Below are 54,449 nucleotides of genomic sequence, written 5' to 3' on the forward strand. Positions count from 1 at the left end.
GATCGCCGGAAGGAATTTTCCTTCCGCTGAGGCGAACGAATTTTCGTTCGCCTCAGCGGGAGCCTGTCCTGGGGTGGGGTTGGCGGGTGGAAGAAATTTTTCTTTCGCCCGCCAACCCCATGTCTGGTCCAGGCGTGGAGCGGTCACCTGCCGTACGTGCATGTGCCGTGGCCACACCCGGGCCGCCGCCCCGACAGCCAGCCAACTCTTTTTCTCGACATGGTCCGGTGTCAAGGATCGCCGAAGGCGACCGGCGAAGCCGGCGGCCGCAGGCCGTCCTTGACTCCGGGCCAGGTCGAGAAGACCCTCAAAGAACGGGTCGGCGGCCCAAGACCAGCCCCGTAAAACAGTCCGCAGACGACGACACCAGCAGGCCTACAACCGCCCAAGCGCCGCCCGAAGAGGATCGAGGCCGAGCGAGCCAAGGTCGAGCGCCGCGCGGTGGAACGCCTTCATGTCGAAAGCGGCGCCAGCACGAGCGCGCGCATCCTCGCGGGCCTGGAGCCAGATCCGCTCACCGACCTTGTACGACGGGGCCTGGCCCGGCCAGCCGAGGTAACGGGCGACCTCGAAGTCGAGGAAGGCGTCCTCCATCAGGCAGTGCTGCCCGATGAACTCTCGGCCGAGCTCGGGCGTCCACACCTCGCCGGGGTGGAAGCCGAACGGGTTGTCCTCCGGGATCGTCAGCTCCAGGTGCATGCCGATGTCGATGATCACCCGTGCGGCCCGGAACGACTGCCCGTCGAGCATGCCGAGACGGTCACCGGGGTCGTCCAGGTAGCCGAGGTCGTCCATGAGGCGCTCGGCGTAGAGCGCCCATCCCTCGCCGTGGCCCGAGACCCAGCACATCAGCCGCTGCCAGCGGTTGAGCAGCTCGGCGCGGTAGGCGGTCTGGGCGACTTGGAGGTGATGGCCCGGTACGCCCTCGTGGTAGACCGTGGTCAGCTCGCGCCAGGTGCCGAACGAGGTGACCGACTCGGGCACCGACCACCACATCCGGCCGGGCCGCGAGAAGTCCTCGGAGGGGCCGGTGTAGTAGATCCCGCCGTCGGTGGTCGGCGCGATCATGCACTCGATCCGCCGGACCGGCTCGGGGATGTCGAAGTGCACGTCGGCCAGCTCCGCGATGGCGCGGTCGGCGGCGGTCTGCATCCACTCCTTGAGGGCGGCGGTCGAGGTCAGCTGCCGGGCGGGGTCCTTGTCGAGATGGGCCGCCGCCTCGACGACGCTCGCGCCAGGCAGGATCCTGTCAGCGGTGGCCTCCATGTCGTCGGAGAGTCGCTTGAGCTCCTCCCAACCCCAGGCGTACGTCTCTTCGAGGTCGATCTCGGCGCCGAGGTAGCGCCGGGAGGAGAGCTGGTAGTGGTCGCGCCCGACGGCCTCCTTCGGGAGCCCGTTGGGCACCAGGTCGGCGGCCATGAAGCGCCCGAACTCGGCGAACGCCTCGTTGGCCTTCGCCGCCGAGGCCTCGAGCTCGGCGCGCAGGGAGGCAGGAACGGCGTCGGGGGCACGTGAGACCAGACCGGTGAAGAAGTCGCCGGCCCCCTTCTGCCCGGTCCAGCTCAGGATCTGGTCGGCGACCTTCTCGTACTGAGCCGTCGCCGAGACCCGTCCGGCCGCCGCCTCCTCCCGGAGGGTCGCGGTGTAGCCCGCGACCGCGTCCGGCATCCCGGCCAGCCGGGCGCCGATCGCGGCCCAGTCGTCCTCGGTGCCGGTCGGCATCAGGTCGAAGACCTCGCGCAGGTTGTGGATGCCGCTGGTGATGACGGAGACGAACTTCCGGTCCAGCTGTGCGTCGGCGAACTCGATGTCGAGCCCGACCCGCTCCAGGAACGCGTCCTTGGCGACCTGCTCACGCTCGTCGATCGGCTTGATCGCGGCCACGTCGGCGTAGGCAGCTCGGTTGAGCTCCTCCACCGCCTGCATCCCGTCGGGGGAGAGGTCGGGGAGCTCCGCGTCGTGGCCGGCGACACCGACGTACGTCGCGGTCAGCGGGTCGAGGGCGCAGAGCTCCTCGACATAGCGGTCGGTGCGGGCGTCTACTTCACGGGTCACCCGGCCAACCTTAGGACCGGTAAGTCTTGGGGCAACTCAATTCCCCGCTACACGCAACGAACACGACAGACTTCGCGTAGGAGGGGTGTGAACGTGCCAGAGGAGGTGTCCGTGGATGCCGAAGAGCAGGAGAGGGATCCGGACTTCGGGGCCTGGGTGGCCTCGAGGGGGCCCGCGCTACAGCGGTTCGCCTATCTGGTGACCGGCAACAACTCCGACGCTCCTGACCTGGTGCAGGACGCCCTGGCCCGTGCGCTGCCGCGGTGGGAGTCGCTGGCGGCGTCTGGGACGGCGGAGGCGTACGTGAAGAGGAGCATCGTCAACGGGTCGATCAGCGGCTGGCGCAAGCGGCGCCGGCTGGTACTGGTCGAGGACGTCGAGCCGATGGCGACCAGCCATGAGCCCGGCCCCGAGGAGCGAGACGCGGACGAGGCGTGGGAGCTGGTGCAGACGCTCCCGTCCAACCAGCGAGCGGCGGTGGTCCTCCGGTTCTACGAGGACCTGTCGTTCGCGCAGATAGCGACGGTGCTCGACTGCGCCGAGGCGACCGCCCGCTCACATGTGCACCGGGCGCTGGCCAAGCTGAGGCAGCGGTTGAACGAGCAAGGCTCTGATGAGCGGAGAGGGAACGAGGGGGTTGACAATGAGTGACTTCGAGCGCGAGGAGCGGGCCTTCCGGGCCGCCCTGGCCCGTGCGGCCGACGGTTTCGAGCCGCGGAAGCTCGCGATCCCCGGGGCCTCTGATGCGTCGGGGCCGGCTGACGTGTCCGACGAGACGGACCAGGTGAAGACCGAGGAGAAGGCACCCGTACGCCGACGGACCACCTGGATCCTGGCCGCAGCCGCCGCGGTGCTGGCGGTCGTCGGTCTGGGTGGCGTGGTCGCCAACCTTCAGCCCACCGGCGGCGCTGGCGAGAGCACTGCCGCGAGCGACACCGCTGGCGACGAAGATGGTGCCGCTGACGCGCCCGAGGCGCTCGACGCGCAGAAGGGCGCCGCGCCGGAGGACACCTACATCGAGCGCCGTCGCGACGACCTGCCCGCGCCCGCGGACGGTAACCGCTGGGCGGTCCGCTACGACATCGCCTTCCAGGTGCCCCAGGAGTGGGCCGACGCCACGGCGCCGGCGCTGCCGGAGTGCATCGCGAAGCCCGGCGACCAGTGGGACACCGTGCCGCGGACTCCCTACGTCGCGAACATCACCAACCAGCCGGTGCCGGCCATCGCCTGCAACGAGACCAGCGACCGCGACTTCCCGCCGCAGTTCGGCAAGGTGCCGTTCGCGCTGTGGCAGCCGTACGTCCTGATCGAGAAGCCGGGCAAGGGCGCCAGCCTCCAGACCGGTTCCTGGGAGCACGAGGGCTGGCTGCTGACCCGGGTCCAGGTCGGGGACGACGCGTACGCCACGATTCTGACCGGGCCGGGTGACGAGCGGGTCAACCAGGAGATCAAGGGGTCCCTGAGGACCGTCGCGAAGGACCCCTACGGTTGCGAGACCGCCTCGCCGCTGGCCGAGGGTGACCCGGTGCGGCCGAAGACCGACCCCGCGACCTCGCCGCTGGAGGGCGATGCCCCGGAGTCGATCGCGATCTGCGAGTACGAGCCGTCCTCGGCATCGCTGACCGGTTCGCGAGAGATCACCGGCGCCGAGGCCGCCGGGCTCGTGGAGGCGATCCGCAGCGCGCCGGCCCGTTCCGGCCCCAACACGCCGCAGAACTGTGCCGCGGGGCAGCCGGTCACGGCGTACGTCATCCTGCGGATCTTCCGCGACGGAGGCGAGCCCGGGGAGGTCTTCGTGAACTACGAGAACTGCGAGGACCACGGGTTCTACGACGGGACCACCGTGCACGAGCTCACCCCGGCGGCCTGCCGGCCGGTGTTCGCCGAGGAGCCGGTCACGATCTACTCGGCTCAGGGCGACGTGGCCAAGGTCTGCCTCTCCTGACCCTCGGTTGCTGGCCGCCCCCGCTCGGGGAGGGCGGCCAGCAACCGGGTCGTGCGCCACGCGGCGTAGAGGAAGAGCAGCACCAGCAGGCCGTTGCGCCAGGCCAGCACCTCGGTGATCCACGGTGAGCCGACGTCGTTGAAGGTGAGCATGTAGCCGTACATCCGCGGGAAGATCTCGTGGGTCAGCAGCGTCACCACGACCAGCACGACCGACCAGATCCCGAGCTGACGGCGAGCCTTGCCGCGGAGCAGGACCAGACCGGCGGAGGCGGCGGGGAGCAGCCAGAGCATGTACTGAGGGCTGAGCACCTTGTTGGTCACCAGGAACGCGGCCACGGTCGCGAGCACCAGCCACACGATCGTCTCCTCGGTCCGCTCCCCGCGGGGGAGACGCCGCCAGGCCAGCACCCACCAGACGAAGACGAGCGCCCCGGCGACCACCGACGCGATGGTCGCCGCGAGGAGCAGCGGCTCGACCAGCGGCCCGCTGATGTCGTACGCCTTCCACTCGGTGTAGTCGATGGCGTAGCCGCTCTCCGGACCGCCGTGGCCCCACTCGTACATCGCCGGGGTCGCGAAGACCGACTCGATCTGCAGGCCCCGCTCGCTCTGGTAGTTCAGCGGTGTCCAGAGCCGGTCCCAGCCACCGAGGACAAGACTCAGTCCGGCCAGGGCGATGCCGGTGCCGGCCACGGTCAGGATGACCCCGCGGCGGGTGGTGCGATTCGCGGCGAGGGCCGGGATGACCAGGATCGGCCAGTACTTCGCGCCGGTCGCGAAGGCCGCGAACGCCGCAGCCACCTTCGGTCTCCTGGCCGCGTAGAGCACCGCCAGGCCCACCATGATCCCGGGGAAGAGATCGAAGCGGGCGTACGCCGTCGCCCCCAGTGCCGGGACGGCGACCAGCCACAACGCCTCCGCGGCGGAGATCCCGAACCTCGGGTGCGTCCCGCGGCGGTTGCGGATGAGCAGCACCATGAAGAGCAGGTCGGTCAGCGCCGCCATCGCCAGCACGGCAATGATGTACGCCTCGCCGCCCAGGTTGAGCAGGCCGATCGCGGCGTACGGGATCCAGAGCAGCAGCAGCGCCGGCACCGGATACTCGACCAGCGTCCCCGCGACCCCGTCTGTGGCCAGTGCGTCGAGACTGTCGCGGTAGTAGTTCACGTCGCCCACCACGCCCCACTCGGCGCCCCACCAGGAGAACGAGCCCTCCGCCGCGGCCGGGAAGCCGTAGAGGATCACCACCCATCCCCGGGTCACCAGCCATGCCAGGGTGACCAGGAGATATCGCCGAGAGAACGTGATCACGGAGCGATCATGACATTGCGGTCCTCGTCAGCGAGGCAGGCCGCTTGCGCGCCAGGCGCCGGGGCCGGGGTGGATGGGGGTACGCAGCTGCGGGGTTGCCCAGAGAGAGCGGGGCTTCTTCTTCGGGGCCTCTCCGGCCGATCCCAGCGCTGCGAAGACGGCCACGATCGCGGCGATCTCTTCGGGGGTGGCGTTGTGGTCGATGACCTTGAGCAGGGGCTTCTGCTCCTGGTTGTCGGTCATTCCGTGACTACCTTTCGTCTTTCAGATGCCTTACGTCGGGCTTTCGCCGAGTCGGCGCAATCCGGTCCTCGCTCGCTTCGCTTCGCTGCGGTCCGTTTGCGCCGACTCGGCGCGCTCGCGAAGAAGCAGGCAATATCCCGCTCCTCGCTCGCTTCGCTCACATCAGAGCGGGATATTGCCATGCTTCTTCGCGGGCAGGGTCTCGCGCTTGGTGCGGAGCAGGCGTAGGGCGCGGGTGACTTCGGCGCGGGTTTCGTGGGGTGGGATGACCGCGTCGATGTAGCCGCGTTCGGCGGCGATGTAGGGGTTGGCCAGGGTGGTCTCGTACTCGTCGATGAGCTGGGCGCGTTTGGCTTCGACCTCGTCGGTGCCCACGCCGGAGGCTTCCAGGTCGGCCAGGGTGCGGCGGTGGATGATGTTGGCGGCGCCTTGGGCGCCCATGACCGCGATCTGGGCGGTGGGCCAGGCCAGGTTGATGTCGGCGCCGAGGTGTTTGGAGCCCATCACGTCATAGGCACCGCCGTAGGCCTTGCGGGTGATGATGGTGACCAGCGGGACGGTGGCCTCGGCGTAGGCGTAGATCAGCTTGGCGCCGCGGCGGATGATGCCGTTGTGTTCCTGGTCGGTGCCGGGCAGGAACCCGGGCACGTCGACGAAGGTGATCACCGGGACGTTGAAGGCGTCGCAGGTACGCACGAACCGGGCGGCCTTCTCACTCGCGTCGATGTCGAGGCAGCCGGCGAACTGCATCGGCTGGTTGGCCACGATCCCGACCGGGCGGCCCTCGATCCGGGCGTAGCCGATGATGATGTTGGGCGCCCACAGCGGCTGGACCTCGAGGAACTCCCCCTCGCCATCTTCATTGGTATCGACGATGTGGGAGATGACCTCGTGCATGTCGTAGGGCTGGTTCCCGCCATCGGGGATGAAGGTGTCCAGCTCCCGGTCCAGCCCGGTGATCTCCAGGTCGGCCACCTCCTCGAACGCGGGGGGCTCTTCCATGTTGTTGGAGGGCAGGTAGGAGAGCAGCGCTTTGACGTAGTCGATGGCGTCGGCCTCATCGGCGCCCATGTAGTGGGCCACCCCGGACTTGGAGTTGTGCGCCAGGGCGCCGCCGAGCTCTTCCATGGTGATGTCCTCACCGGTGACGGTCTTGATCACGTCGGGGCCGGTGATGAACATGCCGGAGGTCTTGTCGACCATGATGGTGAAGTCGGTGACCGCGGGGGAGTAGACATGCCCACCGGCACAGTTGCCCATGATCAGGCTGATCTGCGGGATCACCCCCGAAGCGTGGACGTTGCGTTTGAAGATCTCCCCATACAACCCCAGGGACACGACGCCTTCTTGGATGCGGGCGCCGGCGCCCTCGTTGATCCCGATCAGCGGGGACCCGGTCTTGATCGCCAGGTCCATGATCTTGGTGATCTTCTCGCCATAGACCTCACCCAGCGACCCACCGAACACGGTGAAGTCCTGGGAGAAGACACACACCTGACGGCCGTCGATGGTGCCGTACCCGGTCACCACCCCATCCCCGAACGGGCGGTTCTTCTCCAGCCCGAACGCGGTCGACCGGTGCCGGGCCAGCTCATCGACCTCCTGGAACGAGCCCTCATCCAACAACATCTCGATCCGCTCCCGCGCGGTCTGACGACCCTTCGCATGCTGCTTCTCCACCGCCTTCGCAGAACCAGCATGGACAGCCTCGTCAAGACGACGCTCCAGCTCGGCCAGCTTCCCGGCAGTCGTGTGCAGATCGATGACTGGCTCGTTGGACGATTCGGCGCTCACGTTGCTCCTTTGGACTTCGTGCGGTGCGAGGGCCAATCTAATCCCGTGCCTCCTTCCGCGATGCGACGCCCGTCACTAGACCGTTCCCGGCTCGATGCGTTGCCGGGGGGATGGCGCGTCGAGGTCCTCGACGAGACGCCCTCGACCAATGCCGTACTGGCCGAGCGCGCGCGTTCGGGCGAGGCGCCGGGTCTGGTGATCACCACCGAGCACCAGACCGCCGGCCGAGGACGCCTGGACCGGGGCTGGACCACCCCGGCGCGCTCGGCGCTGGCCGTCTCCGCGCTGCTGCGGCCCTCGCCCTCGATCCCGGTCGAGCGGTGGCCGTGGCTGCCGCTGATGACCGGTGTCGCGGTCGCATCGGTGCTGCGGAAGAAGGGGTACGCAGCGGGACTGAAGTGGCCCAACGACGTACTCATCGAGGGTCGCAAGGTCTGCGGGATCCTGATCGAGCGGATCGACGGGCCCGAGGGGGCGGCCGCCGTGATCGGGTTCGGGCTCAACACCTCGCTGACGCGCGTGGAGCTGCCGATCGAGACCGCCACCTCGCTGGAGCTGGAGAGCGGCGCGCCGGTCGACCGCACCGAGATGCTTGCCGCGCTGCTGGAGGAGCTGGGCGCTGCGTACGAGATCTGGGGCTCGGACCCCACCGAGCTCGCCCGCCGCTATCGGGAGCTGTCGGTGACCGTCGGTGAGCAGGTACGTGCCGAGTTGCCGGGCGGGGAGGTCTGGGAGGGCGTGGCCACCGAGATCGACGACTTCGGCCGCCTCGTCATCGCGACCGACGACGGGTCGCGGGTGGTCGGTGCGGGCGACGTCATCCACGCCCGGCTCCGTCCGCGGTCGTGACGGCGGTCGTGACGAGCCGGATGGCATGATCTGTTCGTGGCGAAATCGAAGCAACCCGTCAACCTGACCTCGGCGGAGGTCGCCGAGAAGGTCGGCGTGAGCCTGGACCAGGCGAAGCGTCTGTGGCGTGCGCTCGGCTTCCCGGAGATCGGGGATGACGAGGCGTTCTTCGACGAGGCGGACGTGCAGGCCCTGGCCAAGGCCAACGAGATCGCCGGCAACGGGCTGGTCAGCTTCGACCTGGTCGTCAACCTGACCCGGGGCATCGGGCAGTCGATGGCGCGCCTGTCCGACTACGAGGTCTCCGCCCTGCTGCACCATGTCGAGACCCAGAACGAGGACAACCGGACGCCCGCCGAGCTGCTGAAGGCGGCGGTCTCGGTCTCGGAGCAGTTCGAGAGCGCGTTCGAGGAGATGATGATCTTCGCCTGGCGTCGGCACACGCGCGCCGCGCTCGCCCGGGCAGAGGCGTCGGTCGCCGGCCCCGAGGAGCAGCTAGGCACCGTCTGGCAGACGGTCGGGTTCGCCGACATCGTCTCGTTCACCGCGTTGTCGAACACGCTGACCGAGGAGAAGATCGGCGACCTGGTCGAGCTCTTCGAGTCGCGGTGTGCCGACGTGGTGGCGACCTGGGGCGGCCGGATCATCAAGTCGCTCGGTGACTCGGTGCTCTTCGTCAACGACGACCCGCTCCAGGCATACGGCACCGCCGAGGGCATCATCAACGTGATCGGCCGGGACCCCCGGATGCCGGACGTACGTGTCGGGCTCGCCTCCGGCAACGTCGTCTCACGTCTCGGCGACGTCTTCGGACCCCCTGTGAACATGGCCGCGCGGCTGACCGCCGTCGCTCGCCGCAACCGGATCATCGTCGACGAGGCGACTGCCGGGACGATGCCCGAGGACGAGTTCGAGACCCGGCGACTGGCCGCTCGACCGGTGCGAGGCTTCGGAATCGTGGAGCCCGTCGCAGTCCGCCGTGTCTGAATCGTGACCTTCGAGGGTGTCGCTGACCTGCGATTTCGCGGTTTTGTTCACATTCCGTTGTAGTTAACAGTCGATCAACGCCGGGCTCTGATTGCTTTACCCGGCAGGCCCTTCGTGGGCATGGTTGAGTGCGCCATTCGGGGGCGCACGTTTGCCATGCCCAATTCGTTGCAGCCTGGCATGAAAATGTCAGTGGCAATATCGTGCAATCCTTTGCCAAGGGCTCTTTACCTCCCTAATGTCGGTCTCATGATCGAGGTACAGGAGATCAAGCTCGACCCGGAGACCCGGCGAGCATGGCGGAACGATGAGGAGCTGACGCTCTCTCGCAAGGAGTTCGACCTGGTTCACGCCCTGATCAAGAGGGCTGGCAACGTCGTCTCCCGTGACGAGTTGATGAGGGACGTGTGGAACGCGACCTTCTACACCTCGTCGAAGACCATCGACGTACACCTGGGATGGGTGCGTCGCAAGCTGGGCGACGACCCCCGGAAGCCCCATCTGATCACCACCTTGCGCGGCAAGGGACTGCGCTTCGAGAAGGCCTGACCTTCGTTCACCTGCCGGGGGTCGGGTTTCGCGGATTGCGTGAGGGGGATCCGCGAAATCGGCCCCGGCGGGGCAGTCTCATTACCCTGTCGTCGTGACCCTCGCACCGACACTTGCGATCATCGGCGGCGGCCAGCTGGCCCGCATGATGGCTCAGCCCGCAATCGCGCTCGGCCTCCCGCTCCGGCTTCTCGCCGAGGGCGAGGGTGTGTCGGCCGCTCAGGTGATCCCCGACCAGCTGGTCGGCGACTACCGCGACCTGGACACGTTGAAGAAGGCCACCGAGGGATGTGAGGTGGTCACGTTCGACCACGAGCACGTCCCGACCGAGCACCTGCACGCGCTCACGGCCGCCGGGGTAGCGGTCCGCCCCGGCCCGGACGCTCTCGTGCACGCCCAGGACAAGGGCGTCATGCGCGCGCGGCTGACCGAGCTCGGCATCCCGTGCCCGCGCAACGCCATCGTGTCGTCCACCGCAGAGGTCGAGGCGTTCGGTTTCCCGTGCGTCCTCAAGACCACCCGCGGCGGATACGACGGCAAGGGCGTCTGGGTCGTACGCGACGTCGCCGATGTCGCCGAGCCGCTCCGCGTCGCCGAGGAGGCAGGGGTCCAGGTCCTGGCCGAGGAGCTCGTCGACTTCCGCCGTGAGCTCTCCGCGATCGTCGCCCGTTCGCCGAGCGGCCAGGCCGCTGCGTACCCGGTCGTGCACACCTACCAGGAGAACGGCGTCTGCAAGGAGGTCATCGCCCCGGCGCCCGACCTCTCGCCCGAGCTCGCCGTCCAGGGCGAGCAGATCGCGCTGCGCATCGCGGGTGAGCTCGGCGTCGTCGGCATCCTGGCGGTCGAGATGTTCGAGACCGTCGACGGCCGGCTGCTCGTCAACGAGCTCGCCATGCGCCCCCACAACACCGGCCACTGGACCCAGGACGGCGCCGTCACCTCGCAGTTCGAGAATCATCTGCGCGCGGTCATGGACCTGCCTCTGGGCTCTCCCGCTCCCCGCTCGAAGTGGTCGGTGATGGTCAACATCCTCGGCTCGACCCGAGAGAACGTCGGCCGCCTCTACGACGGCTACCCGCACGCCATGGCCCGCGACCCCCACCTCCGCGTCCACCTCTACGGCAAGGAGATGCGCACGGGCCGCAAGGTCGGCCATGTCAACGTCTACGGCGACGACCTCGACGACTGCCTCGAGCGCGCCCGCCACGCCGCCGACTGGTTCCAGGGCGACCTCGGCAACGACTCCGACTGACCTTCACCCCGCCGAATCTGCAGTTCTGGGCGCCGAAACTGCACTTCTGGAGGCCGAGTCGGTAGTTCTGCAAACGCCAGAACTACCGACTCGCTCGCCATAACTGACGATTCGGCGCCCAGAACTGAGGACTCGGCCTCCACAACTACAGATTCGGCTGGGGTCAGACGCCTAGGCGCTGGCGTTCGGTGGCGACGACGTCACGGGCGATCTCGGCGTCGGAGGCTTCGGCGGCGAGGGTGGTGACGGCGTCGTCGGGATGCGAGGTCTCGTACGCCTCGGGGCTGCTGGCGGCGGTGGCGCTGACCCGGGCGAAGTCGTCGAAGAGCTCGGCCTTGGCGGCGAGGATGTCGTGGATGCGCTGGTCGACGCCGATTTCCGAGAGCAGGCGGTGGACCTGGACGGACTGGAGCTGGCCCATCCGGCGGGCGCGGGCTATGGCCTGCCACTCGATGGTCGGCTTGAGCTGCGGCTCGCAGATGACGACGACGCTGGCCGACTGGATGTTGAGGCCGACGCCGCCGGCGACGATCTGGGTGACCAGCACGGCACCATGCCCGGCGGCCGAGAACTCGTCGACCATCTGCTGGCGCTCCTCGGCGGGAACGGACCCGGTCAGCGGGCCGAAGACCTCGCCCGGCAGGAGCGTGACCAGGTCGTCGAGGACCTTCCTGAAGTGGGAGAACACGATCACGCGGCGGCCGTTCTCCTCGGCCTCGCCGACGATCTCGACCAGCCGCTCGACCTTCGCCGACGAGGTGCCCTGGAGCATGGCGGCCTGGCGCATGGCCATGAAGTTGCCGTCGCGGACACAGTCGGCGTACGCCCTCTCGTCGGCGACGGAGAGGGGCAGCCAGTCTTCGACCTCGACGAGGTCGGGCAGCTCGGTGAGCACGTCCTCCTGGTTGCGGCGCAGGTAGACCGGGGCGACCTGCTTGCGGAACCGGTGGGGGTTGAACTCGTCGGCGGAGAGCAGCAGGTCGGGGCGGAGATAGGAGACCAGGTTGCGGAACTCGTCGATGCGGTTCTCCATCGGCGTGCCGGTGAGCAGGATGGCGCGGTCGCAGGCGTCCAGCACCCGGCGTACGCGTTCGGTGCGCTGGGTGCGCGGAGACTTGATCATGTGCGCCTCGTCGACCACGACGCAGGCGACCTTGACCTGGTCGAGGAACGGCTGGATCGCGTTGAGCGTCTCGTAGGTGGTCACCGCGACGCCGCCCTGCTCGACCCAGATCTTGGCGGCCTTCAGGCGGCGGTTGCCGTGGAGACGGTGGGGGACCAGGGTCGTCTTCGAGTCGGTCTCGCGCACCCAGTTGGTGACCACGGCGGCCGGACAGACGACCAGCGTGTGGGACGCGCCCATGGCGTGCAGATGAGCGAGCACGGCCAGCGACTGGAGCGTCTTGCCGAGCCCCATCTCGTCGCCGATGATCACCTTCATCTGCACCAGCGCGAAGCGGACGCCGAAGTGCTGGTAGCCGCGCAGCGACGCGGTCAGGTTGTTGGTGCGCAGCTCCTGGGCCCGCACCGCCTCGATGATCTCGGCCGACAGGTCACCGTGGATCTTGTCCTCGTCCTCGGTGAGGAAGCCGAGCTCGGAGAGCATCGCGTAGTAGTCGGCAGGCCGCTTCTCGAAGTCCTCCCACGGATCGGCCGGCCGGTTGCCCGGACGCACCCGGCGAGCCATCTCGGCACGGTGAGCGATCGCCCGGAGCGCGCCCTGGAAGTCGTCGAGACTGGCCGCGTTGGCCAGGATCAGGTGGAACCTCGCGCCACTGTCGAGCGACCGGGTCAGCGGGCGCAGCGACTGGACCAGGGCGAGCTCCGCCCCCGCGTCCTTCGTACGCCGCCCGGCCTCCCACTCCGCCAGCCGAGCGAGCAGCCTGGTGGCCGCCGGGGTGCGACGCTCGTGGTCGATCGCGAGCGGCATCTCGTCGTAGGTGCGCTGCCACAGCGCCTGCGCCGCCTCCTGCATCCGCATCGCGGTGGCCGGCCCGACGCCGGGGAGCTGTCGCAGGTCAGAGGCGGGATGGATGACCTCGTGGACGGTAGTGATCCCGGCCTCGAGGAGGGGCTCGACGCGTACGAGCTCGGCGAGCTCGTCGACCGGCAGCGACCTGACCGCCGTGTCGGTGTCGGCGCTCCGGACCGCGTTGGCCGCGTCGGTCGCCGCCCGACGCGCGGGCTCCTCGGAGCGCCTGGCCTCGTTGAGCGTCTCGCCCTCGTTGCGCAGCACGAGGACGCCCTTGCGCGGAGCCAGCACCGCCTCCGAGCCCAGGTCGGAGAGCGCCTCGAGGAGACCGACGCTCGGCAGCAGCGCCTCGCGGATGCGTACCCGGCGCCGGGCCGGGAGCCTGGTCAGCTGGTCGAGCCGCTCGGGGGCGTGGATCTCGCTCGCGCGCTGGTGCAGCTCGAGCACCTGTCTGCCGGCCAGCTCGGCCTCCTCGCGGCGGCTCCCGCGCACCAGCAGGCGACGCGCCCCGGAGGCCTTCTTGGCCTTCGCCACGTCGTCCGCGGCGGCGACGAGCGAGTCGACGAGCTCTTGGGTGATCTCCTCGACCGGCTCGAGCGCGTGACGCCGCGCGATCGCGGCCAGGCGCGGCCCGTCGTTCCGGTCCAGGGCGATGCTGCGCCAGGCCACCTGCGCCGCGCGCTTCAGCTCGGCCGCGCTCGCCCGGTAGTGGTCGACCGCCTCCGCCGCCTCCTGCTCGATCTCGGCCCGAGCGCGGGTCGCCGACGCCGCCTGCCGGGACCAGGACGCGACCTGCCGCACCCGCGACGGCAGCGTCTTGCGCTCCGCCTTGGTCAGCCCGGTGAACCGCTCGACCGCGGTCGGGTTCGGGCGCGCGGTGACGACGACGTCGGTGCTCGTAGCTGGATCCATCTGCCTTTGTGGGGTCGCGGGGGCGTACAGGACGGCGTCGGATGACCCTAGCGGGCAGCACCGACAGGCAGATGACGGACAGAGGTCGGCCCGGTGACACGAGGCAGGTCAGTCGGCGCATAGCCTGTCCCCATGAGTGCGCGCGTGGGGATCGTGATGGGGTCCGACTCCGACTGGCCGACGATGAAGGCCGCGGCCGAGCTGCTGGACGAGTTCGGGATCGAGTGGGAGGCCGACGTGAAGTCGGCCCACCGGATGCCGCAGGAGATGCTCGACTACGGCCGTGAGGCGGCCGGTCGCGGCCTCTCGGTGATCATCGCCGGGGCCGGCGGTGCGGCCGCGCTTCCGGGCATGCTCGCCTCGGTCACTCCGCTGCCCGTCATCGGCGTCCCGGTGCCGCTGAAGTACCTCGACGGCCTCGACTCGCTGATGTCGATCGTCCAGATGCCGGGTGGCATCCCGGTGGCCACGGTCGCCATCGGCAACGCCAAGAACGCCGGCATCCTCGCTGCCCGCATCCTCGGCGTCGCCGACCCTGAGCTGCAGCAGAAGCTGGTGGCGTACGAGAAGTCGCTCGCCGAGCTGGCGGCTGCCAAGGGCGAGGTCGTCCGCAACGCCACCTCCTGAGGCTCAGGGCAGGAGCGAGAGCCCCTTGACCAGCTTGTCGATGATCCGGCGAGGGCCGAAGAGGCTGACCGCGCAGTAGGACAGATCAGCACCGCGACTGTTCCCGACGGCGAACAGGTAGTCGTCGTACACCCTCGTGTGCTGCGCCTGGGTCGGCATGTCGATCACCGCGACCCCTGGCTGCGCGACCGCCTGACGCCGCAGGTCGGTCAGCCGCTGGGCCGGGGCGCCCAGCACCGTACAGCCGATCCAAGGCAGGCCCGGGTGCGTCGAGTCGTCGGCGTCGATCGCGTCCTCGCCGAGGAGGCCGACCGTACGCTGCGTGGTCGCCCCCGCGACGCAGACGGCCGCGTTCACCGCGCGGCCGGCGGGAAGGGCCTGGTCGACGACGACCACCCACTTGAAGGGCACGTCCCGCGTGCTGGCTGACTGGTCGATCTCGTCCGGTGCGAACCCGATCCTGACTTCCTCGACACCTGTGCTCATCGCTCTGACTCCTTGTCATTCGCCAACTGATTCGAGGACAAGTCTTGAGAATGTCAGGAGCTAGCGCAATCGGGCCGGTCATTGTCAGGAAGATTGGCTAGTCTGGCGTGCATGGATGAAGTTGACCGTCAGATTCTGGCCGCCTGGACGATGGATGCACGGCGGAGCCTCCGGGACATCGCCGCAGAAGTCGGCGTCTCGGCGACCACCGTGCACGACCGCGCGCGGGCGATGCAGCGCCGCGGGCTCATCCGCGGGGCGTACCTCGACCTCGACCTGCGCCAGATCGACCGGGGCGTGCAGGCGCTCGTCGCCGTGCGGATCCGACCGCCCTCGCGGGCCAACATCGAATCCTTCCGCGACTGGGTCGGCGCGCTCCCCGAGGCCGTCGGCGTCTTCGTCACCTCCGGCCGGATGGACTTCATCGTCCACGTCGCGGTCGCCGACAACGACGCGCTCTACGCGTTCGTGATCGACCGGCTCACCTCGCGAGCCGAGATCGCCGATGTGGAGACCTCGGTGATCTACGAGCACCTGCGGACGATGACGTTCGAGCCGTAGCCCTACGCCCGCGCGCCGGTCCGGGCGCGCTCGAACCAGATCTTGCTGGGGCAGGTGTCCATGACCATCGGCACTCCGGCCGCGGTGGTGCGCTCGAAGGCGGACTCATCGACCACGCCCATCTGGAACCACACGCCACCGGCGCCGATCGCCACTGCCTCGTCGGCGAACTGGCCGGCGGCCTCGGAACGGCGGAAGACGTCGACGACATCGATCTTCCCGACGGCTGCAGCGGCGTCGGCCAGGGTCGCGTAGACCTTCTCGCCGAGCACCTCCTTGCCCTCGGCGGCTGCGCCGGGGTGGATCGGGATGATCCGCTTGCCGTGCTGCTGGAGCTCCTGGGCGATCGAGTAGGCAGTACGCCACGGATCGCCCGAGAGGCCGACGACCGCCCAGGTCTCGGAGTCGTCGAGGAGCTTGTCGATGGTGTCCTGGTCGAGCCACGCAACGGTCATGTAGCGCACAACAACAACGGGGGTCGGTGGATTCCGTGGCCCACCGACTTACTGGCGAGTAGCAAACAGGCATAGACTCCGGGACATGAGTGCCGAGTACCCGTTGTTCGCCCTCTCCGAGGAGCACCAGGAGATCCGCAAGGCCATCCGCGAGATCTGTGACGCGAAGATCGCTCCGGCCGCGGCTGCGGTCGACGAGGAGGCTCGCTACCCGCAGGAGGCGCACGACGCGTTGGTCGAGACCGAGTTCTTCGCGCCGCATGTGCCGGAGGCTTATGGCGGTGTGGGTGCCGACGCGCTCGCGACGGTCCTGGTGATCGAGGAGATCGCTCGTGCGGACGTCTCGGCCTCGCTGATTCCCGCCGTGAACAAGCTCGGCTCGCTGCCGGTGCAGATCGGTGGCTCGGAGGAGCTGAAGAAGAAGTACCTCGGCAAGCTCGCCGCTGGTGAGGGCAACTTCTCCTACTGTCTCTCCGAGCCCGACGCGGGCTCGGATGCGGCCAACCAGAAGACCCGGGCCGTACGCGACGGCGACTTCTGGGTGCTCAACGGAGTCAAGCGCTGGATCACCAACGCCGGCGTCTCGGAGTACTACACCGTGCTCGCGGTGACCGACCCGGAGAAGCGCTCCAAGGGGATCTCCGCGTTCGTGGTGGAGAAGTCGGATGAAGGGGTTTCCTTCGGTGCCCCGGAGAAGAAGCTCGGTATCAAGGGCTCTCCGACGCGCGAGGTCTACTTCGACAACGTACGCATCCCCGCGGACCGGCTGATCGGCGAGGAGGGTCTCGGGTTCACCTATGCGATGCAGACCCTCGACCACACCCGGATCACCATCGCGGCCCAGGCCGTCGGTGTCGCGCAGGGTGCGCTGGACTATGCGCTGGGCTACATCAAGGAGCGCAAGCAGTTCGGCAAGGCGATCGCGGAGTTCCAGGGTGTGGAGTTCATGGTCGCCGACATGGGCATGAAGATCGAGGCCGCCCGCCAGCTCACCTACGCGGCCGCGGGTCGTTCCGAGCGGGGCGACAAGGACCTGACCTTCTTCGGTGCCGCGGCCAAGGCGTTCGCGTCCGACGTCGCGATGCAGGTCACCACCGACGCCGTCCAGCTGCTGGGTGGCTACGGGTTCACCCGCGACTACCCGGTCGAGCGGATGATGCGCGACGCCAAGATCACCCAGATCTACGAGGGCACCAACCAGGTCCAGCGCATCGTCATGGCCCGTCAGCTCCTCGCCGGCATCCAGTCGACCCTGTGACCGGATTTCGGCTCCGCGAGTGGGAGGAGTCGGACGCGGAGGTCTTGCTCGCCGCGTACGCAGGCGCCGGGATGGAGACCGAGCGGCCGGCGGACGTGGTCACGGTCGAGGATGCCGAGCGGCTGATCGCCGGGTGGGCTGAGGACGCGGTCGCGGACCGGGCGCACACCTTTGCGGTCGTCGACGGCGCCGACATCCTCGGGCAGATGCGGGTCACCACCCACATGCGGGTCCACAGCGTCGGCTGGATCTCCTACTGGACCCTCGAGAAGCACCGCGGGCGAGGTGTCGGCAGCACCGGCCTGAAGCTGCTGGCTCGGCACTGCTTCGACGAGCTCGACCTCTTCCGCCTCGAGACCGGCCACCGCCTCGACAACCCCGGGTCGTGCCGTGTCGCCACCGCAGCCGGCTTCCTCGTCGAGGGGCGCGAACGCCAGAAGCTGCTCTACGACGGCGTCCGCTACGACACCGAGACCCACGCCCGGCTGGCCACCGACCCCGACCCCACCTGACGCCCGAGGGGCGAGGCGTCACTCCGGTCGGGCGAGGCGTCACTCCGGCGAATCGAGATTTCCTCCCGGTGGCATCTCGGCCGACGTGCGTGACCTCTCGGTCGACGGGGCTGACGCTTCGACCGACGTACGTGACGTCTCGGCCGACCGGGCTGACGTCTCGGTCGACGGGATGACGCCTCGGCCGACGTACGCGACGCCTCGGTCGACGGGGCTGACGCTTCGACCGACGTACGTGACGTCTCGGTCGGCGGGGCTGACGCTTCGGCCGACGTACGTGACGCCTCGGCGGTCAGTCTTGGACGCGGCCGCGGAGCTGTTTGGTCTGTCCGCGCTGGCGCTTGGCGTCGAGGCGGCGCTCCTTGGAGCCGCGGGTGGGCTTGGTGGGGCGTCGGGTGGGTGGTGGCGGGGCGAGGAGCTCGCGGATGCGGTCGGCGAGGCGCTCGCGGGCGGCTACCCGGTTGCGGTGCTGGGAGCGCTGCTCGTGCGAGACGACGACGAGCGGTCCCGAGGAGCGGGCGAGGAGGCGGGCGAGCTGGCGCTCGTCGAGGGCGGATGACGCGGCCGGGTCCCAGGAGAGCTCGACGCGGGAGTCGGTGGTGTTGACCGACTGCCCGCCGGGGCCGGGGGAGCGGGAGAAACGTTCGACCAGCTCGGAGTCGGGGATGACGAGACCCTCGGGCAGCCCAGGGCCCGGTGGTACCCGCAGATCCTTCACTGGAGAAACCCTAGACCGCGCGGCTATCGAGCGGCCGGCCCGGTCGAGTCGCGCACCACGAGCTCGGCGGGGACCCGCTGCCGCCGGGCGCGTGCGCCGGGCTCCTTCAACGCCAGCGTCAGCGCCCGAGCGCCCATCTCGGCCATCGGCAGGCGCACGGTCGTGAGTCCGGGGGAGAGGTCCTGGGCTACGGCGACGTCGTCGAACCCGCTGACCGAGACCTGGCCCGGCACCGAGACCCCGGAGCTGCGCAGCTGGGAGAGACACCCGATGGCCATGTCGTCGTTGAGGGCGATGACAGCGGTCGTACGCGGGTGGTCGGCGAGCATCCGGCGGATGCACTCGCGTCCGCCCTCGCGGGTGAACGGCCCCTCGAGGACGGGTACGTCGTCGGCGTCGAGCCCCGCCGCCTCGAGCGCGTCGCGCACCCCCTCGAGACGGTCGGCGACGGTGGTCAGCTCCAGGGTGCCCGAGACGACCACGATGCGCCGGTGGCCCAGGCCGAGGATGTGCTCGGCGACGGCGCGACCGCCGGGGCGGTTGTCGGGCAGCACGCTGTCGACCCCGAGGTGGTGCCGGCCGACGACGGCGACCCGGCCGCCCGCCTCTGCGTAGCGCTGCACCTCGAACCGCATCGGCGCCTCGACCGAGGCGTCCACGAAGCCCGACCCCGCGATCAGGATCGCGCCGACGCGGTTGGCCACCAGGCTGCGTACCTGCTCGACCTCGGCCTCGGGGTCGCGGCCGGTGTGGCAGATCTGGACGGTGCGTCCGTGTTCGGCGGCGAGGCTGAGCACGCCGCTGGCGATCTCGGAGAAATAGGGGTCGCCGATCTCGTGCACGACGAGCCCGATGGTGGCCGTCGATCCGCTGGCGAGCGAGCGGGCATGGAGATTGGCGACATAGCCGAGCTCGCGTGCCGCCTGGCGGACCTTCTCGGCCACCGAGTCGCTGACACCGGGGGTTCCGGAGAGCGCGCGGGAGGCGGTTGCGATCGAGACGCCGGATGCATGGGCGACGTCGATCAGGCGGGGGGAGCGGTTGGTTCGGACCATCGATGCCCCTTGTCGTCAGGAATGTGACTCTTGCCACACTAAGCGAGAGTCGGTAACGTCATCGTAAACGCTTACGTAAGCGCTTTCGTAGAGGAGACCCGCAGATGCGCTTCACGAAGACCCCCACCGCGATCAAGCGGTCCAGAGCAACCCTGGCCGCCGCGGCAGCCGTGACTCTCGCCTCCACCCTCGCCGCCTGTGGCGCCGCCGAGGAAGGAGGCGGCGACGACGAGATAGTGATCGGCATCTCGCTGCCCCTGACCGGCGACTTCAGCGAGCCCGGCAAGGGCATCCAGCGCGGATACGAGGCCTGGGCCGAATACGTCAACGCCAACGGCGGCCTGCTCGGCCGCGACGTACGACTGGAGATGCTCGACGACCAGTCCAGCGCCGAGCGTGTCGCCGCCGACTACGAGAAGCTGATCAACCAGGAGCAGGTCGACCTGGTCGTCGGTCCGTTCTCCACCCGCCTGGTGATCCCGGCAGCGCAGGTCGCCCAGGACTACGGCTACCTCTTCGTCGAGCCTGCCGGCGCGGCGCCCGAGGTCTTCGAGGAGGGCTTCGAGAACCTCTTCTACGCCGCCCCCGCCGTCGCCGACGACCACTACAAGCTCCTCGCCGAGCACATCCTGGCGATGCCGGAGGCCGAGCGGCCCAAGACCGCGGCGTACGCCTCGATGGACGACCCGTTCGCCCAGGGCACCGCCTACGGCCTCAAGGAGGCTTTGGAGGAGGGCGGCGTCAAGACCGTCGTGGACGAGGTCTACCCGCCCAACACCACCGACTTCAGCAGCATCGCGGCCAAGATCGCCGACAGCAAGGCCGACATGGTCGTGGGCGGCAGCCAGTACCAGGACGGTGTCAACCTGATCGTCGCGCTGCAGCAGCTCAACTATCAGCCCAAGCTGGCCGCGTTCTCGACCGCGCCGACCGAGACCGAGTTCGCCGAGGCGATCGGCGACAAGACGCAGGGCATCATCGCGCCGACCGGCTACACCACGAAGGCGGACTACCCCGAGAACCAGGAGTTCGTGAAGTTCTACGAGGAGAAGCACGGCGAGGCGCCCGGTGAGGACGAGGCCAACGCCTGGACCACGGGCCAGGTCGTCGCGGCAGCGGTCGAGGCGGTCGAGTGTGCCGAGCCCGACCCCGACTGCCAGTCCAAGCTGATCGACTGGCTGCACGAGAACGAGGTCGAGACCGTCGTCGGGCCGCTGAGCTGGGACGACAAGGGCCGCCCGCAGAGCGCCCACATGATCCAGCAGTGGGTGGACGGCGAGATCAAGATCGTCCTGCCCGAGGACCAGGCCGAGGCCGAGTTCATCTACCCGAAGCCGGCGTGGTGAGCCGATGTCGGGACCACTCCTTCTGCAGAGCCTGATCCTGGGGCTGCTGCTCGGAGGCCTCTATGCCCTGCTCGCCGCCGGCCTGACGCTCTACTTCGGCGTCATGCGGGTCGTGATGATCGCCCACTCCGCGTTCCTGATCCTGGCTGCGTACCTGGCCTGGTTCTTCACGACGCAGACCGGGCTCGACCCGCTGCTCTCGCTGATCATCACCGTGCCGCTCTTCTTCGCGGCAGGTTATGGGATGCAGCGGGCGCTGCTCTCCCGGCTGCGGCCGGCGACGCTGACGATGATGTCGGTGCTGCTGACCTTCGCGATCGCCCTGATCATCGAGGGCGGCCTCGGCTACCTCTTCTCCGGCACCCAGCGGCGGATCCAGCTCGGCTACTCCAGCGCGAGCCTGGAGCTGTGGGGAGCACGGATCGCGGTGGTCAAGCTGGTCGCCTTCGGGCTGGCCGCGGTCTCGCTCCTGGCGCTCTACCTGCTGCTCAAGAAGACCCGCTTCGGCCAGGCGCTGCGCGCCACGATCCAGCACCGTGAGGCCGCCCAGCTGCTCGGCATCGACACCGACCGGATCGCCGGCTTCGGCTTCGGGCTCGGCCTGGCGACCGCGGCGGTCGGTGGCACCGCGCTCGCGCTCGACGCCACCATCTATCCCTCGCTGCACTGGCACTGGATCGGACCGCTGATGGCGATCATCGTGATCGGCGGCCTCGGCAGCATCCCCGGCGCCGCCGTCGCGGCGATGGTCCTCGGCGTGACCCAGAGCCTGCTGCAGATCCCGATGGGCACCACGTGGGCGCAGACGGTCTTCTACCTCGCCCTCTTCGCCACTCTCATGTTCCGCCCCCAGGGATTCTTCGGAGGTCGTCTTGCTCAGCGCTTCTAGACACCGAGAAAGCCGTACGTCCTCGGGCCGCTCCGTCCTGGTGACGAAGCTCGTCGCGGCCGCCGTCGCACTGGGCCTCGTGCTCGCCTTCCCGGCGCTCGCCCCGGACCCGTTCATCCTGTCGGTGGGCGTGGTGATCGCCAGCTACGCCGCGCTCGCGGTGGCGTGGAACTTCGTCGGCGGGCTGACCGGCTACATCTCGCTGGGACACGCCGCCTACTCCGGGCTGGGCGGCTACGGCACCGCGCTGCTGATCACCGAGGCCGGGGTGAACCCATGGGTCTCGATGGTCGTCGCGGCCGTGCTCGTGGGCCTGGCGGCGGTGCCGATCGGGATCGCGTCGCTGCGGGTCCGCGGCGCCTCGTTCGTGATCGTCTCGATCGCCCTGGTGCTCATCCTGCTCTTGGTCGCGCAGAGCTGGTCCGACGTGACCGGCGGGTCGAACGGGCTGCGGGTGCCGCGGCCGTTCGGCACCGACGTACTCCGGCCCGAGCAGCACGAGCGGTTCTTCTACCTGTTCGTGGCGCTGACCCTGGTCGCCCTGGTGCTGTGGTGGGTGATCGACCGGTCGCGGCTCGGCACCGGGCTCAAGGCGATCCGGGAGGACGAGGACAAGGCCCAGGCGCTGGGCGTGCCCACGTTCGCCTACAAGCTGGTCGTCTTCGTCGTCTCGGCGTTCATGACCGCGATGGCGGGCGGGATGTACGCCCTCTGGTTCGGCTCGCTCGACCCGATCTTCCAGTTCTCCATCCTGACCGGCTCCTATCTGGTGCTGATGTCGCTCCTCGGCGGCGTACGCAGCCTGCTCGGTCCGGTCGTCGGCGCGGTGATCGTGGGCTACGCGGTCGAGTTCTTCAAGAACCAGTACGGCGACACCCAGCTGCACCTGGTCGCGCTCGGCCTCCTGCTCGCCCTGGTCGTGCTCTTCATGCCCGACGGGGTCATCCCCTGGCTGACCGCGCAGTTCGACCGATTCCGCCCCGGCGGCACCTCGATCCGCGAGGTGGACGCAGCCCAGCTGGCCGAGGAGCGCAAGGCGCTCGAGGAGGCGAAACGATGACGTTCTTGACGACCGATGGACTGACCAAGGCGTTCGGCGGCGTACGCGCCGTGGACGATGCCACGGTCAGCTTCCAGGAGGGCAAGATCAACGCCCTGATCGGCCCGAACGGGTCGGGCAAGACCACCTTCTTCAACTGTGTGACCGGGATGATCCGGCCCGACTCGGGGACGGTGACCTATCAGGGTCGCGACGTGACCGGCCACGCACCTCACCGGATCGCGCGGGCCGGGCTCGGACGCAGCTTCCAGCTGTGCCGGATCTTCCCGCGGATGACGGTGCTCGACAACGTGCTCGCCGGGGTCCGCTCCACCGGGCTGGTCCACCGGCTGCGCGGGGCACACAACCCCGACGACATCGCCCGGGCGCGGGAGCTGCTGGCCCGGGTCGGCATCGAGCACCTCGAGCGCAGCGAGGCCCGCGACATCTCCTACGGGCAGCAGAAGCTGCTCGAGCTCGCCGGAGTGCTGATGGCCGAGCCCGACACGATCATGCTCGACGAGCCAGCCGGCGGTGTGAACCCGGCGCTGATCGGCCGGATCGCCACGCTGGTGCGCGAGCTCAACGCCGAGGGCCGCACCTTCGTCATCGTCGAGCACAACATGGAGCTGGTGATGAGCCTCTCCGACCACGTCGTGGTCTTCGACCGCGGCCGCCCGATCGCCTCCGGTGCGCCGGCTGACGTGCAGAACGACCCACGAGTCCTGGAGGCCTACCTTGGTGTCTGAACCTCTTCTCGAGCTGCGCGACATCGAGGCCGGCTACGGCCGCGCGGCGCTGGTGCTGCGCGGCCTCACCGTCACCGTTCCCGCAGGTCAGATCGTCTGTCTGGTCGGCCCGAACGGAGCCGGCAAGTCCACCGTGCTCAAGGTCGCCAGCGGCATGCTGACGCCACGCTCGGGCACCATCACCGTCGACGGCGTCGACGTCACCCGCAACGGGCCGCAGCAGATGCTCCGCGCGGGCATGGCCCATGTCCTCCAGGGGCACTCCGTCTTCAAGGAGATGACCGTGGCCGAGAACGTCGGCCTGGGCGCCTACACGGTGCGTGACACGGCCGCGATCCAGGAGCGGACTGACTTCGTGAAGACCCTCTTCCCGGTCGTCGCCGAGCGGTGGAACACCCTCGCCGGCGCGCTCTCAGGCGGTCAGCAGAAGCAGGTCGAGTTCGCCCGCTCGCTGATGGTGAGCCCGAAGGTGGTGCTGCTCGACGAGCCCAGCATGGGCCTGGACCCGAAGACCACGGCCACTGTGTTCGAGCAGGTCGTACGCATGCGAGACGCCGGTCTGGCGGTCCTGCTCGTCGAGCAGAACGCCCGGCGGGCCCTGGAGTCGGCGGACCTGGGATGCGTACTCGACCTGGGGAAGGTGCACATCGCAGGGGCCGCTGCCGACCTGCTCGCCGATCCGCGCATGGCCGAGCTCTATCTCGGGGGAGCCGCAACAACCTCAGCAGGGACCACCGACGGTCCCGATTAGGGGAAGGGAAAGCACCATGAGATGGAAGCTGAACCGAATGGTCGGGCGAGGCGTACGCGCCGGTGTGGTCGCCCTCGCAGTGGCCCTGGCCGCTCCGCTCGCCGGAGCACATGCCCAGACACATGCACAGTCGGCCGAAGGACCCGGTCTGAGCGTGGTCAAGCCTAGGGCGAGCCTCGCTGACTGGGATCCGGTGACCGAGGAGAAATGGGCGTTTGAGGACGGCCAGGTGATCCTGACCGAGCCCGGGACGGCACAGCCCGGCCCACGACGCCCCTTCGAGTACGCCGTGGTGACCAAGGGTCCCGAGCTCGGCTCGCTGACCTACCGCGCCGAGGTCCGCATCGACGAGGCCGTCACGGTCACCAACCGCGACGTGATCCTGGTCTGGAACTACCAGTCCCCGACGCGCTTCTACTACGCCCACCTCTCGACCGACAACACCATCTACCCCCACAACGGCATCTTCGTGGTCAACGACGCCGACCGGCTGCGCATCGACCACCAGTGGAACGGCACCGTCGGCGCAGCGCCGTCGATCACCGACGCCGAGTGGCACGACGTACGTCTCGACTACAACGCCCGCACGGGCGCGATCGCGGTCTACCTCGACGGCGCCGACGAGCCCCGGATGACCGCCACCGACACCACCTTCACCGGAGGCCGGTTCGGCTTCGGTTCCTTCGACAACTTCGGGCGCATCCGCGACGTCACCGTCGCGGGGCTCCGTCATCGCTGAACCTCGGTAAGGAGAGAACACACCCATGGGAACCTCACGTCTATGGGGCGGTCTCGCGGTGGGCGCCATGCTCGCCGCGCTACTCACCCCCACGCTCTCTGCCAACGCCGCCATCCCCGGCAGCGAGCCCGTCCCCGACCCCATCCCCGAACAGCCCCTGCGCAGCAGCCTCGGCCTCGTGCTCCAGGAGGTCACTCAGCTTCCCAAGACCGAGCCCTACCCCGCCCCCACCGACCAGCGCCTGGTCCGCCACAACCGCATCAACTTCATCGGCGAGGTTCCTGACGGCTCGGGCCGGATGTACGTCCCCGACCTCAACGGGCCGATGTACCTGCTCGAGGGCGGGCAGCAGCACGAGTACCTGAACCTTCGTGACCACTTCGTCGACTTCTGGTCCGGTGCCGGGCTCGGCAGCGGCGCCGGGTTCATCACGTTCCACCCGGAGTTCGAGACGAACGGGCTCTTCTACACCACCCACACCGAGCGCTTCGGCGCCTTCGCCAAGACGCCCACCTTCCCGTCGCAGACCAACCCCGGCTCCGGGCGCACGGTCAGCGTCGTCACCGAGTGGGACGCCACCGACCCCGCGGCCGACACCTTCGAGGGCACCAGCCGTGAGGTGATGCGGATCGACTTCGCCGGCCAGATCCACGCCATCCAGCAGATCGACTTCAACCCGACCGCCAGGCCCGGCGACGAGGACTACGGGCTGCTCTACATCGCCTCGGGCGACGGCGGCAACGGCGTCCGGAGCGACGACCCGCAGAACCTCGGCAACCCGTTCGGCAAGATCCTGCGGATCGACCCGCTCGCCCGTGACGGCCGCAACGGGGCGTACGGGGTCCCGGACAGCAACCCGTTCGTCGATCGGGAGGGCGCCATCGGCGAGATCTGGGCGTACGGCATGCGCGACCCGCACCGGTTCTCGTGGGACGTCGAGAAGGGCACCTTCCTGCTCGGCCACATCGGCCAGCACGCGATCGAGGGCGTCTACGACGTGAAGGCCGGGGACAACCTGGGCTGGAGCGAGATCGAGGGCCGGCTCCTCTACGACAACACCGACGAGTGTGCCCTCTACACCGTCCCCGACGACTACGACATGTCCGGCTTCACCCTTCCGGTGGCCTCCTTCGACCACGACCCGCCGGCCAACTACTCCTGCACCTCCGACAGCGGCCACGCCGTCAGCGGCGGTGTCGTCTACCGCGGCCGGTTTGACGACCTGAAGGGCAAGTACGTCTTCGGCGACCTGGTCAACGGCGAGGTCTACTGGACCGACTCCCGGCAGATGCGGCGGGGGAGCAGCCGTGAGGCGACCCTGCACCAGATGCAGCTCTTCGACACCTCCGGCAAGCGGCTCTCGATGCAGGACTTCGTCGACCACCCGCGCGTCGACCTGCGCTTCGGCACCGACTCCCGCCGCAACCTCTACCTGCTCGCCAAGGCCAACGGGAAGATCTGGAAGGTCGTGAACACGGTGCAGCGGCCGTGGCCGAGCGAGGTCGTGCCGTCGCTGCGTGAGGACCTGGTCAGCTACTACGACTTCGAGCATCCCTTCGCCCCGGGGTCGCGCGAGGAGGACCAGGGCTTCTCGCGGACGCTGCTCAACCAAGTCAACGGCGGCAACGCGATGCAGGTGACCGACTCGCCCTACCGGACCAGCAACAACGCCCTGCAGACCCAGCAGGTCGACCCGGAGGTCAACGGCAACGACGACTGGAAGGCGGGAACGTTCAACCAGAACGGGGTCCCGTCGCTGGCGCCGTTCGCGGGAGCCGAGCAGATCACCGTCGCCGGCTGGTTCAAGGTCGACATGGACGGGCCGGCACTCAACTCGGTGACCGCCGATCCGACAGACCGATTCAACGCGATCGGGCTGGCCGGCGTGCTCTCGGGCAACTCCGACGGCCATGGCGTACGTGCCCTGCTGGAGCTCATCAACGTCGACGGCACCCTGCGCCTGGTCGCGCTGGGACGCCGGCTCGACGAGGGGGCCTCGCAGACCTTCGCCGCCTCGGCGGACTGGCAGACCCTGCTGCCACGAGGTCAGTGGGTGCACCTGGCGGCGACGTTCGACTACACCACGGGCAAGATGGCGCTCTACCGCAACGGCAAGGCCGTCGAGGGGTTCTACACCTCCGCCGGCGACCCGTGGCAGGTCGACGGCACCGGCACCTCCGACACGTTGCCGCGAGGCATCAAGGTCGGCGGATCGTTCCCGCAGGACACCGTCGAGCGGAACCCGTGCAACTGCCGGATGGACTCGCTGATGTTCCTCGACCGGGCGATCACGCCGGACGAGGCGCGAGCCCAGTATCAGCGGTTCGTCAACGGCCGCTGAGCCGATGAGGGTCCACGGCTCGGTTCAGCGAACCGGGCCGTGGACCTCGCTGCGTAGCCGGGCCATGGTGGCGTCGAGGTCGGCCGCGGTGCGGGCGGCGGCGCCGAGCTCGTCGCGCAGGGTCGTGGGGACGGTGCCGTCGTACTTGTAGTAGATCGAGTGCTCGACGCTGGCCCAGAAGTCCATCGCGATCGTGCGGATCTGCAGCTCTACCGGCACGTCGACGGCCCGGTCGGAGAGGTAGACCGGCACCTTGATGATCAGGTGGAGGCTGCGGTAGCCGTTGGCCTTCGGGTCGGCGATGTAGTCCTCGACCTCGACGACGTCGACATCGGACTGGCTGCCCAGCATCTCCATGATCCAGTAGACGTCGGAGACGAACGGGCACACGACCCTGATCCCGGCGATGTCGCGGATCTGCTGCTCGAGCGCCTCGAGGGTGAGCGGGCAGCCGATCTTGCGGGCCTTGGCGAGGAGGCTGTCGGGCGTCTTGAGCCGGGTGCGTACGTGCTCGATCGGACTGTGATCGTGGGTGTGCTCGAACTCCTCGCGCAGGATCGCGATCTTTGTCGAGACCTCGTCGATCGCGAACTTGTAGCGCATCCGGAACCTGGCCAGATCGCGCGCCATCTCGTCGCTGCTCGCCTCGACGAGATCGACCAACCCGTTGATCGGGTTGTCGTCGACTGTTGTCATTGTCCCCCCTCGTGAACGAGACCCATCTTTGCAGGCTTCGGCAAGGCGACGGCCCGGTGCCCGGCATGAGACCGGGGCGACCGGCCCGGTGCTCACCAGGTCTTCCGTCCCTCTCCTGGACACCCGAGGTGCACCTGGTCGGAGGCGCCCGATACAGTGACACCCCTCGGGGGATAAATACCCCTCGGGGGATACAGGTCTATTCGGGTTGCCTACGAGTAAGGACACTTCCCCCACATGCGCATTCTGCTGCTCGTCTCCGCGTTCAACGGCCTGACCCAGCGGGTCTGGTGCGATCTGAAAGAGGGTGGCCACGACGTCGGCGTCGTGCTCGCACCCGTTCATGACGACTCGTCCCTGGTGGCGGCCGTCGAGGCGATCGACCCCGAGCTGATCCTGTGCCCGTTCCTCAAGCACCGAGTGCCGGAGGCGGTCTGGGGTCGTTATCCAACGGTGGTGATCCACCCGGGCCCGGTCGGTGACCGGGGCCCGTCCTCGCTCGACCATGCCACGCTCGACGGGCGTTCGCGTTGGGGCGTGACGGCGCTGTCCGCCGTCGAGGAGATGGACGCCGGCCCGATCTGGGCGACCAAGACCTTCGCGATGCCCGAGGTCCCGATCGCGAAGAGCGCGCTCTACAACGGCCCGGTCGCCGATGCAGCGATGGACTGCGTCGCGGAGGTCCTCCGGATGGTCGCCGCTGGAGAGGCTCCGAAGCCTGCCGAGGAGTGGGCTGCTGAGGTCGAGGGCACCGGCGAGCTGCCGCTGCTGCGTCGCACGGCCTTCGAGATCGACTGGTCAGCGCCGGCCACCGAGATCGCCCGGCGGATCGCGGCGGCCGACGGTGCCCCGGGTGCGCCGGCGACCGTCGACGGGAAGGCGTACTGCCTCTTCGACGCCGCCACGACGCCTGAGGACCATGGCGACGTGGAGCCGGGCACCGTGGTCGGGGTCGACACCGACGCGGTCGCGATCGCCACCGGCGAGGGCACCCTGTGGGTCGGCTACGCCGCCACGCTCGAGAAGAAGCGCGGCCCCAAGCTCCCGGCCGCCTGGGTGCTCGACGCCGGGCACGCGCCCTACCGGCGGATGCCGGATGCGCTGGCCGAGACGACCTACGAGCGCGACGGCGACGTCGGCTATCTCACCCTCCGCTCCTACAGCGGCGCGATGTACACCCAGCAGTGCCGCCGGATGACCGATGCCGTCCGCAAGGCGCTCATCGAGGACACCAGGGTCCTGGTCGTACGCGGCACCGAGCACGCCTTCTCCAACGGCATCCACCTCGGCGTGATCGAGGCGGCGCCGGACCCGGCGGCCGAGGCCTGGGACAACATCCGCGCCATCGACGAGCTCTGCCTGGCGATCGCCGAGGCCGAGCAGCTGACCATCGCCGCGTTCACGGCCAATGCCGGAGCCGGCGGGGTGATGGCCGGCCTCTGTGCCGACATCACGGTCGCGCGCGCCGGTGTGGTGCTGAACCCCTACTACGACATGGGCATCTTCGGCTCCGAGCTGCACACCTGGGGCCTGCCGAGCCGGGTCGGCGCGGAGAAGGCCGACGAGCTCCTCGGCGCGAAGCTGCCGATCTCGGCGGCCGAGGCGGCGCGGATCGACATGGTCAGCGATCTCGGTCCGCGCGACGCGGCGGAGTTCGACGGTTGGCTGCGCAACCTGGCGCAGAGCGTCGCCGAGCCCGAGGCGTACGTCCCGGCCCTGGCGGCCCGCGAGGCCCGCCGCGCCTCTGCGATGCCGATGTCCTACTACCAGAGCATCGAGCTGGCCGAGATGGCTCGCGACATCTTCGACGACCGCTTCGGGTTCGCCGCGAAGCGGAAGGCGTTCGTCACCAAGGCCGCGCCCACCGAGACGCCATCGAAGATCCGGTTCTGACCGGTTGACAAACTAGAACGTGTTCCACCAACCTGGTGGTGTGTGACCTGACTCACACGCCACCAGGAGGAGCACGTGACCCAGGCGCCCCCGCCGCCCGAGATGACCTTCCAGCGATCGGGCCGCGACCCTGCGGCGATCGGCGCGAGGCTGGAGCAGTGGCTGGCCACGGCGCTACCGCCCGGTGCTCATCCCGAGGTCGCCATCATCGGGGGCATCGATGCCAACGGGCTCTCCAGCGAGACCGTCCTGCTCGACGTCACCTCGACGGTCGACGGAGAGAGGCAGACGAAGGCGTACGTTCTGCGGGTTGCGCCCCGCCCCGAGGACATCCCGGTCTTCGCGACCTATGACCTGCAGGCGCAGTACGACGCGATGCGCCTCGCCGGCTCGCTGTCTCCGGTGCCGGTCCCGGAGGTCGGCCTCGCCGAGATGAGCGGCTCGGTCCTGGGGACGCCGTTCTTCCTGATGGAGCGGGTCGAGGGGGTCGTCCCGCCGGACGTGATGCCCTACAACTTCGGCGACAGCTGGCTCTTCGAGGCCTCGCCCTCGGACCGTGCGGCGCTGCAGAGGCGTTCCGTCGAGGTGCTCGCCGGGCTCCACTCGATCCCCGAGGCCGCCTCGCAGTTCGCCTTCCTCGATCCCGCCGCGGCCGGTCATCCCGGCGAGACGCTGATCGCCCGCAACCTCGCCAAGACCCGGGCCTGGTACGCCTTCGCCTCCACCGCGGAGGAATGGGGCGGCCGCTCGCCGCTGGTCGAGCGAGGTCTGGCCTGGCTCGAGGCTCACCTTCCCGACACTGGCCTCTCCGAAGATGGCGGCGAGCCCGTCCTGTCCTGGGGCGACGCGCGGATCGGCAACATCATCTACCGCGACTTCGCGCCGGTGGCGGTCCTCGACTGGGAGATGGTCAGTCTCGGGCCCCGCGAGATGGACGTGACCTGGATGATCTTCGCCCACCGCATCTTCGAGGACCTGGCCTCGATGCTGGGGCTGCCCGGGATGCCGGGCTTCCTCACCGCCGACGAGGTCCGGAGGACCTATGCCGCGGCGAGCGGTGTCGAGCTCGGCGACCTGACCTGGCACGAGGTCCACGCGGCGGTCATGTGGGGGATCATCTACCTGCGGATCGCGGCGCGCCAGATCCACTTCGGTGAGATCGAGGCACCCGAGGATCCGGAGTCGGTGCTCTACCACCGGGCGATGTTCGCGGCGATGCTGGACGAGGTCGGGGCATGAGCGGGGCTCATGAGGAGTATGTCGGCGTCGGCCCACTCGATGAATATCCGATCCACCAGCTTCCGCGCCCGGTGGCCTGGGCGGGCAGCAGTGACCGCAACTTCTACGACCGCTGCTACCTCAACGCCCACGACCGCACCGGCGACCTCTTCCTCATCTCCGGGATGGGGTTCTGTCCCAACCTCGGCACCAAGGACGCGTACGTCCTGCTCCGCCGTGGCGACGAGCAGACCGCGGTGCACCTGGGCGACGGCGCCGATCCGCGGGGCGGCGACCGGCTGGAGCAGCGGGTCGGGGCGTACCGGATCGAGGTCGTGGAGCCGCTGCGGAAGCTCCGGCTGGTGATGGAGGAGACCCACGGGATCGCCCTGGACCTGCGGTGGGAGGGCTCGTTCGAGGTGGTCCAGGAGCAGCCGCACGTGATGCGCCAAGGTGCGGGGACAGTGCTCGACGCGCAGCGGTTCGCGCAGGTCGGGACCTGGGAGGGGGTGATCGAGGTCGACGGCGAGTCGATTGCCGTCGACCGCGATCGCTGGGTCGGCACTCGCGACCGCTCCTGGGGGATCCGTCCCTCCGGGGAGGGGGTGCCGACGGGTAGGCCCGCGGAGCCGGCGTTCGAGGGGATGTGGTGGCTGTATGTGCCGCTGCGGTTCGAGGAGTTCGCCGTCGTCCTGATCATCCAGGAGACGCCGGACGGTCATCGCACCCTCAACGACTGCACTCGTACCTTCGCCGATGGCCGGGTCGAGCAGCTCGGCTGGCCGCACGTCCGGATCCGCTACCAGGACGGGACGCGCCTCCCGGAGGGTGCGACGATCACCTGCACGACTCCGGTGGGGGAGCCGCTGGTGCTCGAGGTCTCCTCGCTGCTGGGGGTGCCGATCCATGTCGGTGGCGGCTACGGCGGCGACTCCGACTGGTCCCACGGGGTCTGGAAGGGTGCCGGGTTCACCGAGCGCCTGACCTATGACATGAAGTCGCCCGACGTCGCCGGCCGGGTGCCGTTCGGGGTGATCGACCACGTCGGGCGTGCGGTCGCGCGCGGTCCGGGTGCCGATGGGGTCGAGGGCTGGGGGCTCTTCGAGCACGGGGTCCTCGGTCGTCACGATCCTTCCGGGTTCACCGACTGGTTCGACCGCGTCTGACCCACCCGCCGAGGCGTCGCCCCCATCGGCCGAGACGTCGCCCCCGTCGGCCGAGACGTCGCTCCGGTCGGCCGAGATGGCACTCGCGCGCCATCTCGGCCGACGCGCGTGACGTCTCGGCCTGCGTACCTGACGTCTCGGCGGTCTCAGGATCCGAACAAGCATTTATGACTAAACTCTAGTGACTTACTCTGGTTTGGACGGACCAACCAGAGGAGAGCCATGATCCGCCCCACCCCACCGCGCCTGACCGCCATCGCCGCCGTTCTCTCGACCCTGCTCCTGGGGCTGACGGCGTGCGGCGGCGCCGATGCGTCCAGTGCCTCCAAGCTCGCCGCCGATGCGGCGCTCCCCGACCAGGTCCCGGAGGGGACCGTCCTGCGCCTCGGGCTCCCGCCGATCGAGGTCGCGCTGAAGACGTCCGGCCTGATCGACGAGGTCGAGGGCTACGAGATCGAGTGGGCCAACATCTCCGGTGGCCCGAAGAGCATCGAGGCGTTCCGCGCCGACGCGCTGGATGCGAGCTACGTCGCCGAGATCCCGCCGCTCTTCGCGACCTGGACCGACACCCCGGTCAAGATCGTCGCGGTCACCGAGAACCCGGACCCGCTCGACAACCCCATCTACGAGCTCGGCATCGCGCCGAAGTCGAAGGTCGAGACGGTCGAGGACCTGAAGGGGAAGAAGATCGCCTACTCGCCCGGCCAGGCCCAGGGTGCGCTGGTCCTCAAGACGCTCAGGGCTGCCGGGCTCACCCAGAAGGATGTCGAGCTGGTCGAGATCCAGAGCGTCGACGACACCTTCTCCAACGCGCTGGCCTCCAACCAGGTCGACGTCGCCCCGCTCGGCGGGCCGCAGCTGACCTCCTATCTGGCCAAGTACGGCCGCGACGGTGCCACCTCGATCCGCACCGGCATCCGCGACGACTCGACCCTCATCTACGGGCCGGAGAAGACCTTCGAGGACGCCGGCAAGGCGGCCGCGTTCAAGGACTTCCTCGGGCTGTGGGTCAAGGCCGAGAAGTGGGTCGACGAGCACCCGGACGAGTGGATCCAGGCCTACTACGTCGATCACGAGGGGCTGACCTTCGAGGACGGCAAGAAGGTCTTCGAGACCTCCGGGCAGAACGTCATCCCGGAGAACTGGGACGGCTTCATCGAGCGCCAGCAGGAGACCGCGGACATCCTCTCGGAGGAGCAGAACCATCCGAAGCTGGATGTCGCCGAGCTCTACGACCGCCGCTACGAGAAGGTCATCGCGGAGGCCGTGAAGGGCGGTCAGTGATGGCCACCACGGCAGTCGAGGCGCCGGTCGTCGGCGTCGTCTCCGAGAAGACCACCGACAAGAGGGTCGTACGCCGCCGGCTCGGCCCGGGGCCGCGGGTCCCCGGCACGCTGTGGATCGGACCGATCCTGCTCCTGGGGCTGTGGTGCCTCGCCTCGGCGACGGGCGTGCTCGATCCGCGTACGTTGTCCGAGCCGTGGGTGGTCGTCGAGACCGCTCAGCGGCTGATCGCCGACGGACGGCTTCCCGAGGCCCTCGCGACCTCGGCCTACCGAGCCGCCCTCGGGCTGGTGATCGGGGTCGGCGTCGGGCTGGCGCTGGCGCTGGTCTCCGGGCTCAGCCGGGTCGGGGAGGCGGTGATCGACGGTCCGGTGCAGGTCAAGCGGGCCATCCCGAGCCTGGCGCTGATGCCGCTGCTGATCCTGTGGCTGGGGATCGGGGAGCCGATGAAGGTGATCACGATCGCGCTCGGCGTACTCATCCCGATCTACATCCACACCCACAACGGGCTGCGTGGCATCGACAGCCGCTACGCGGAGCTCGCCGAGACCGTCGGTCTGCGGCGCGGCGCGTTCGTCCGGCACGTCGTGCTGCCGGGTGCGACTCCGGGCTTCCTGCTCGGGCTGCGGTTCGCGGTGCTCAACGCGCTGCTGGCGCTCGTGGTCGTCGAGCAGGTCAACGCGACCAGCGGCATCGGCCACATGATCACCCTCGCGTCCAGCTACGGCCAGACCGAGATCATCGTCGTCGGCCTGGTCGTCTACGCCCTGCTGGGCCTGGTCGCCGACGGCATCGTCCGCTTCACCGAGAGGAAGGCACTGGCATGGCGACGCACGCTGGAGAGTCACTGACGACACCCGAAGGACCCGCCGTACGCGTCGAGGGGCTGCGCCGCAGCTTCTCCGAGGCGGGCGGGGTGCTCAACGGGCTCGACCTCACCATCGCCCGCGGCGAGTTCGTAGCGCTGATCGGGCGCTCGGGTTCGGGTAAGTCCACGCTGCTGCGGGCGCTGGCCGGCCTCGACCGCGCCGTCTCGGGCTCGGGTGTCGTGGAGGTGCCCGAGCGGGTCTCGGTCGTCTTCCAGGACTCCAGGCTGCTGCCGTGGCGGCGGGTGCTGGACAACGTCGTCCTGGGTCTGCCTGGTGCCGACGCCCGAGCCCGTGGTCTCGAGGCGCTCTCCGAGGTCGGCCTCGAGGGCCGCGACAAGGCCTGGCCGCACGAGCTCTCCGGTGGTGAGCAGCAGCGCGCGGCGCTGGCACGGTCGTTGGTCCGCGACCCGCAGCTGCTGCTCGCCGACGAGCCGTTCGGCGCCCTGGACGCGCTGACCCGGATCAAGATGCACAGGCTCCTCAAGAAGCTGTACGCCGCCCACAACCCCGCGATCCTGCTGGTCACCCACGACGTCGACGAGGCGATCGCGCTCGCCGACCGGGTGATCGTGCTGGTCGACGGCGTCGTCGGCTCCGACCTCCGGATCGACCTGGGCGCCAAGCGGAGCCCGGGCGACCCGCGGTTCGCGTCGCTGCGGGCCCAGCTGCTGGCCGAGCTCGGTGTGGTCGAGTCGGCTGAGGAGGAGGTGGCCTGATGGGTGCCCGACAGCTCCACTTCAACCTGTTCCTGCTCGACACCGGTCACCACGAGGCGTCCTGGCGGCTGCCTGCCTCGGACCCGCATGCCAACCTCTCGCTCTCGGCGCACCAGCATCTGGCGCGGGTGGCGGAGGAGGCCAAGTTCGACTCGCTGTTCCTGGCCGACTCCCCGGCTCTGTTCGGCGGGCCGGGACGTCGGCCGTCGGGGCGGATCGAGCCGACCGTGCTGCTGTCCGCGCTGGCGGTCACCACGCAGCACATCGGCCTGATCGCCACCGCTTCGACGTCGTACAACGAGCCGTTCAATCTCGCCCGTCGGCTCGCCTCGGTGGACCACATCTCCGGCGGACGGGCCGGGTGGAACATCGTTACCACCGCCGGGGACGCCGCGGCGCGCAACTTCGGTCTGGAGGGGCAGCCGCTGCACAAGACACGCTACGAGCGGGCCTCGGAGTTCCTGGAGGTGGCGACCAAGCTCTGGGACAGCTGGGCCGACGACGCGATCGTGGCGGACAAGGACGCCGGGGTGCATGCGCTCGGTGACCGGATCCGGCCGATCTCTCATGTGGGGCCTCACTTCTCGGTGGAGGGCCCGCTCAACCTGGCCCGTCCGCCGCAGGGTCACCCGCTGCTCGTCCAGGCCGGCTCCTCCGACGACGGCAAGGAGTTCGCGGCCCGCTGGGCCGAGGCGATCTTCACCGCCCAGCCGACGCTGGCCGAGAGCCAGGCGTTCTATGCCGACATCAAGCGCCGGGTCGTGGCGGCCGGCCGCAACCCCGACCACGTACTGGTCCTCCCCGGCATCGTCCCGATCCTCGGCGAGACCGAAGCCGAGGCGCGTGAGCTGGAGGCCGAGCTCAACCGGCTGATCGCTCCGGAGTACGCCCTCGCCCAGCTCGCTCAGCTGCTCCGGGTCGATCCTTCGCGGCTGGACCTGGATGCGGAGCTGCCCGACGATCTGCCTTCGGAGGACTCCATCGAGGGTGCCAAGAGCCGCTACACGCTCGTCGTCGACTGGGCTCGTCGTGATCGTCTGACGGTCCGTGAGCTGATCGGGAAGCTGGGTGGCGGGCGTGGTCATCGCACCTTCACCGGGACCCCTGTCCAGGTTGCCGACACGATCCAGCACTACTTCGAGAACGGTGCCGCTGACGGGTTCAACATCATGCCTGCCGTGCTGCCCTCGGGCATCGAGGCGTTCACCGCGAAGGTCGTGCCGATCCTCCAGGAGCGAGGCCTGTTCCGTACCGAATACACCGGGGCGACCCTCCGGGATCACTACGGCCTACCGCGTCCCGCCAACCGCCTCGTCCCGGGTGTGACGGAGGTCGGGGCCGCCTCCTGAATCCCTGCCGAATCGGCGGGTCAGCGGACGACGTCGGGGGTGAGCAGGTCCTGGTTGTCCTCAGCCCACTCGCCCATCCGATCCTCACGGACGGCGCGCCACAGGTCGCGGTCGCGGGAGGGGTCGAGGCGTACGACCGACTGGTCGCCGACCATGCCGGTGCCGTCGGTGGGGACGGTGAGATAGCTGATGTCGTCGGTGCGGAGGTTGCGGAGGGAGGCGGCGAGCTTGGCCATCTGGGTGGTGGACCAGTCGTCGTCGACCGAGGCGTGCTTCGCGAAGAGTGAGAGGAGGTCGAGGACCTGGTCGGGGTTCTTGCGCAGCTCCTGCTCGAGGGTCTGCTTGAGGAGGGTGCGCAGGAAGGCCTGCTGGCGGGCGACGCGGTCGAGGTCACCGTCCTGGAGGCCGTAGCGCTGGCGTACGTAGAGGAGAGCCTGCTCGCCGTCCAGGTGGTGGCGGCCGGCCTCCCAGCGGACGTCGCGGGCGGAGTCGTAGACGGTCTTCGGGATGTCGATGTCGACGCCACCGATCGCATCGGTGAGGGCCTTGAAGCCGTCCCAGTCGATGACGGTGAGGTGGTCGATGCGTACGTCGGTCATCTTCTCGACGGTCTCGACCGTGAGGTTGGGGCCACCGAAGGAGTAGGCCCAGTTGACCTTGCCCTTGCCGTGGCCGGGGATGTCGACCCAGGAGTCGCGCGGGATCGAGATCACCGAGGCGGAGTCGCGGTCGCCGTCGATGTGGACGAGCAGCATGGTGTCGGAGCGTGCCTGGCCCGGCTCCCAGCCGGGCGCCTCTGCTCCGGTGGTGGGTGCGTCGGATCGGGTGTCGGTGCCGAGGACCAGGATGTTCATCGCGTCGGCGGCCGACCCGGAGGTGGGCTTGGCGGGCCGGTCGGTCAGGCCGGTGAACGTGTCGGGCAGCCGCTGGATGTTTCCCTCCACCTTCGCCTGGAGCCACAGGATCCCGGTCAGGGCTGCGGCGCAGAGCAGGAGAAGACACACCAGCAGCCCGATGAGCGGCTTGCGAGCCCGACGCCATCCGCGCGCGGGGGGCTCGTCCGCAGGCTCCGGCTGCGGCGGCACGGGCGGATGATCGAGGATGGCCACCCGAGTATGGGACCCGGGACTCCCTCCATATGGGGTCCAGATGCTCGCCATTCCTCAATTTGAGGCACCAGTCGGTAACGGCCGGTAACCAAAAATAGGTAGGCGATACGTCCCCCCGGTTGAGTGAGTAAAGTCCCTTTGCCGTACGGCGCTGTTCATGTCGGACCTTCGGGTCCACGCGTGTTTCATGCCGCCTGGCTGCGTCTTGGGAGGGCGTGGCACGACGAGGATGACCAGGGGAGAGCTGTGTCAATGTCAAGAGTCGGTCGGGACGAGCGTGCCCGGCTGCACGAGGCCGCCTCAGCGCTGGCCGGGATCCGGGCAGCGACCACGCTGCTCAACTCGCCCGGCGCGATCGGTGACGACCGGCGGGCCGCGATGACGGCGATGGTGCAGAGCGAGCTGGAGCGGCTCGAGCGGATGGTCCGCCGGCAACAGGATGCCGCGAGGGCCGAGGAGCCGGGGACCGATGAGGCGCGGGCGGGTGAGATGCGGGCCGAGGTGATCGACCTCGACTCCGTGGTGGCCACGATGGTGCTCGCCCACGAGGCGAAGGGCACCGACGTGGTGTGGCGTCCCAGCCGGATGCTGGCGCTGGGCGACTCCGACCAGCTGACCGAGGCGCTTAACGTGCTCCTCGACAACGCTGCCGCCCACGGGAGTGGATCGGTCCGGATCGAGGTACGTGCCGCCGAGCCGACGAGCACCTCGGTGGAGATCGCGGTCACCGACGACGGGCCGGGGGTCGCGCCCGAGCTGCGCCGGCGGATCTTCGCCTGGGGCGTCAGCCGACCAGGGTCGACGGGCCAGGGCATCGGCCTGCACGCCGCGCGAGACCTGATGGAACGCCAGGGCGGCTACCTCGAGCTGGTCGAGGCGAGCGAGCGCACCACCTTCGTCCTCGGCATCCCGATGCTCGGCTGTGCCGACGGCAGGGCGGGCGACGGGGCCGACCAGCACGACACCCCGACCCGGGGAGGTCGCCGTGGTGTCGCCGCGTAAGAGGGTGAAGGTGGTCATCGTCGAGGACCACACCCTGTTCGCCGAGTCGCTCGAGCTGGCCCTCACCTTCGAGGGCTACGACGCCCACCGCGTCGACCTGCCCGAGGAGCCGCCCTCGGAGGCCAGGCTCACCTCGCTGATCATGCGGTCCCAGCCGCGGATCGTGCTGCTCGACCTCGACCTGGGCCAGCACGGCTCGGGCGTACGCCTCATCGCCCCGCTCGCCCGGGCGGGGGCCGACGTCGTCGTGGTGACGGGCTCGACCGACGAGACCCGCTGGGGGCACGCGCTCCACGTCGGGGCTCGTACGGTCCTGTCCAAGACGGTGCCGCTCGGGGAGATCCTGGGCACCGTACGCAAGCTCAACTACGGCCACAGCGTGCTCGACGTCGACGACCGCGAGCGCCTGATCCGGGCGTGGGTGGGGCAGGAGCAGGGCGTCATCGAGATCCGCCGCCGGCTCGCCCAGCTCTCCCCGCGGGAGTCGCAGGTGCTCGAGCACCTGATGGACGGCTTCACCGTCGGCGACATCGCCAAGCTCCGGGTCGTGTCCGAGGCGACGGTGCGCACCCAGGTGAAGTCGATCCTCGCCAAGCTCGGCGTCTCCTCGCAGATCGCGGCGGTCAGCATCGCCCACAAGGCCGAGTGGCGCGCCGCCTGACCCGCGGTCGGTCAGCTCGTCAGAGTGCGACCAGGCCGTCGTCCTCGCTCGTCCCGCGCAGGCCGTAGAGCGTGCCCGTCTTCGGGCAGCGCCAGGCATCTCCCTGGGCGACCAGCGGCGCGCCCGCGTGCCCGACCCAGCCCATCCGCTGCGCCGGGACCCCGACGACCAGGGCATGGTCGGGTACGTCGCGGGTGACCACGGCGCCCGCCGCGACCATCGCCCATGCGCCGATGGTGACCGGCGCGATACAGACGGCCCGGGCGCCGATGCTGGCACCGGTGCGTACGGTCACGCCGACGGCTTCCCAGTCCTTGCCGTCCTTGAGGGTGCCGTCCGGGTTGACGGCGCGGGGGAGGTAGTCGTTGGTGAACACCACCGCCGGCCCGACGAACGCGCCGTCCTCGAGCACCGCCGGCTCGTAGACCAGCGCATGGTTCTGGATCTTGCAGCGGTCTCCCACCACGACGCCGGGACCGACGTACGCCCCGCGGCCGATGATGCACTCGCTGCCCACCCGGGCGTGCTCGCGGACCTGGGCCAGGTGCCACACGAGGGTCCCGGCGCCGATCGTGGCGCGGGCGTCGACATCCGCGCTGGGCTCGATCCGAGTCTCGGAGCCGGTCTTCTCGAGGGTCATCCCCCTAGCAAACCGGGACGCGGACGGCGGGTGGGACAGACCCGGGATGGAGTACCCGATTCAGCGTAGAACCGCGGGCGAGGACGCCTCTGGGACGAGCACGCGCGGGGTCGCGGAGGCCGTGGTGTCGAGCGCCCAGACGTCGCTGACCGGCTCGCCCTCGCGCTCCAGGCCGTAGAGGAGGGTGTCGTCGTCGAGCCACTCGATCTGGTCGTCGATGCTGTGGGTCTCACCGGCGAGCACGGTGCGCCGGCCGGTGTCGAGGTCGAGGACCGCGGGCGTCCACCGGGTGCCGTCCTTGTCGGCCTCCTTGAACGCGATGCGGGTGCCGTCGGGGGAGAGCGACGGGCACTCGACGTGGTCGGCGATGGTCGTCAGCGAGCGTTCGGTGAGGTCGCCGCGGGCCAGGTAGGTCCGTCCACCGGTGGCGACGGTGGCGTAGAAGGTGCGGTCGTCGTCGGCGAAGGTGATGCCCCAGATGTTTCGGTCGACCGGGGAGACCTTGCGGCCGTCGACGACCAGGCTGAACTTCTCCAGGTCTCCATAGCTCGCCCCGCCGATCCGGCGGATCAGGGTGCGTGTCGAGAAGCCGCTGACCATGTAGGAGTCGCCGTTGACGAACACCGTCGAGGAGACCAGCTGCCCGTCCGGCGAGATCCGGGTGCGGCTGGGCAGTCCCGGCAGATCGGTCCCGTCGACCTCCCGCCAGGCCTTCCCCGGGTCCGAGGTCGCCAGGTCGGTCGCGCGGTAGCGGCTCACCACGCCCCGCTCGGTCGTCAGGCACGAGACCGAGCGCACCTGCGCGTAGACCCGGTCGCAGCTCAGGTCGGTGAGCGCTCGGGCGCCGCCGGGGTCGGCCAGCGCCACGGCGCCGACGTGGCCGTAGTCGGCGTCGCGTCCGGTGTGCCGAAAGAGGATCCTGGGCCCCTTCTCGATCTGCGTCAGGGAGGTCGTCGTCGCGTCGGTCGCCCGGGACGTACGCCGGTCGTTCTCCGCGATCGCGGAGAGGGCGTACGCCGTCACGCCGGCCGTGACGAGCACGACGATCGCACCGAAGATCGCCGTGCGCTGCTTGACCCAGAACGTCGTCATCGCACCGCCCTGCGCATCACCGCGAGCCCGGCCGGGATCGCGGCGAGCAGCACCACGCAGACCGCGAGCATCGCGACCCGGGGGCCGACGGCGTACCAGAGCAGGCCGAAGCCGGTCGCCGCGACGAGGCGAGCCAGCGCGACGGCGGTCTGGGCGGTGGCGATACCGCTGGCGCGTACGGTCTCCGGGACCAGTTGCCCGGCGACAGCGGCCAGGGTGCCGTCGGTCGCGGCGTAGAAGACGCCGAGGAGGAGCACCGCGGCGCACGTCGTCCAGAGCGCGCCGGACCCGGTCGCGGCGCACAGGTAGGCCGCTGCGAGCGGAAGGTGGCCGAGCACGAGGACCCTGATTCGCCCGACCCGGTCCGCGAGTCGGCCCAGCGGGACGGCCAGAGCGAGGTAGGCGAGGTTGGTGCCGACGTAGAGGACCGGGAACCACTGCGCCGCGAAGCCGCCGGTCTCGAGCAGCGCCAGGTAGACGAACCCGTCACCGATGGTGAGCAGGGCGAGCACTGCGGACACCCCGGTCACCCGCGCGAGACCGGGCGTGAGCACGGTGCGCCAACGCACCCTGGGGCGCGGCTCGCTGCGCCGAGGAGCGGTCCGGCGGACGGCGCCGGTGCGGAACGGCACGAAGCACGCCATTGTCGCCACCCCGAGCACCGCGAAGCCGAGCGAGACGACCAGCACGGTGTCGTAGCCGTCGGCGATCCGCCACAGGATCACGAACGCCAGCAGCGGCCCGAGCGTGGCCCCGATCGTGTCCAGCGCCCGGTGGACGCCGAAGCTGCGGCCGAGGTGCGCCGGGTCGCTGGAGGCGGCGATCATCGCGTCGCGCGGAGCCGTGCGTACGCCCTTGCCGACCCGGTCCAGCGAGATCGCCGCCGAGATCGTCCCGAAGCCACCGGCGAAGATCAGGCCGATCCGCGCGACCGCGCTCATCGCGTAGCCGGCCAGCGCCACAGGCTGCGGCCGGTCGGTGCGGTCGGCCGCCCACCCGGCCGCGATCCGGACCAGCGAGGAGACGCCCTGGTAGAGCCCGTCGATGAGCCCGTACGCCACCGGAGAGAGCCCGACCACCGCGGTCAGGTAGAGAGGCAGGATCGCCGATACCGACTCCGAGGAGATGTCGGTCAGCAGGCTGACGATGCCGAGGGTGACGACGGTCCGGGAGACCCGCCCGCCGGTCTGCCGCGGCTCGGCACTCGAGGTGGGACGGTCGCTGAGAGACAGGTACACCGGCTCAGGTCTTCGTGTGGAGGACGGAGTAGAGGGTGAAGTCGACGTTGCGGCGGCCGCTGTGGGTGACCGTGACGCTCACCGTCTCGTCGCCTCGGTGCATCGACATCGCGGGAGTGTTCTCGACCGACGTGGTCGTGACCTCCTTGAAGCCGTGCTGCGCGAGGCGGGTCCGGAAGTGACGCAGTACGTCGCAGGGTTTCCGGCAGTTCGCGGTCAGCGCGACCTGGAGCGCGCCCTTGGTGGGCGAGACGCTGGAGACGTCGACCGTGGTGCGCGACGGGGGTTCGAGCGCTGCCGGGTAGCCGGCCACGAGCGTGCCCTTGCGGACCGCCTGCTTGGGCAGCGGCTCCGAGATCAGCGCCGCCGTCTTCGTACGTGGCTTCTCGGTGAGGCCGGGCAGGCCCGACTCGCTCGGCGTCGAGGCCGCTTCCGGCAGCGCCTCGGTCGCGGGCTCGGGATCCGACTCCGACTTCCGGCCGGACCCGGACCCGGCGCTCGAGTCCGAGCTGGGGTCTGCTCCCGGCGAGCCCGTCTGGGACGCCGAGGTCGAGCCGCCCCCGTCCTTGCCGGACGAGGAGTCGGCGAAGCGCCCCGGCATCCAGAAGATCGCGACGCCGACGAGCACGCCGAGCAGCACGAACATGAGGAGGCGCTTGAGGTTCACGGGACCAGTCGACGCGTAGCGGAGTCGAGTCGGGACCGATGGGTGGGTCGCGTACTCAATTTCAGGCAGCCTGCCGAGCGGCCCACCGCTGGTCGAGGTGAGGCATGCGACGTTGCCGTAGCCGGGAACGGTCCCGGCCCAAGCATCCCGGGGGACGGGCCACGTTGAACACAGCCGACTTTCTTCTCGAGCACGCGCCCGAGGATTCGATCGCGCTCGCCGAAGCGGGTCGCGAGTACACCTTCGAAGAGCTGCGAGCCAGCGTGTCCGTGCTCATGGGACGGCTCTCCGTGCTCGGTCTGAATCCGGGCACGCCGGTCGGGATCATGGCGCCCAACGGGCTGTTCTGGACCTCGGCCTATCTCGCGGCGCTCCGGATGGGGCTGATCGTGGTGCCGCTGGCCGTCACGCTGCCGACCGAGGAGGTGGTGGCCCGGGCGCGCTGGGTCGGCGCCGACGCGCTGCTGGTGGGCCGGGCCCAGGCCGAGGCCCTGCGGTTGAGCCTGCCCCGGAGCCTCCCGGTCGTGGTGGAGCGGAAGGAGCGGCTGGTCCCGAAGCAGCGAGCGACGCCGGTCGAGCTGTCCGACGCGGTCGAGGTCGACCCGGACCAGGACGCGCTCTACATGTTCACCTCCGGCACCACCGGCGACCCCCGCGCGGTGCGGATCACCCACCGCAACATCCAGGCGAACACGACCTCGATCCTCGGCTACCTCGGCATCACGTCCGAGGACCGGATGCTGGTCGTGCTGCCGTTCACCTACGTCTTCGGGCTCTCGCTCCTGCACACCCATCTGCGTGCCGGTGCCGCGATGATCATCCAGCCCACGTTCGTCTTCCCGCAGGCGGTGGTGGACCGGATGGCGTCCGCCCGCTGCACCGGCTTCGCCGGTGTGCCGTCGACCTTCGGGATGCTGCTGCGCAACAGCACCTTCGGCAGCACGGCGCTGCCGTCGCTGCGGACGATCCAGCAGGCCGGCGGCCGCTTGGCCCCCGCTCTGGTGGAGCAGATGGCGCGGGCCCAGCCGCAGGCGCGGGTCTTCGTGATGTACGGCGCGACCGAGGCCACCGCGCGGCTCTCCTACCTCCCGCCGGAGCAGGTCTCCCTGCGGCCGGGATCGATCGGCCGGGGCATCCCGGGCGTGGACCTGCGCGTGCTCGACCGCGACGGGGTGCACGTCGCCCCCGGCGAGGTCGGCGAGATCTGGGCCAGCGGCGCGAACATCTCGCCCGGCTATCTCGACGACCCCGAGGCGACGGCCCGCAAGATGCCCGGTGGGATGCTGCGTACGGGAGATCTGGCGAAGGTCGACGAGGACGGCTACATCTACGTGGTCGACCGGGTCGAGGACTTCATCAAGTCGTGGGGGCACCGGATCGCGAGCCAGGACGTCGAGTCCGCGGCTCTCTATCTGCCGGACGTGGTGGCGGCGGCCGCGGTCGGGCTCCCGGACGATGCCGCCGGCGAGCGGGTCGAGCTGGTGGTGGTGCGGCGCCGCGGGTCGGGGCTGCGCGGCGCCGACGTGATCGCGCACTGTCGCGAGCGGCTCTCGAAGCACATGGTGCCCGAGGTCGTCCGTTTCGTCGACGCGCTGCCGATGAACGCGAACGGGAAGGTCATCAAGCGTGACGTACGCGCGATGTGTCTGCGGCTGGCCCAGGAGCCGGCCGAGGGACAGGACGACGACGTCGATGATGCTGATGATGCCGGCTTCGAAGGGGTCAAGGTGGGTTGAGGATGTCGAAGAGGAAGGTCTCCGGTCCGGTGAAGGTGCTGGCCGGAGTGTGCGCAGGATTGCTGGTGGTCGCGGTCGCGCTGGCCGCGGCATGGTTGCTGAGGAGTCCAGGGATGAACGAGCAGGTCGCGATCGCAGAGCCCAGCGAGTCCGAGCTGCAGGTCGTGGGGCAGACCACGGTGCTCTTCGGGCACAACTCCGTGGGGATGAACATCCTCGACGGGGTCTCGAAGGTGTACGCAGATGCCTCGATGCCGGCGCCGGCCATGGCCGATGTGACTGGTCCCGAGATCTCCGGTGCCAGCATGACTGATGCGGAGGCTGCGACGATGCGGCATGCCTACATCGGGGTGAACGAGGATCCGCTCAGCAAGTTCGCCGCGTTCACGAAGCTGGTGGACAGCCCTGCCGGGAAGGACGTCGACGTGGCGCTGATGAAGCTCTGCTACGTCGACATCACCGCCTCCACCGATGTGCAGGCCGTCTTCGACGCCTATGTGTCGATGATGGACGAGGTCGAGGCAGCCCATCCCGACGTACGTTTCCTCTACACGACCGTGCCGCTCACCGCCGACCGCAACTGGAAGTCCAAGGTCAAGGCGGCCCTGGGTCGCGACGACGAGATGGGGCCGGCCGACAACATCGCCCGGGAGCGCTACAACGCGATGATCCGGGAGAAGTACGGCTCCACCGGCCGCCTCGTCGACATCGCCGCCGCCGAGTCCGACGGCACCGGGGAGCGCAGCCAGGACGGCACCACCTACTACGTGCTCAACAAGAACCTGACCTTCGACCGCGGTCATCTCAACGAGACCGGCTCGGAGGCCGTCGCCGCCGAGCTGCTCAAGATGGTGGCGACCCACAGTCCGGTCGCCTGAGGTGCTGACACAGGACGATGAGCGTGCGATGAGCCTGCAGGGGGTCGGGATCGACGTTGCCGACATCAGGCGCTTCGCTCGGCTCCTGGCGATGCGTGGCTCCGGGTTCGGGGCGCGCTGGTTCACCGACGCCGAGATCGCCCAGTGCATGGCCGCCACGACCCCCGCCACGGCCTTCGCGATGAGGTACGCCGCCAAGGAGGCCGTCTGGAAGGCCCTCGGTCCCGGCGAATGGTCCGGGCCGCTGCCGTGGCGCGGGATCACCGTGCTCGAGGATGCTCCCGGGTCGCTCTCGGTCTCTCTCGACGGCCCCGCGGCCGATCTCGCGGCTCTCGCCGGGGTCACCACGGTCCGCGTCGCCACCGTTCCCGGACCACGGATGGCCATCGCCACCGCCGTCGCCGAAGGTGCTCCTTCGGGAGGTGTGGATGCCTGACCTGCAACTCGACCACATCGGCATCCAGGTCCGCGACCTGCACCGCTCGGCCGAGGCCTTCGAGCGGCTCTTCGGCTACCGCCGCGTCACGGACCCGGTCGTCAACACCCGCCACGGGGTCTCCGGGGTGTTCCTGGAGAAGCCCGACTCCATCGCGATCAAGCTCATCACTCCGGTGACTCCTGGGCCGCATGCGTACGGTCTCCATCATCTGGCCTTCATGGCTCCTGACCTCGAGTCGACTCTGGTCGAGCTCGGGGTCGCCGGGGCTCGTACGCTCAGTCCGCCTCAGCCGGGGGAGATGTTCGACGACGAGCTCATCGCGTTCGTTCGGGCTGCTGGGATCAATGTCGAGCTCATCACTACTGATCGGCGTCGGGCTCGGATCCGTTGAGGTTCGGGTCACTTGCGGGCTGTGTTTTCTTGGTTGGGGTGGGCCGCCGACCCGTTTTCGAGGGTCTTCTCGACGAACCCCGGAGTCAAGGACGGCCTGCGGCCGCCGGCTTCGCCGGCCGCTTCGCGGTCCTTGACACCGGGGCCCGTCGAGAAAGATTTGGCTGGCTATCGGGGCGGCGGCCCGGGTGTGGCGCAGCGGAATCTTGCGCGTTTGGGTTGGCGTTGACGGGGCGTGAGGGTGGCCCTTCGGGCCACTTACCATCCACAGATGCGATGCCGTTCGCTCACCGCGAAAATGATGTCTGATCAGGGAAAATAGGTGGCCAGACAGGACTGGGGAGCGTAGAATCAGACCCGTCACAGCACACCTCTGAGGAGAGGAAAGGCGATGAGTCTCGGGCGTTCGATCGACCACTGGGGAGCTAACCCCGGCGATGCGATCGACGCTGCCTTGGCCGCCATCGAGTCTGCGCTTCAAGACCTGCTGGCCACCGATCCGGCCTACTGGCGCACGGAGCAGAAGAAGGACCTGCTCGAACGGTTGGAGAAGCTCCAGGCCCAACAAGCCGCATTGAAGCTGAGGGTGCTCGCCACGGCCGGTGACATCGCCGAGGAGACCGGTGCGAAGGACGCCTCCGGGTGGATGCGGACCGACCTCTTGGTCGACAAGGCTGTGGCACGGTCGCAGATCAAGCTCGCGACCAGTGTCGCGAAGTACGACCTCGTCGCCACCGGCCTCGCCGAAGGCGTCGTGTCCCAGGACAAAGCAAGGGTGATCACCCAAGCGCTCGACAAGATCCAGACCGACCCCGTCGCCAGCGCCGAGGACCTGGTCCTCGCCGAGAAGCTCCTCGTTGACTACGCCAGTCGCCTGACCGCGAACGAACTCCGCATCGTCGGACGACGGATCTTGGGCGAGATCGACCCGGCCCGGTTCGAAGACGCCGAAGCCCAAGCCCTCCTGGCCGAGGAGGAACGGGCTCAGCAGAAGACCGCGCTACGGGTCTGGGACAACCACGACGGCACCATCGGCTTCGACGGGGTGCTGCCGGTCTCGATGGGGATGCGGTTCAAGCGGCTGGTCGAGGCCTGGGCCCAGCCCCGCAAACAACAACTCGTCGGCAAGGGTGCTCCGTTGCCGCCGTGGGAACGACTCATGGGCCAAGGCTTCTCGCGGCTGCTCGAGACCGTCGACCCGGCCGCCCTGCCCCGTCACGGTGGTGATGCCACCGTGGTCAACGTGGTGATCTCCCTGGAGGAGCTCCGCAAGGACCTCGGCATCGCCACCCTGGGTTATGACGAGACCAACGGGGTCACGATCTCCGCGGCCGAGGCGCGGCGGATGGCGTGCAACGCCACGATCATCCCCTGGGTCCTGGGCGGTGGCAGCGAGGTCCTCGACGCCGGTCGTGGCAGCAGGTTCTTCCAGCCGATTCAACGCAAGGCGATGCGGATCCAGCAGAAGTGCTGTCAGGCGGAGGGCTGCGACATGCCACCGGAATGGTGCGACGCCCACCACCTCGACCCCTGGGCCGCCGGCGGCAAGACGAACCTGAAGGACGGGGCCTTGTTGTGCCCGCATCATCACCGCCTCGCGCACAACGCGGCGTACGTTCATGAGCGGTTGCCAGACGGCACCATCAGGTTCACCCGCCGCCCCTAACAGGTAGGGCAGTCTCGCTGAAGCTGTCCCGGTGCCCACGGGGCGTTCGGCTGACTTGCTTGCCTCCGCACTCGCCGTTCCCTGCCGGCGGGGTAGGAAGACCTGCGCGTCACCTCATGGCGAAGGCAGGATGCACGCCTCTTGGTCGCTGCCGCGCGGTCCGGCCACGGACTGAGAGTCCGTTGTCTATACCTTGCTCGCCACCACCGTGTAGTTCTCGGCCTCAGGGTTGAACGTGCTCAATTCGACCTGGAGTCCGACCCGCTGCAGCTCGGCTTCGAGTTCGTCGTATCGATAGGGCCAGCTCGACAGCAGTTCCGAGCTGGCAAGAACCGACCCGGTTGCATCCACTTGGGCGATCGCGATCTCGATGTGGTGCTCGTCCTCCCAGTTCGGCGCGATCTCCCAGCGGTAGATCACGACGGCGTCGCGTCCGTTCCGGCGGACGAGTCGGTCACTGATGTCCAGCCGGGAACCTCTGGCCCTCACGAGTTCCCACGTGCGGGAGGTGAGTACCAAGCGCCCGCCACGGCGCAGAAGCCGTGACATCGACTCCAGAGCTGCAACTCTGCCTCGCGTGCCCTCCGCGTGGTGCAGTGAGTTGCCGACGCAGAACACCATGTCGAAGGTGTCGTCGTCGAAATGGTCGGGCAGCTCTTGCCAGTCCGCCCGCACTGTCCGGACAGGTGCCCTGAACTCGTTCGACAACTCCGCAGTCCTACGAACCATCGCCTCGCTGGCGTCAGTTGCGACGACCTGCAGGCCCCGGCCGGCGAGGCCGACCGCCAACTGTCCAGTTCCGCACGAACAATCGAGGACGTGAGCGTCCGATGGCAGAAGACCGAGAACGTCATCGAATGACGCAGCGAACTCGGCCGGAGCCAGCTTTGCATCCGAGATGAGCCATTCGTACACCTCGGCAAGTGCTTCGTAGCCAGTCACACCCACCACCTCCGTCACGCGGCAGACTCGCGGCGGCCATCAGTACATCAGCGGAGCAGGTCGGTCACCAATGGTTTATGCAATGGCAACGCGTCCGCGCATGCCGCCGAGCTGCCGGTCCCCAAGCGGCGTCAGTCCGCCGTGGAGCCCTTCCTGCGTCCACGCCTGATCTCGGTGTCGAGAGCGTCGAGGTGCTGGGTCCAGAAGCGGCGGAAGGGGGTGAGCCAGGCGTCGACCTCGGCCATGGGGCCGGTGTCGAGGGAGTAGATGCGGCGGGTGCCGTCGGGGCGTACGTTGGCGAAGCCGTGCTCGCGCAGGACCTTGAGCTGCATGGAGACGGCGGGCTGGCGGATGCCGAACTCGGCGGAGATGGTCTCGACGATCTCGCCGGAGGTGAGGTCGTCGTCGGCGAGGAGCTCGAGGATGCGGCGGCGTACGGGATCGCCGAGGACGTCGAAGGCGTGCAACGCGGCTACTGCTCCGGCATCGCGGTGTAGGCGGCTACGCAGCGCTCGCCGGCGGCGCGGGCCTGGTCGGGGGAGGTGCCGAAGGCGATGTCGGCCTCGACCCAGGCGGCGGCGGAGCCCTGGGTGTGCTCGATCATCGCGGGCAGTGCGTCGGGGGACATCGGGTCCATCTTCTCGGCCTCGGGGGCGGAGAGGTGGAGGGCCAGGCCGAGCAGCATCTGCTCCCAGCCGATGCCGACGGCGCTGGGACCGAACTCCTTCCACTGCTCCGGCGGGACGGGGGCGGAGTGCTCGAGGCGGAGCAGCGTACGGCCGCCGGTGGCGGTCAGGGTCGCGTCGACCCAGGACATCATGTCGCCGTAGGCCCAGGTGATCGAGAGGAGCTTCGGGCGGTCGCAGGCGAGGATCTCGCCGCCGGCGTTGCCCTCGAGCTGGTAGCGGCCGCCGACCTCGAAGTCGCCGGTGACCGGCATCAGCCAGCGGGGGATGCGCTCCTTGGTGGTCAGCGCGTCCCAGACCTCGTCGGGCTCGGCGTCGTAGCTGCGTTCGACGACGAGCACGCGCAGCTCCTCGCCGCCGCGGGTCGTGGTGGTCAGGGCGCGGTTCACGGCGCCGAGGTGGTCGGCAGGGATGAAGGGTGGTGTGCTCATGCCTGCCGACGTTATATCAAGAAGTCTTGATATTCAACGGGACCTCCTCGACGAGCACGGGTGCCGCGTGGAAGTAGGCGGTGGTGCGCCGCTTCTGCTCGATGTCGCGGTAGACGCGCTCGACCTGCTCGACGGTGAGGCCGGTGGCCTCGGCGACCTCGGCGGTCGGGACGTCGTGGTTGAGCCCGTAGAGGCACAGGTCCATCCGCTGGTAGGGCAGCGAGAAGTAGAACTCCTCCTGCGACTGCTCCAACGAGTAGGTGTCGGTGGTCGAGGGGCGGGCCTGGATCTCCTCGGGTACGCCGAGGCGGGCGGCCATCGCGTAGACCTGCGACTTGTAGAGATGTGCGATCGGCTTCACGTCGGCGGCACCGTCACCGAGCTTCACGAAGAAGCCCTGGTCGTACTCGAGCCGGTTCGGGGTGCCGGCGACGGCGTAGTTGAGCCGGTCGGCGTGGAAGTACTCCAGCGCCTTGCGGGCACGCTGCTTGAAGTTCGTCGCGGCCACGATCTCCAGGTAGGCCTCGGTGGTCAGACGGTGCGCGCTCTGCGCGCCGGACGGGTCCTCGACGACGACCGAGAAGAGTCGGAACGCGTCGGAGTCGACCACGCTGGGCAGCACGATCTTCGACTTCCACCCAGGCCCGTACGCCGGCACGACCCGCCGGATCGCGTCGTCGCGCCGCTGGTAGGCGCCGAGGCCGACCAGGACCGGGGAGATGTCCTCGAGGACCGAGTCGATCCCCAGCGCATCGGTCAGCTTCGTGCTGAACCCGATCGTGTCGTCGGAGGACTCCTGCTCGGGCATGTGCAGCGCGAAGACCCGGTCCGGACCCAGCGCCTTGACCGCCAGCGCGGCGACCACGCTGGAGTCGATCCCGCCGGAGACGCCGAGCACGATGCCCTTGCGCTTGTTGGCCACCAGATAGCGGCGGATCGTCTCGCCGATCCGGTTCGCCTCCGCCTCCTCGTCGAAGCTGAGCGTCTCCAGTCCGTACGCTGCGGCTGTCGTTCTTGAGCTGGTCGTGGTCATGCTGAGGTCCTTCCTGTGGGCTCGAGGCTGGTGGTCCCGAGAGTGGTGTCGAAGACGGTGAGCGGGGCCGGCGGTGCGGCCGATGAGGTCGGTGCGGCGAGCAGCTCGCTGTGCAGCAGCTGGGTGGACAGGACGGCGACCAGGCGCATGTTGTCGGTGTTGCCCAGGCCCCGGCCGTCCGTCCGCCGGGCCTTCTCCAGCAGCCGCTGGACGAGCTCCGGCCGGAAGACCCCGGCGGCCTCCAGCGCGGAGCCGGAGGTGACGTCGAAGACCCAGTCCGGAGTGCCGCCGGCGAAGAACGCGGCCGCGTCGGGCGCCCGGTAGGGCTGCTTGGGGCGGCGCAGGATCTGCTCGGGCACCAGGTCGGCGAAGGCCCGCTTGAGCAGGTGCTTCTCGTCCATGCCGTGGATCTTGTGCTCTGCCGGGACCCGGCCGGCGAGCTCGGCGACGTGCGGGTCGAGGAACGGGAACCGGCCCTCGACCGAGTTGCCCATCAGCATCCGGTCGCCCTGGGAGGCCAGGATGTAGCCAGGCAGCAGGGTCGTCATCTCCAGCCACTGGGCGCGCGCGACCGGGTCCCACGAGGCGGCCGCGGCGGGCATCGCGTCGACGACGCCGGCCGCACTGCCCCCGACCGACCGGATCTCGGGCCGCAGCATCGAGGCCAGCACCGCCGTGGAGTCCCACCGCGGCCGGTGCGACATCGCCAGGTCGTCGGCCGAGAGGTTGCGCGAGAAGAAGCTGCGGGCGAACGCCGGCGCCTGGTTGGGGGAGCGGTGCATCCACGGGTAGAGCTGCTCGACGGCCGCCTCGGCGGCCGCCGGGTCCCGCAGCCACATGTCCCGGATCTTGGCCTCGCGGAAGATGTCGTAGCCACCGAGCACCTCGTCGGCGCCCTCGCCGGTGACGACCACCTTGAAGCCGGCCTCCCGGACGAGCCGGGAGAGCAGAAACATCGGTGCCGGGGCGGTCCGCAGCAGCGGCGACTCGGCGTGGCGTACGACCTGGGGGAAGACGTCGGCGATGTCGCGCTCGCTGACCACGACGTCGTGGTGGACGGTGCCGAGCCGCTCGGCCATCAGCGCCTGGAAGCCGCCCTCGTCGAACTCGGCCTCGGCGAACCGGAGGGAGAACGTATGCAGGGGCGCGCTGGTGCTGTGGTCGATCCTGCCGGCGGCGATCGCCCCGGCCGTGACCGCGGAGTCGATCCCTCCGGAGAGGTACGCGGCCACGGGCACGTCGCTGCGCTCGAACCGCAGCCGGGTGGCCGCCATCAGCGTCGTACGTAGCGCCTCGGCATTGGCCTCCAGATCGGTGAGCTCCTCGGCTCCCGCCGGTGGGAACGAGGGCGCCCAGTAGCGGCGCTCGACCTCGACGCCGTCCCTGAAGGTCAGGTACGAGCCCGGCGGCACCTGCACGATGTCCCGGAAGACGGTGCGCGGGGCGACCGTGGACCACAGCGTCAGCACCTGGTCCAGCCCGGCCGGGTCCAGCTCGCGCGGGACGTCGGGGGAGGCGTACAGGGCCTTGACCTCGGAGGCGAAGAGCAGCTGGCCGGCGGCGCGCGTGTAGAAGAGCGGGCGGACACCGAAGCGGTCCCGGGAGAGGACGAGCGATCCCGTCCGGCGGTCCCAGATCGCCAGCGCCCACTGGCCGTTGAACCGATCGAAGCAGCCCGGCCCCCACTCCTCCCAGGCGTGCACGATGACCTCGGTGTCCGAGCGGGTGTCGAAGACGTGGCCGCGTGAGCGGAGCTGGGCGGCGAGCTCGACGTGGTTGAAGATCTCGCCGTTGAAGGTGACCCAGACCTGTTCGCTCTCACCGGAGGCTCGGCAGGACCTGCCGGTCATCGGCTGGGTGCCGCCGACCGTGTCCACGATCGCCAGCCGGGTGTGGCCGAGCGCGACCCGCTCGTCGCGGTAGTAGCCGCTGCCGTCGGGGCCACGGTGGGCGAGAGCGCCCAGCATGTCCCGCACGAGGGCAGGGTCAGGCGCCTCGGTGCTGCTCAGCACCCCACAGATCCCGCACATGGCGCTCCTCGATCGATCCCGGACGGTGCCCGAAGGTTTGCTCGCGCAGGTATGCCAGGGCATCGGGATCACCCCGTTTATCACCCAATGTCGGCATCTCCGGGCCCGATTTCTGCTCCCGACCCGCTTCGGCTGACAGAACGGAGGGGCATTCGTAGACCGTTCACAAACAGGGAGATGTGATGGCGGACGTACAGCGCACGATCGAAGGCTTCATCCTGGACAGCCTGCTGCTGGGTGATGAGACCCGGTTGCCCGGGCCGTCGGAGTCGCTGGTCGAGTCGGGCGTGATCGATTCGACCGGGATCCTGGAGCTCATCGAGTTCCTCGAGGCGGAGTTCGAGATCTCCGTGGACGAGGCCGAGACCGTGCCCGAGAACCTCGACGGCGTCGCCAACCTGGTGGCGTACGTCGGCCGGAAGACAGCGGCCCAGGAACGAGAGCGCCTTGCTAGTTGACGGTGCCCGGGTGACAGGCGACTTCGAGGTCGACCTGGCCAAGATGTACGCGATCGTCCTCGACGGTCCGCGTACGTCTTGGCTGTCCAGGCTGCGGTTCTGGCTCTTCGACTACGAGCTGCACTGCGTCGCCTGCTACCGCTTCGGACGCTGGGCGACCCGGCTGCGCACCCGCAACCGCCTGCTCGGCGTGCTCGCGCTGGGGGTCTACTGGTTCTGGAACCGGCGCAACATCCGCGTCCACCACGCCGACATCTTCCGGCGTGCCGACATCGGGCCCGGGCTGCTGCTCATGCACCGCTCGGGGATCATCGTCGGCCCGGCCGTGGTCGGCAGCAACTGCGTCCTGCACCAGAACGTCACCATCGGCCAGCGCATCGCCGACGGCGACCAGGGTCTGCCCACGATCGGCGACGACGTCTGGATCGGTCCCGGCGCGGTGATCACCGGCGCGATCACGGTCGGCGACGGCTGCACGATCTCCGCCGGCACGGTGCTGTCCAAGGACGTCCCGCCTCACAGTCTCGTCTGCGGCAACCCCGGCAGGGTCATCGCCAAGGACTACGACAACAGCAACATGATCAACTTCGTCGTCGCCCCCGCAGGTCGAGCCGCGAGGCCGCCTGCGGCCGAGCGTGTCGAGACCAACACGGTCCCCTCAGCGCTCGATAAGGACCGTGTTGGTCTTGCCCTCGGTCTTCACGGTGACCGCGGCGGTGTGGTTGCCGGTGCGCGCGACGCCGTAGGTGACACCGCCGACTCG

Annotated in this window: 53 protein-coding genes; 33 read left to right on the plus strand and 20 right to left on the minus strand. The window is 69.3% G+C overall.

Annotated elements, in window-relative coordinates:
* Positions 1-375 precede the first annotated feature (375 nt).
* Positions 376-2,055 (minus strand): DUF885 domain-containing protein, encoded by a 1,680-nt coding sequence (locus ABTX24_RS26630; RefSeq protein WP_350843948.1) that lies wholly within the window; start codon positions 2,053-2,055, stop codon positions 376-378.
* A gap of 111 nt (positions 2,056-2,166) precedes the next feature.
* Here ABTX24_RS26630 and ABTX24_RS26635 point away from each other — a divergent pair, with 111 nt between their 5' ends.
* Positions 2,167-2,706: a SigE family RNA polymerase sigma factor gene (locus ABTX24_RS26635; protein ID WP_201451120.1), complete on the plus strand. Its 540-nt coding sequence runs from the start codon at positions 2,167-2,169 to the stop codon at positions 2,704-2,706.
* A complete protein-coding gene (locus ABTX24_RS26640; protein WP_350843950.1) occupies positions 2,699-4,000 on the plus strand; it encodes a hypothetical protein in 1,302 nt (433 codons plus the stop codon). Before ABTX24_RS26635 ends, ABTX24_RS26640 begins: the two co-directional genes overlap by 8 nt.
* On the opposite strand, the gene ABTX24_RS26645 is transcribed toward ABTX24_RS26640, so the two are convergent.
* The 3 genes from ABTX24_RS26645 to ABTX24_RS26655 all read right to left on the minus strand — a co-directional run bounded on the left by ABTX24_RS26645 (position 3,967) and on the right by ABTX24_RS26655 (position 7,350).
* Complete coding sequence (locus ABTX24_RS26645) at positions 3,967-5,313, minus strand: glycosyltransferase 87 family protein (RefSeq protein ID WP_350843952.1); 1,347 nt, start codon at positions 5,311-5,313, stop codon at positions 3,967-3,969. The genes ABTX24_RS26640 and ABTX24_RS26645 overlap by 34 nt on opposite strands.
* Before the next feature lie 27 nt (positions 5,314-5,340).
* Positions 5,341-5,556 carry an acyl-CoA carboxylase subunit epsilon gene (locus ABTX24_RS26650; protein WP_350843954.1) on the minus strand — a complete coding sequence of 72 codons (216 nt, stop codon included), beginning with the start codon at positions 5,554-5,556 and terminating at the stop codon, positions 5,341-5,343.
* A 162-nt stretch (positions 5,557-5,718) separates the two neighbouring features.
* Positions 5,719-7,350 (minus strand): acyl-CoA carboxylase subunit beta, encoded by a 1,632-nt coding sequence (locus tag ABTX24_RS26655; RefSeq protein ID WP_350843956.1) that lies wholly within the window; start codon positions 7,348-7,350, stop codon positions 5,719-5,721.
* A gap of 99 nt (positions 7,351-7,449) precedes the next feature.
* On the opposite strand from ABTX24_RS26655, the gene ABTX24_RS26660 reads away from it, so the two are divergent.
* The 4 genes from ABTX24_RS26660 (at position 7,450) to ABTX24_RS26675 (ending at position 10,987) form a co-directional block, all read left to right on the plus strand.
* Positions 7,450-8,199: a biotin--[acetyl-CoA-carboxylase] ligase gene (locus tag ABTX24_RS26660; RefSeq protein ID WP_350843958.1), complete on the plus strand. Its 750-nt coding sequence runs from the start codon at positions 7,450-7,452 to the stop codon at positions 8,197-8,199.
* Between the two features lie 36 nt (positions 8,200-8,235).
* Positions 8,236-9,186 (plus strand): adenylate/guanylate cyclase domain-containing protein, encoded by a 951-nt coding sequence (locus tag ABTX24_RS26665; protein WP_160025114.1) that lies wholly within the window; start codon positions 8,236-8,238, stop codon positions 9,184-9,186.
* Between the two features lie 249 nt (positions 9,187-9,435).
* The gene (locus ABTX24_RS26670; RefSeq protein WP_229788189.1) at positions 9,436-9,735 is read left to right on the plus strand and encodes a winged helix-turn-helix domain-containing protein; all 300 of its coding nucleotides are present in this window, start codon (positions 9,436-9,438) and stop codon (positions 9,733-9,735) included.
* A gap of 94 nt (positions 9,736-9,829) precedes the next feature.
* Positions 9,830-10,987, plus strand: coding sequence for a 5-(carboxyamino)imidazole ribonucleotide synthase (locus ABTX24_RS26675; RefSeq protein WP_350843960.1), 1,158 nt, complete (start codon positions 9,830-9,832; stop codon positions 10,985-10,987).
* 163 nt (positions 10,988-11,150) lie between these two features.
* On the opposite strand, the gene ABTX24_RS26680 is transcribed toward ABTX24_RS26675, so the two are convergent.
* A complete protein-coding gene (locus ABTX24_RS26680) occupies positions 11,151-13,871 on the minus strand; it encodes a DEAD/DEAH box helicase (protein ID WP_350843962.1) in 2,721 nt (906 codons plus the stop codon).
* Positions 13,872-14,003: 132 nt separating this feature from the next.
* On the opposite strand from ABTX24_RS26680, the gene purE reads away from it, so the two are divergent.
* Positions 14,004-14,498, plus strand: a complete 495-nt coding sequence (gene purE / locus ABTX24_RS26685; RefSeq protein ID WP_141805921.1) for a 5-(carboxyamino)imidazole ribonucleotide mutase — start codon at positions 14,004-14,006, stop codon at positions 14,496-14,498.
* 3 nt (positions 14,499-14,501) lie between these two features.
* Here purE and ABTX24_RS26690 read toward each other — a convergent pair whose 3' ends face one another.
* Positions 14,502-14,984 carry a DUF2000 domain-containing protein gene (locus ABTX24_RS26690; protein ID WP_350843964.1) on the minus strand — a complete coding sequence of 161 codons (483 nt, stop codon included), beginning with the start codon at positions 14,982-14,984 and terminating at the stop codon, positions 14,502-14,504.
* Positions 14,985-15,095: 111 nt separating this feature from the next.
* Here ABTX24_RS26690 and ABTX24_RS26695 point away from each other — a divergent pair, with 111 nt between their 5' ends.
* Positions 15,096-15,545 carry an Lrp/AsnC family transcriptional regulator gene (locus tag ABTX24_RS26695; RefSeq protein WP_160025110.1) on the plus strand — a complete coding sequence of 150 codons (450 nt, stop codon included), beginning with the start codon at positions 15,096-15,098 and terminating at the stop codon, positions 15,543-15,545.
* Between the two features lie 2 nt (positions 15,546-15,547).
* Here the strand turns inward: ABTX24_RS26695 and ABTX24_RS26700 are convergent, their stop codons facing one another.
* On the minus strand, positions 15,548-16,000 hold the full coding sequence (locus tag ABTX24_RS26700) for a CoA-binding protein (protein ID WP_350843966.1): 453 nt from the start codon (positions 15,998-16,000) through the stop codon (positions 15,548-15,550).
* 85 nt (positions 16,001-16,085) lie between these two features.
* Here ABTX24_RS26700 and ABTX24_RS26705 point away from each other — a divergent pair, with 85 nt between their 5' ends.
* Both ABTX24_RS26705 and ABTX24_RS26710 read left to right on the plus strand, forming a co-directional pair.
* Positions 16,086-17,258 carry an acyl-CoA dehydrogenase family protein gene (locus ABTX24_RS26705; RefSeq protein WP_160025108.1) on the plus strand — a complete coding sequence of 391 codons (1,173 nt, stop codon included), beginning with the start codon at positions 16,086-16,088 and terminating at the stop codon, positions 17,256-17,258.
* Positions 17,255-17,770, plus strand: coding sequence for a GNAT family N-acetyltransferase (locus tag ABTX24_RS26710; protein WP_350843968.1), 516 nt, complete (start codon positions 17,255-17,257; stop codon positions 17,768-17,770). Before ABTX24_RS26705 ends, ABTX24_RS26710 begins: the two co-directional genes overlap by 4 nt.
* Positions 17,771-18,062: 292 nt before the next feature.
* Here ABTX24_RS26710 and arfB read toward each other — a convergent pair whose 3' ends face one another.
* Positions 18,063-18,488: an alternative ribosome rescue aminoacyl-tRNA hydrolase ArfB gene (gene arfB / locus ABTX24_RS26715; RefSeq protein ID WP_350843970.1), complete on the minus strand. Its 426-nt coding sequence runs from the start codon at positions 18,486-18,488 to the stop codon at positions 18,063-18,065.
* A 23-nt stretch (positions 18,489-18,511) separates the two neighbouring features.
* The gene (locus ABTX24_RS26720; protein WP_350843972.1) at positions 18,512-19,543 is read right to left on the minus strand and encodes a LacI family DNA-binding transcriptional regulator; all 1,032 of its coding nucleotides are present in this window, start codon (positions 19,541-19,543) and stop codon (positions 18,512-18,514) included.
* A gap of 104 nt (positions 19,544-19,647) precedes the next feature.
* On the opposite strand from ABTX24_RS26720, the gene ABTX24_RS26725 reads away from it, so the two are divergent.
* From ABTX24_RS26725 to ABTX24_RS26755, 7 genes are read left to right on the plus strand one after another with little or no spacing between them, the layout of a single operon-like run.
* Positions 19,648-20,889, plus strand: coding sequence for an amino acid ABC transporter substrate-binding protein (locus tag ABTX24_RS26725; RefSeq protein ID WP_350843974.1), 1,242 nt, complete (start codon positions 19,648-19,650; stop codon positions 20,887-20,889).
* A gap of 4 nt (positions 20,890-20,893) precedes the next feature.
* Positions 20,894-21,778 carry a branched-chain amino acid ABC transporter permease gene (locus ABTX24_RS26730; protein ID WP_160025104.1) on the plus strand — a complete coding sequence of 295 codons (885 nt, stop codon included), beginning with the start codon at positions 20,894-20,896 and terminating at the stop codon, positions 21,776-21,778.
* A 40-nt stretch (positions 21,779-21,818) separates the two neighbouring features.
* Positions 21,819-22,838: a branched-chain amino acid ABC transporter permease gene (locus tag ABTX24_RS26735; protein WP_160025103.1), complete on the plus strand. Its 1,020-nt coding sequence runs from the start codon at positions 21,819-21,821 to the stop codon at positions 22,836-22,838.
* Positions 22,835-23,566, plus strand: coding sequence for an ABC transporter ATP-binding protein (locus tag ABTX24_RS26740; protein ID WP_160025102.1), 732 nt, complete (start codon positions 22,835-22,837; stop codon positions 23,564-23,566). The genes ABTX24_RS26735 and ABTX24_RS26740 overlap by 4 nt, the downstream gene beginning before the upstream one ends.
* A complete protein-coding gene (locus tag ABTX24_RS26745) occupies positions 23,559-24,317 on the plus strand; it encodes an ABC transporter ATP-binding protein (RefSeq protein WP_350843976.1) in 759 nt (252 codons plus the stop codon). Before ABTX24_RS26740 ends, ABTX24_RS26745 begins: the two co-directional genes overlap by 8 nt.
* Before the next feature lie 16 nt (positions 24,318-24,333).
* Entirely contained in the window at positions 24,334-25,056 is a 723-nt protein-coding gene (locus tag ABTX24_RS26750; RefSeq protein ID WP_350843978.1) for a hypothetical protein, read from the plus strand.
* A gap of 25 nt (positions 25,057-25,081) precedes the next feature.
* Complete coding sequence (locus ABTX24_RS26755; RefSeq protein WP_350843980.1) at positions 25,082-27,397, plus strand: PQQ-dependent sugar dehydrogenase; 2,316 nt, start codon at positions 25,082-25,084, stop codon at positions 27,395-27,397.
* A gap of 24 nt (positions 27,398-27,421) precedes the next feature.
* Here the strand turns inward: ABTX24_RS26755 and ABTX24_RS26760 are convergent, their stop codons facing one another.
* A complete protein-coding gene (locus tag ABTX24_RS26760; protein WP_160025099.1) occupies positions 27,422-28,093 on the minus strand; it encodes a GTP pyrophosphokinase in 672 nt (223 codons plus the stop codon).
* Positions 28,094-28,330: 237 nt separating this feature from the next.
* Between ABTX24_RS26760 and ABTX24_RS26765 the strand changes: the two genes are divergently transcribed.
* The 7 genes from ABTX24_RS26765 (at position 28,331) to ABTX24_RS26795 (ending at position 36,588) form a co-directional block, all read left to right on the plus strand.
* Positions 28,331-29,986: an enoyl-CoA hydratase-related protein gene (locus ABTX24_RS26765; RefSeq protein WP_350843982.1), complete on the plus strand. Its 1,656-nt coding sequence runs from the start codon at positions 28,331-28,333 to the stop codon at positions 29,984-29,986.
* A 75-nt stretch (positions 29,987-30,061) separates the two neighbouring features.
* Positions 30,062-31,225, plus strand: coding sequence for a phosphotransferase family protein (locus ABTX24_RS26770; protein WP_350843984.1), 1,164 nt, complete (start codon positions 30,062-30,064; stop codon positions 31,223-31,225).
* Positions 31,222-32,370, plus strand: coding sequence for an Rv3169 family protein (locus ABTX24_RS26775; protein WP_350843986.1), 1,149 nt, complete (start codon positions 31,222-31,224; stop codon positions 32,368-32,370). Before ABTX24_RS26770 ends, ABTX24_RS26775 begins: the two co-directional genes overlap by 4 nt.
* A gap of 222 nt (positions 32,371-32,592) precedes the next feature.
* Positions 32,593-33,654 carry an ABC transporter substrate-binding protein gene (locus tag ABTX24_RS26780; protein ID WP_160025095.1) on the plus strand — a complete coding sequence of 354 codons (1,062 nt, stop codon included), beginning with the start codon at positions 32,593-32,595 and terminating at the stop codon, positions 33,652-33,654.
* Positions 33,654-34,505 carry an ABC transporter permease gene (locus ABTX24_RS26785; RefSeq protein WP_350843988.1) on the plus strand — a complete coding sequence of 284 codons (852 nt, stop codon included), beginning with the start codon at positions 33,654-33,656 and terminating at the stop codon, positions 34,503-34,505. Before ABTX24_RS26780 ends, ABTX24_RS26785 begins: the two co-directional genes overlap by 1 nt.
* Positions 34,478-35,239 carry an ABC transporter ATP-binding protein gene (locus ABTX24_RS26790; protein WP_350843990.1) on the plus strand — a complete coding sequence of 254 codons (762 nt, stop codon included), beginning with the start codon at positions 34,478-34,480 and terminating at the stop codon, positions 35,237-35,239. The genes ABTX24_RS26785 and ABTX24_RS26790 overlap by 28 nt, the downstream gene beginning before the upstream one ends.
* The gene (locus ABTX24_RS26795; protein ID WP_350843992.1) at positions 35,239-36,588 is read left to right on the plus strand and encodes an LLM class flavin-dependent oxidoreductase; all 1,350 of its coding nucleotides are present in this window, start codon (positions 35,239-35,241) and stop codon (positions 36,586-36,588) included. The genes ABTX24_RS26790 and ABTX24_RS26795 overlap by 1 nt, the downstream gene beginning before the upstream one ends.
* Before the next feature lie 20 nt (positions 36,589-36,608).
* On the opposite strand, the gene ABTX24_RS26800 is transcribed toward ABTX24_RS26795, so the two are convergent.
* Positions 36,609-37,697, minus strand: a complete 1,089-nt coding sequence (locus ABTX24_RS26800) for an LCP family protein (RefSeq protein ID WP_350719897.1) — start codon at positions 37,695-37,697, stop codon at positions 36,609-36,611.
* 252 nt (positions 37,698-37,949) lie between these two features.
* Here ABTX24_RS26800 and ABTX24_RS26805 point away from each other — a divergent pair, with 252 nt between their 5' ends.
* Together ABTX24_RS26805 and ABTX24_RS26810 are read left to right on the plus strand one after the other, a co-directional pair.
* Positions 37,950-38,699 (plus strand): sensor histidine kinase, encoded by a 750-nt coding sequence (locus tag ABTX24_RS26805; protein ID WP_350843994.1) that lies wholly within the window; start codon positions 37,950-37,952, stop codon positions 38,697-38,699.
* On the plus strand, positions 38,686-39,360 hold the full coding sequence (locus ABTX24_RS26810) for a LuxR C-terminal-related transcriptional regulator (RefSeq protein WP_350843996.1): 675 nt from the start codon (positions 38,686-38,688) through the stop codon (positions 39,358-39,360). The genes ABTX24_RS26805 and ABTX24_RS26810 overlap by 14 nt, the downstream gene beginning before the upstream one ends.
* 19 nt (positions 39,361-39,379) lie before the next feature.
* On the opposite strand, the gene ABTX24_RS26815 is transcribed toward ABTX24_RS26810, so the two are convergent.
* The 4 genes from ABTX24_RS26815 to ABTX24_RS26830 are packed head-to-tail and all read right to left on the minus strand — an operon-like array spanning position 39,380 to position 42,997.
* Positions 39,380-40,000 carry an acyltransferase gene (locus ABTX24_RS26815; RefSeq protein ID WP_350843998.1) on the minus strand — a complete coding sequence of 207 codons (621 nt, stop codon included), beginning with the start codon at positions 39,998-40,000 and terminating at the stop codon, positions 39,380-39,382.
* Between the two features lie 60 nt (positions 40,001-40,060).
* Positions 40,061-41,092 (minus strand): TolB-like translocation protein, encoded by a 1,032-nt coding sequence (locus tag ABTX24_RS26820; protein ID WP_350844000.1) that lies wholly within the window; start codon positions 41,090-41,092, stop codon positions 40,061-40,063.
* Positions 41,089-42,330: an MFS transporter gene (locus ABTX24_RS26825; RefSeq protein WP_350844002.1), complete on the minus strand. Its 1,242-nt coding sequence runs from the start codon at positions 42,328-42,330 to the stop codon at positions 41,089-41,091. Before ABTX24_RS26825 ends, ABTX24_RS26820 begins: the two co-directional genes overlap by 4 nt.
* 4 nt (positions 42,331-42,334) lie before the next feature.
* Positions 42,335-42,997, minus strand: coding sequence for a hypothetical protein (locus tag ABTX24_RS26830; protein WP_350844004.1), 663 nt, complete (start codon positions 42,995-42,997; stop codon positions 42,335-42,337).
* Between the two features lie 164 nt (positions 42,998-43,161).
* Between ABTX24_RS26830 and ABTX24_RS26835 the strand changes: the two genes are divergently transcribed.
* From ABTX24_RS26835 to ABTX24_RS26855, 5 genes are all read left to right on the plus strand, one after another.
* Positions 43,162-44,733, plus strand: a complete 1,572-nt coding sequence (locus ABTX24_RS26835; protein ID WP_350719883.1) for a class I adenylate-forming enzyme family protein — start codon at positions 43,162-43,164, stop codon at positions 44,731-44,733.
* 2 nt (positions 44,734-44,735) lie between these two features.
* Positions 44,736-45,611: an SGNH/GDSL hydrolase family protein gene (locus tag ABTX24_RS26840; protein ID WP_350844006.1), complete on the plus strand. Its 876-nt coding sequence runs from the start codon at positions 44,736-44,738 to the stop codon at positions 45,609-45,611.
* A gap of 28 nt (positions 45,612-45,639) precedes the next feature.
* Positions 45,640-46,047 (plus strand): holo-ACP synthase, encoded by a 408-nt coding sequence (locus tag ABTX24_RS26845; RefSeq protein WP_350844008.1) that lies wholly within the window; start codon positions 45,640-45,642, stop codon positions 46,045-46,047.
* The gene (locus ABTX24_RS26850; RefSeq protein WP_350844010.1) at positions 46,040-46,441 is read left to right on the plus strand and encodes a VOC family protein; all 402 of its coding nucleotides are present in this window, start codon (positions 46,040-46,042) and stop codon (positions 46,439-46,441) included. Before ABTX24_RS26845 ends, ABTX24_RS26850 begins: the two co-directional genes overlap by 8 nt.
* 390 nt (positions 46,442-46,831) lie before the next feature.
* Positions 46,832-48,106 carry an HNH endonuclease signature motif containing protein gene (locus ABTX24_RS26855; protein ID WP_350844012.1) on the plus strand — a complete coding sequence of 425 codons (1,275 nt, stop codon included), beginning with the start codon at positions 46,832-46,834 and terminating at the stop codon, positions 48,104-48,106.
* 186 nt (positions 48,107-48,292) lie between these two features.
* Here the strand turns inward: ABTX24_RS26855 and ABTX24_RS26860 are convergent, their stop codons facing one another.
* The 5 genes from ABTX24_RS26860 to asnB all read right to left on the minus strand — a co-directional run bounded on the left by ABTX24_RS26860 (position 48,293) and on the right by asnB (position 53,228).
* The gene (locus ABTX24_RS26860) at positions 48,293-49,048 is read right to left on the minus strand and encodes a class I SAM-dependent methyltransferase (RefSeq protein WP_350844013.1); all 756 of its coding nucleotides are present in this window, start codon (positions 49,046-49,048) and stop codon (positions 48,293-48,295) included.
* A 131-nt stretch (positions 49,049-49,179) separates the two neighbouring features.
* The gene (locus ABTX24_RS26865; RefSeq protein ID WP_350844015.1) at positions 49,180-49,515 is read right to left on the minus strand and encodes an ArsR/SmtB family transcription factor; all 336 of its coding nucleotides are present in this window, start codon (positions 49,513-49,515) and stop codon (positions 49,180-49,182) included.
* A gap of 5 nt (positions 49,516-49,520) precedes the next feature.
* Complete coding sequence (locus tag ABTX24_RS26870; protein ID WP_160025079.1) at positions 49,521-50,165, minus strand: SRPBCC family protein; 645 nt, start codon at positions 50,163-50,165, stop codon at positions 49,521-49,523.
* A 16-nt stretch (positions 50,166-50,181) separates the two neighbouring features.
* Complete coding sequence (nadE, locus tag ABTX24_RS26875; RefSeq protein WP_350844017.1) at positions 50,182-51,198, minus strand: NAD(+) synthase; 1,017 nt, start codon at positions 51,196-51,198, stop codon at positions 50,182-50,184.
* On the minus strand, positions 51,195-53,228 hold the full coding sequence (gene asnB, locus ABTX24_RS26880) for an asparagine synthase (glutamine-hydrolyzing) (RefSeq protein WP_350844019.1): 2,034 nt from the start codon (positions 53,226-53,228) through the stop codon (positions 51,195-51,197). Before asnB ends, nadE begins: the two co-directional genes overlap by 4 nt.
* A gap of 182 nt (positions 53,229-53,410) precedes the next feature.
* Between asnB and ABTX24_RS26885 the strand changes: the two genes are divergently transcribed.
* The gene (locus tag ABTX24_RS26885; RefSeq protein ID WP_160025076.1) at positions 53,411-53,686 is read left to right on the plus strand and encodes an acyl carrier protein; all 276 of its coding nucleotides are present in this window, start codon (positions 53,411-53,413) and stop codon (positions 53,684-53,686) included.
* Positions 53,687-53,696: 10 nt separating this feature from the next.
* A partial coding sequence (locus ABTX24_RS26890; RefSeq protein ID WP_350844021.1) for a serine O-acetyltransferase occupies positions 53,697-54,449 on the plus strand: 753 nt, incomplete at its 3' end.

This window comes from Nocardioides sp. NPDC127514 (assembly GCF_040302125.1).
Taxonomy (GTDB): Bacteria; Actinomycetota; Actinomycetes; order Propionibacteriales; family Nocardioidaceae; genus Nocardioides.

Bases quoted from the DNA above. Each gene is read 5' to 3' on its own strand.
- ABTX24_RS26775 (WP_350843986.1), top strand. From the start codon at position 31,222: ATGAGCGGGGCTCATGAGGAGTATGTCGGCGTCGGCCCACTCGATGAA.
- ABTX24_RS26795 (WP_350843992.1), top strand. From the start codon at position 35,239: ATGGGTGCCCGACAGCTCCACTTCAACCTGTTCCTGCTCGACACCGGT.
- asnB (WP_350844019.1), bottom strand. From the start codon at position 53,228: ATGTGCGGGATCTGTGGGGTGCTGAGCAGCACCGAGGCGCCTGACCCT.
- ABTX24_RS26705 (WP_160025108.1), top strand. From the start codon at position 16,086: ATGAGTGCCGAGTACCCGTTGTTCGCCCTCTCCGAGGAGCACCAGGAG.
- ABTX24_RS26780 (WP_160025095.1), top strand. From the start codon at position 32,593: ATGATCCGCCCCACCCCACCGCGCCTGACCGCCATCGCCGCCGTTCTC.
- ABTX24_RS26815 (WP_350843998.1), bottom strand. From the start codon at position 40,000: ATGACCCTCGAGAAGACCGGCTCCGAGACTCGGATCGAGCCCAGCGCG.
- ABTX24_RS26785 (WP_350843988.1), top strand. From the start codon at position 33,654: ATGGCCACCACGGCAGTCGAGGCGCCGGTCGTCGGCGTCGTCTCCGAG.
- ABTX24_RS26700 (WP_350843966.1), bottom strand. From the start codon at position 16,000: ATGACCGTTGCGTGGCTCGACCAGGACACCATCGACAAGCTCCTCGAC.
- ABTX24_RS26765 (WP_350843982.1), top strand. From the start codon at position 28,331: ATGCGCATTCTGCTGCTCGTCTCCGCGTTCAACGGCCTGACCCAGCGG.
- ABTX24_RS26750 (WP_350843978.1), top strand. From the start codon at position 24,334: ATGAGATGGAAGCTGAACCGAATGGTCGGGCGAGGCGTACGCGCCGGT.
- ABTX24_RS26840 (WP_350844006.1), top strand. From the start codon at position 44,736: ATGTCGAAGAGGAAGGTCTCCGGTCCGGTGAAGGTGCTGGCCGGAGTG.
- ABTX24_RS26790 (WP_350843990.1), top strand. From the start codon at position 34,478: ATGGCGACGCACGCTGGAGAGTCACTGACGACACCCGAAGGACCCGCC.
- ABTX24_RS26640 (WP_350843950.1), top strand. From the start codon at position 2,699: ATGAGTGACTTCGAGCGCGAGGAGCGGGCCTTCCGGGCCGCCCTGGCC.
- ABTX24_RS26650 (WP_350843954.1), bottom strand. From the start codon at position 5,556: ATGACCGACAACCAGGAGCAGAAGCCCCTGCTCAAGGTCATCGACCAC.
- ABTX24_RS26730 (WP_160025104.1), top strand. From the start codon at position 20,894: ATGTCGGGACCACTCCTTCTGCAGAGCCTGATCCTGGGGCTGCTGCTC.
- ABTX24_RS26695 (WP_160025110.1), top strand. From the start codon at position 15,096: ATGGATGAAGTTGACCGTCAGATTCTGGCCGCCTGGACGATGGATGCA.
- ABTX24_RS26690 (WP_350843964.1), bottom strand. From the start codon at position 14,984: ATGAGCACAGGTGTCGAGGAAGTCAGGATCGGGTTCGCACCGGACGAG.
- purE (WP_141805921.1), top strand. From the start codon at position 14,004: ATGAGTGCGCGCGTGGGGATCGTGATGGGGTCCGACTCCGACTGGCCG.
- ABTX24_RS26870 (WP_160025079.1), bottom strand. From the start codon at position 50,165: ATGAGCACACCACCCTTCATCCCTGCCGACCACCTCGGCGCCGTGAAC.
- ABTX24_RS26740 (WP_160025102.1), top strand. From the start codon at position 22,835: ATGACGTTCTTGACGACCGATGGACTGACCAAGGCGTTCGGCGGCGTA.
- ABTX24_RS26855 (WP_350844012.1), top strand. From the start codon at position 46,832: ATGAGTCTCGGGCGTTCGATCGACCACTGGGGAGCTAACCCCGGCGAT.
- ABTX24_RS26755 (WP_350843980.1), top strand. From the start codon at position 25,082: ATGGGAACCTCACGTCTATGGGGCGGTCTCGCGGTGGGCGCCATGCTC.
- ABTX24_RS26885 (WP_160025076.1), top strand. From the start codon at position 53,411: ATGGCGGACGTACAGCGCACGATCGAAGGCTTCATCCTGGACAGCCTG.
- ABTX24_RS26720 (WP_350843972.1), bottom strand. From the start codon at position 19,543: ATGGTCCGAACCAACCGCTCCCCCCGCCTGATCGACGTCGCCCATGCA.
- ABTX24_RS26850 (WP_350844010.1), top strand. From the start codon at position 46,040: ATGCCTGACCTGCAACTCGACCACATCGGCATCCAGGTCCGCGACCTG.
- nadE (WP_350844017.1), bottom strand. From the start codon at position 51,198: ATGACCACGACCAGCTCAAGAACGACAGCCGCAGCGTACGGACTGGAG.
- ABTX24_RS26760 (WP_160025099.1), bottom strand. From the start codon at position 28,093: ATGACAACAGTCGACGACAACCCGATCAACGGGTTGGTCGATCTCGTC.
- ABTX24_RS26805 (WP_350843994.1), top strand. From the start codon at position 37,950: ATGTCAAGAGTCGGTCGGGACGAGCGTGCCCGGCTGCACGAGGCCGCC.
- ABTX24_RS26820 (WP_350844000.1), bottom strand. From the start codon at position 41,092: ATGACGACGTTCTGGGTCAAGCAGCGCACGGCGATCTTCGGTGCGATC.
- ABTX24_RS26670 (WP_229788189.1), top strand. From the start codon at position 9,436: ATGATCGAGGTACAGGAGATCAAGCTCGACCCGGAGACCCGGCGAGCA.
- ABTX24_RS26725 (WP_350843974.1), top strand. From the start codon at position 19,648: ATGCGCTTCACGAAGACCCCCACCGCGATCAAGCGGTCCAGAGCAACC.
- ABTX24_RS26845 (WP_350844008.1), top strand. From the start codon at position 45,640: ATGAGCCTGCAGGGGGTCGGGATCGACGTTGCCGACATCAGGCGCTTC.
- ABTX24_RS26680 (WP_350843962.1), bottom strand. From the start codon at position 13,871: ATGGATCCAGCTACGAGCACCGACGTCGTCGTCACCGCGCGCCCGAAC.